This window comes from Acetobacter thailandicus, from assembly GCF_011516655.1.
Taxonomy (GTDB): Bacteria; Pseudomonadota; Alphaproteobacteria; order Acetobacterales; family Acetobacteraceae; genus Acetobacter; species Acetobacter thailandicus.
On record NZ_WOSV01000007.1, the window covers coordinates 1 to 57,671 of the forward strand.

The following is a 57,671-nucleotide window of genomic DNA, read 5'->3' on the forward strand; positions in this document are numbered from 1 at the left end:
ACGGAATAATCAGAGACCATTCTTCGTCACTGACATCAGACGGATACGGTTTGCGTGCAGTATTCATCCATCCGTTCTGAAACACTCACGCACGAAAGTATATAACACACTCTAGCCTGCGAGACGGACCTTCTGGGCCTGAGCGTGCTATCGATAGAAGACATGAAAATTGATGCTGATGCCACCATAGGTCGTCTGGAGGACGGCGTCATCAACACGGTATTCAATATTATGCCTCATCGTAGTGTTAACGGTCGAGACCAATTTCGTGGTGTTGGCAACCATGATGAGGATTTCCAGTTTTTATGCGATGGATGTCAAGGCCGCGAGATGATCGGTTAACTTTATGTTCTCACTGTAATCAACCGGACAAGTGATAACGGTCACACCATCGGAGCTGAGTGCTCTCTCAAGCGCCGGTAGCAGTTCGCCCGAGGTATTGATGTGCACGCCTTTGGCACCGAAGCTGCGCGCATAGGCGGAAAAGTCAGGGTTCATGAAGTCGACCTGCTTGTGCTCCTTGAGTTCCATCTCCATCTTCCACTTGATTAGGCCATAGGCATCGTCGAGCCAAATGAGGACGGTCAGGGGAATATTTTCGCGCAATGCGGTTTCGATCTCTTGACTGTTCATCAGGAATGCAGCATCCCCCATAGAAGCAAGTACGCGTTTGTTCGGGAAGGCCAGCTTGGCAGCCATGGCACCCGGCAGTGCGAATGCCATGGTTGAGAGGCCATTAGAGATGATACAGGTATTGGCTACCTGGGTTGGGTAGAGACGTGCGACCCACATTTTCGCTGCCCCCGTGTCGGCAAAGACGATGTCCTCATCCCCTAATGCTTTACGGATATCGGCGACGATACGAGCGGGTTTGAGCGGAAATGAGTCGTCGTCTGCGCCTGTGTTGAGTTCCTGTTCACGATGACGGCGTGCACCAGCACCAATTCGCGATGTGTGCATGGTGAGATGCGGTGTAAGCGCCGTTAGTGTATCGCTGACAGAGCCGATTAACGACAGTGATGGCTGATAACACTTGTCGGTATCCTGCTCGAAATCGTGCAGATGGATGATGATCTTGTCACCATTGGGATTGATCTTGACCGGATCGAACTCTTGTAACTCGTATCCAACGGCAAGGATGACGTCTGCTTCATCGAAGGGGAAGTTCTCGTAGTCGTGTCGCATGAAGCCGACGGTGCCTATCGCATTTGGGTGCCTGTCGGGAATAGTCCCCTTGCCGTGGAAGGTTACAGCAACCGGCAGATTGGCTCGCTCAGCAAGCGCGACGAGAGCTGTCGACGCATGATCGCGTGCTACGCCGTGTCCAGAGAGCACGATGGGGCGGACGGCGTTATTCAGCAGTTCAGCAGCCTTGAGTAAATCAGAAGTGGCTGCCATGCTTCGCCCTGGACGACTGATCTTCAGGGGAATCGGTAGTTCGGACAAAAGGGTCTTTTCTACATCTTCAGGTACTGCGACGAATGTTGCGCCGGGCCTACCGTCCTGTGCGAGGGCGAAGGCCTTCCGGATGGTTTCGGGTAAGGCTTGAGTGCTAGTAATTGTGTTTGACCACTTCGTCACGGGCCGGAATATGCCTTCCAGATCGACGATCTGATGGCTTTCTTTGAAATTCCGGTTTTTACCCACTTGAGCCGCGAGTGCGACGAGGGGGGCGCTGCATGTTTGGGCGTTCACAGTGCCGAGTAGCAGGTTGATAGCGCCCGGACCAAGTGTCGCCGAGCACACTCCGGCCTTTCCGGTTAGGCGGCCATAGGCGTCCGCCATGAAGGAGGCGGCCTGCTCGTGACGCACGAGGACGTAGCGGATGGTGCTGGAACGTTCGACCGAGCGGATAAGCCAGATATTCTCCTCACCCGGGATACCGAATACGTATTTTACACCTTCATTCTCTAGGCATTTTACAATCAGATCGGATACGGCTGTGTGGTCAGTCTCTGACATCTCTCTCTCTTCTTTATGACCTTGGTTAATCAAAAAACGACAAATTTAGACGAAAAATATACGACTCTCGTGCTACATAATGATAACCTATCGTAACACCTCTCCTGACATTAGCCTATCGAATCCCTCGTTGATATCCTCGAGCGACATGGTTTCGCTCAACAACTTCTCAACAGGCAATCAGCCGTCAAGATACATACTCATGAATCTCAGAATATCTCTCAATGGCGCGCAACTCCCCATGTAGCTGCCTTGTAATATTCTCTCTTGACCAACCAGTGGCGCGACATCGACGGGTAGTGTTTTTCCACGAGGTGGTAAGCCAGCTGTTGTCGTAACGCCTCCCAGCGCGGTCATGTTCACCGCGCCGATAGCTCCTGCCATCTCAAAAGCAAAGTCAACCCCAGTGCCTGAAATGTCTCGGACAACCTGTGGAGCATCTTCCTTTTGTGCGTTGATAGTATGTGTCGCTCCTACACTGCGTGCAAACTCCAGCTTCCTGTCAGATCGATCAACCGCTTTGATGCGCCCCTGCGGAATGCCGGTTATCTCCCCATGTCAGGCCAGATCCTGAACGCTACACTGGTAGCGGCCCCAAAGCAGAGTAATACCAACGCTGAGAAAGCCGATATGCGGGAAGGACGCTGTAATTCACCAAAGCAAAGCGTCAGGATGACGGGACAATCCCGTCTACGGATCTCACCATCCCTTTCTTTGGCTATAAATCGCATATTTCCATCGACCGGAAATTTCGGCTGATCCGCAAATGGAAGGCATAAAAGCAAAAACAGACACGTTACATTCCTCTCATTTCGAATAAAGTTACAGCTCCACTCTCTGTTTTTAAACCTCTCCACTTCCCAGACTGTTTAACCAATGGTAAAAGAGGTTTCATTAACCAGAAGACAGCACGTCGTATTCTTTTTGCTGTTTCAAGGGGTTAGAAAAATGTCACTGCGGGTAAGTTCAGGTTCAAGTCCCGCAGTTCGCACCACAGACACCTGAAACAGCACGTTTTTTCGGCTGAATAAGGGGCAAAAGCTGTCTTTGCTCCATCATCCTTCCCCATCGAGGGAAGTTTCTATGCTCCGTATCCGAGGCACCACCTACCACTTCCGCCGTATCATGCCCCCTGCCCTGCGAACGGCCTTAAACCGGCGCGAAATCTGGGTTTCTCTGAAAACTGGTTATCAAAACGAAGCCCGTAAACGCGCGTCTCTCCTTCATGCCAGAACCACAGAACTGTTCATGCAGGCCCATTCTGTGCTGGCTGAACCAGACGCTTTAAACAGGCTTGAGGGACTGCGGGTTGCACTGCGGGACCTGCAGAGTGTCAGTCAGTCTTTTTCTGTGCCGGAAACAGGGCCTGTGCCAGTGTCAGCACCGATGTCAAAACCTCAGCAACAGAACAAACAAACGCTGGCACAAAAAGCTGCTCCCCTGATGCTCTCGGGTGCCTTAAAACGCTTTGTGCTGGATAGTCCCCACGCCAGTGCCGACACGAAAAAAGCGACCCAGCGGGCAGTAGACCTCTTCCTGCAAGCCTTTGGCGATGCCCCTGTATCCATCATCGGGGGCGAGAAGGCCGGAGCCTTCCGAGACCTCCTGTTTTCACTGCCTGCATCCCTGGGCAAACGCAAAAGCAGTCTTACCCTTGAGGAAGAGGCTCAGAGAGCCAGAGAGGAAGGTTTACAAACCCTGAGTGGCAAGAGTGTTAAAAACCATATGATGCGCCTCTCCGCCCTGTGGAACCAGCTCCTCCAGCGCGAACTGGTCACGCGCAACCCATGGACTGGCTGGAGTTTCGAGAATGGGCAAAAGACCATACGCAGGAGCTGGGCGACAAAAGAACTGGCTTTGCTGGCTTCTGCGTCATGGCACAGCACGTCCGTGCCAGAACAGACCTTCCGGCTGGTTACCCTCATTGCTGCCTATACCGGCATGAGACTGGGTGAAATCTGCACCCTGCGGAAAGAAGACCTGCAAATCATCGATGATATCTCCTGCTTTATGGTCAGACCACACGCCGAAACTGGCTGGGCACCGAAAACAGAAGCAGGCACTCGCGTGGTGCCAGTCCATTCAAAACTCCTTGAAGCCGGTGTGCTGGCGTTTAAAGAGACAACTGACGACCCCCACCTCATTCCCGGCCTGGAAACCTCAAAACAGGGTGTCCGGGGCGCAGCTCTTGGCAGGGCGTTTTCATTGCTTAAAACCCGTATTGGCCTGCCAGCGGAAATCACGTTCCACTCGTTCCGTCACACAGTCTCGACCCAACTCAGGAATGCCAAAGCCGACATTCGGGAAATCTGGATTGACCATCTGCTCGGACATGAAGCAACTCATAAAAGTCAGGGCACCACAACCTATCTGACCAGTATCTCAACAGTCAATCTCAGGCAAACCATAGAGGCCATAAGCTACCCGGAAACAGCATTCAAAAAGATACCGTTTTAAAGGGAGCCAGCAGTGTCGAATGGCTACCCATTCGACAGCAGGCAAGGGGGAGAAACCTCCCCCGTTGACCTCCTCCAATGTACAAAATCAAAATTTATATAAATACCAGAAGCATTGATTTTCCGTTAAATTCACTACCAAATTAAGGTCCACAAGCGATCTATAAATCTTATTAAAATGTTACTAAGATTTCTGGACCTCATTCTTGAGATCAATAAATAACGGCTTTACCAAAACACCCAAGTAACCGAAGTTCCCTCTGGTACTCATTATCATTCCGTGCGTTCTGACACCACGAGCATCTGTTGGTCCAACACCACCATATTCATATTCAATAAATCCTCCGCTTTTTAACGCATCGAAACTCTCGCGCATTTTTTCAAAAATTCTCTCAGGATATTCTCGTGGAAAAAACTGTCCTGCCTCGACCTTTAATTCACATAAAAACTTATAAACCTCTTCGTCTATAGATTTTATTCCTATCAATGCTTCTCTATATTTATATGAAACATCTTCTAATCTCTTAATGTCTGAACAAAATTTTTCATAATCCCGGACAGGTGCTCGCAGATTAGCTAACCCCGCTAGCTTCCCTATTAAACCCTGCATTCCCTGTGTATTGGTTAGCTCAAAACCTTGCTGAAGAGACATGGGAATAGGTAGTTTCCCCAAAGTCATTCCAGAATGAACAATGGGAATGACAGGTATACGCCGGGCCCACGCTGCACCGAACTCAAAATTAATCCAAGGCCTATCCACACTTTCAGGACTAACAAGTAGGATCAATGCATCACAACTATTGAGATTTTGATCGATAACATTTAACCAATTATCCCCCATACTAATAGAGCTAGGATCGCTAGATTGGAAAACTTGCACCCCACCAAGCAATGAATCCTCTATTTCAGTTTTTAAGGAAGATGCAATCTTATTTTCTCTAGTAATATGACTAATAAAAACCTTTGGCATTTTCACTCCACATCGACAATTATCTCAAGTCAAAATGTATACATTTTTTGGTGCGCGTCACGACGAAATTTATATATTCTTTATGTGAGAAAACTTTCCTCCAATAATCTATTTTGTAATTAATTAGATTCTTGACTGCCCCACTTGTTTGCCCGCAGAGTGAACCCGCAGTCACCATGTGAAGGATAATTCCATCTGAAATTATCCTTCTGTTTCAATGGGTTGTCTGATTGGTTGCGACCCAAGCGAGCGGGTTCAAGTCCCGCAGTTCGCACCACTAATCAATTGAAATATAACAGTAAAATGAGGATTTGACGGGTCTGCGGGATTTTCCCGTTTATCTTCCCGGACCGGGAACTCGTCATGCTTCGCCTTATCGGCTCTCACTACCACTTCCGCCGGGCTGTACCCGTTGCCGTTCAGGCCCGACTGGGCCGAACCGAAATTTCTCTCTCGCTGCACACTCAGAGTAAGCTGGTAGCCCGTGAACGGGCAGCAGCCCTTTACACCCGCACCGGCGCACTTTTCTTTTTGAGAAGGCAAAGACATGCTCGACGCGAGATCTGATCACGGGCTTCCCTGCGTTGGATCTCTGGATATGGCGGGACATAGGCTTGAGGTCAGGATTTTTCCTGTGAACCTTTGAGACAAAGCCCCCCCCTTTTTTTTTCCATGAAATCCTCATTGGCTTTTGAGCGATAGGCTGTATTGGTTTTATCCAGCAGGCGCTTTTCCATCCCGGGTGCGCAGCGCTGAACCCAGCGGTCAATCGTGGAGTGATTAACACTTACCCCGCGTTCGCAGAGCATAGTTTCCAGATTCCGGTAACTAATCCCGTAGCTGCAACACCAACGAACCACCCACAGGATTATCTCACCCCGAAAATGCCGCCCCTGAAATCACTCATCTGACATGTCACGTTCCAACACCAGAAACGCTTTCAGTCATGAAAACCAACTTTGCGACAAGGCCAGAAATATTATACCTGATCTCTCACAGTCCATGCGCCGGTTTTATCTGATAACCAGATCGGATTAGTCTGACCATTAATCAGCTGATAACTATGCTCACCACTAACGCTGACAGGGGTTCCCCCAGAAAGGGTGACACGCTGCAGTTCGCGCTCTTCATAGTCGAAATCAGCGATAGCCCGGTGCTCTGTCGCTCTGTTATCCCACATAGCAATATCACCGGCCTGCCAGTGCCAGGTAAGTGTATTCTCAGGGCGTGTAACATGAGACTGTAAAAGTTCAAGAACAGCACGGGAGTCCGGCAGGTTAAAATCAACCAGTCGTTTAACAAACTGCCCTAGTAGCAAACATTTCTCCCCGGTTTCGGGATGAATATGTACAATCGGATGTTTGGCTTCGTATACTTTAGCTGCAAAGATATTAGCCTGCCACTGTATAAACTCCCAGTCTCGTTCAACAATAAGGTCAGTATGATCATATTCATTGTTTGTATGAACAGCCCAAAGCTTCTCAGCAAATTCCTGCAAAGGTAAAGGCAGAGAACTATAAGCCGTCGCTGTATTTGCCCACAAAGTTGAACCACCATAAACCGACGGTTTAATGCAGCGTAGAATAGAAGCTTTTGGAAAACTTTCCATGAAAGTCATATCTGCATGCCAGGTATTGGCAGCACGCCCTTTGCGCGCCTTAAGCTCAAAAATATGTTTTGTACCACTTGCACTCGAAACTGTCGGGTGCGGCACAAGAGAGCCAAATAACGCACCCAGTTCTTCCTGCTGTAAGCTCGTCAGTGACTGGTTACGAAAAAAAATAACCTTATGTTCAAGCATCGCGTCATAGATGAACTTAATGCTCGCAGCATCAAGATCAGGAGAGAGTGTGATGCCACTTATAAGAGCACCAATTCTCCCACCAATTTTCGTGACAAATGGCGCCCCTGCTCCATTCAGACTGCTTACAGACATCTTCATTCCCTTAATTATTAATAACTTTAATTTTTAGTTGAATTAAGAACCTTATGATAAAATTCAATTATTTAAATTTTATCATTATGTTTTTATTGATTATTTTTAGAATTTTCCTCCGGTTATCATGATCAAAAAATATGGAATCTCTTAGCTTCACCCTATATGGAACCGACATATAAAACCATATGTTATCGTTAAATATAAAGATAATTTAAAAATGACTCTGTTGACTAGTTTAATTTTATTAATGATAACGAAAAAGATCGTAATTTGTGTTTTCGATCATTAATATAACATTTTAATTAGTGGAATGTGAGTATGCCCCCCCTGTCATCGAATCTGCGTCGGATTGCCTTAAATATTTCGATGACGTCTCTGGGGTGCGCTATGGCTGCAGCTGCAGCACAGGCGCAGAGTGCAGATAAAAAGCATCCCCCGGCTGAACATAAAATTAGTGAATCTTCTCAGCCCGAAGATATTACCGTGAGCGTACGGCGACGCAGCGAACCTTTGCAAAAAGTACCGGTGGCAACCTCTGTCTACACAGCCAGGCAGGCAACCCGCGATAATGTTCATGATTTGCAGGGGATTTTTGAATTCATCCCTTCAGCAAATTTTCGTACAAACTCATCATCTAAAGACAGAGCAACTTTTGTAAGGGGTATTGGTACAATTGCTACCTCTCCCGGGGTTGAACCCTCTGTATCCACCGTGCTTGACGGTGTTGTACTGGCGCGCCCGGGGCAGGCTACTGCCGACATTCTTGACCTCGACCATGTTGAGGTTTTACGCGGCCCCCAGGGCACCCTTTTTGGTAAAAATGCTTCAGCAGGCGCAATAAATATTGTAACCCGCAAACCCACTTCTGACTTTCACGCATTTGCAGAATCATCTTATTTTTCAGGCAACGAATATCGCCTGACCGGCGGCGTATCCGGCACATTAATACCTTCAAAACTGATTGCAAACGCTTCAGTTCTCGTCGGCGGTTTTGATGGCAATGTTAAAAATATAGCCAATAATACCACCGTTAACGGTTATGAGCACCGTGGTGCCCGCACCAAACTGCTGTGGACACCTGATGACGCCACTCAGGTTTTGTTTAACCTTGACTATATGTACCAAAATGACCTGGTACCAACCGGTGTTTACACCTCAACTAATCAGGTGGCTTATCCAACAAATACAATAACACGCAATCCAGCTCTGGCTGCCGCACTGGCAAGTGAGGGTGTCACACCATCCAAAAATAATACTTCGGTCAGTAATAATACACAAAGCCGTTCGGTTGATCATACCGGCGGTTTTTCAACAACCATCGACCGTGATCTGGGGCGGGGATATAAGCTGACATCGATCTCAGCTTATCGTCGCTGGCAGAACATTCAGGACCAGGATTATGATGGCCTGGCGGGAGTACATGCCACTTTGCCTGAGGTGCGTGACAACGGAAAACTCAACTTCTGGCAGGCATCAGAAGAACTGCGCATTGCATCACCGCGTGGTCACTTTTTTGATTATGTTGCCGGTTTTTATTATCTGCACGGCGTTGACCGCGAAGTTTATAGCCGTGATTTGTCTGAAAACGGACACCACACAGCTTACGGTCAGTCACATTATGGCATTACCAATAACAACTACGCATTGTTTGCAGAAGGTAATCTGAATTTTACAAAAAAATTCCGCGCTATTCTTGGCCTGCGATTGCTGCGCGATGATTTGTCTTACTATATGCGGCGCGTTTCCAGCTCTCCCGTAGCAGTTACAGGTATTCGCCCATCCTATGCGTCATCCGGCGGATCTTCTCATAACGGCTATGGTGACCGTATCGGCCTGCAATATGATATCCAGTCTAATATCCACGCTTATTTTACCTACTCACATGGGTATAAGGGGCCAGCTTATAATGCATTTTTCAATATGCAGGCAACAGATGCAAAGGTCCTGAAACCTGAGCAGAATGACAGCTTTGAACTGGGTCTGAAATCACAGTTTCTCCACCGGCGCATTACAGCTAACTTTGCAGCTTTTATTGAAAATTTCTCCAATTATCAGGCTAATTTTCTTGATAATGTTGCTGGTGGCACTGTGTACCGCATGATTAATGCCGGTTCGGTTTCATCAAAAGGGGTTGAAGGCGATATTACAGTACGGGCAACACAAAAACTGACACTGGGCGGCAATTTTGCTTATACCTACGCTGTGGTTGATAAATTTAACTGCCCGGCGGGTTCGCCGGCATCGTGCAACGTAAATGGTCAGCCCTTACCCTTCGCTCCTCGCTGGAAATTTGTTCTTAACGCTAATTATACACAACCACTGACTGAGCGATTTAACCTCTCGTTTAACAGCGATTACACATGGCAAAGCCGCACTCAGTATGCTCTGACCGAAACACCAGACACTGTGCAAAAAGCATATGGGATCTGGAATATGAGCACCACGATTGAGGATAAAAAGCTCAGACTTCAACTCTCACTTATCATGCGTAATGCCCTGAACACGCACTACAATTCTTACATGGCGTATGGCGCTCTTGGTGGTGTGGTCAGCTCTATTCCACGTGATTACGGTCGTTATGGTGGCTTTGTACTGCATAAGGACTTTTAGACAATGTCAGCAGCTCCTTCACAGCGCCCTTTTTCCGGTTTGTTCATAACAACGCTGCTGTGCCTGATTATCGGCGTGGCTGCTGCCGACCGGCAGATTATTGCCCTTATCAAACCGGTTCTTGATCAGACATTTGGCTGGTCAGCACGTGATTACGCTGCCATTTCAACATGGACACAGGTTGCAGCCGCTTTCAGTCTGCTGGCCGCAGGGTGGCTGGTTGACTGGTTTGGTCCCAGGCGTACACTTGGTGCGGCATTAACCGGGTGGAGCCTGCTGACAGCCCTGCATGCCGTAGCGTTTTCGGTGCTGGATTTTATTTTAATACGTGCAGGTCTCGGTGCATTTGAAGGAGCCGGCACCCCAAGCATGATGAAATTTATAGCCTCTGCGTTTCCCCGCTCTGAACGCGGCAGAGTAATCGGCACCTTAAACGCTGCGCCTAATTTTGCAGCTGTTTTAACACCGGTTCTTGTTGCTTTCTTACTGCCATGGGCTGGCTGGCGCGCACTCGTGGTCGGGCTTGGTATCATTGGGCTTGGGCTTGCCGTATGCTGGTTGCTACGCGGGCCATCTGTGATGCTTCAGTCTCACACCGAAAGCCACCCTTTAAAAAAAGAGCATTTATCAGCTCCGCCGGTGCGTCGGGTTATTATCGCCTTTTCAGTATGCAAAGTTTTATCTGATGCAACCTGGTGGCTGCTCCTCTTCTGGCTACCTGATATTTTTCACACTCATTTTGGCCTGAGCCTGCGCGCTATGGGCAGCGCATCAGGAACGGTATATGTCGGAGCCGGAACCGGAGCATTTATAGGTGGCGTTCTGCCAGGAATATTAAGACCTTATACCGGCTCAGCAGAAAAAGCCCGACGTATCGTAATGGGCACTGCAGCACTATGTGTTATACCAATGATGTTTGTATTTTTCACAAGCTCTCTGCCTCTCGGACTGATTTTGCTGACAACGGCGCTCATGGCACATCAGGTATTTTCGAGCAATTTGTTCGGTCTTGTGACTGACTGGCTACCAGCTGGCCTGGTAGGTCGTGTCATTGGCATTGGTGCTTTTTGTGGCAACCTTGGAGGCGCCACTATTTTGTGGCTTAGTGGATTTGTGCCCATGCCTTATCTGCTGGGCAGTTGCAGCCTGGCTTACGTGGCCGCCTGGTGTGTACTGCTGGTCAGAGTAGGGCCAGGCTGGCTTGAACGTACATTCACCTCCTCTCAGAGAACCCACTACGCTGTTGCGTAAATTTTTTACTATTCACCGGAATAAGGACTGAAAGAAATTATGAACTGGCTTGCTTCGCCTGCGCGTTATGACAATGCAACATTTCAGCGATGTGGTCGCTCAGGGCTTGATCTGCCACGTATTTCTCTGGGGTTATGGCATAATTTTGGTGATACAGATGCATTCGCCACAGGCCGGGCTACTGTCAGACGTGCCTTTGACAGAGGGATCACTCATTTTGATCTCGCCAATAACTACGGCACACCATATGGTTCGGCTGAAGAAAATTTCGGGCGGATTCTGCATAAAGATCTGTCCCCCCACAGAGATGAGCTGATCATCACCACAAAAGCCGGATGGGATATGTGGTCAGGCCCGTATGGCAATGGCGGCTCACGCAAGTATCTTTTATCATCACTTGATCAGAGCCTGAAGCGGATGGGCCTTGATTATGTTGATATTTTTTACTCACACCGTCCTACACCCGATGTACCACTTGCAGAAACCATGGGTGCACTCATTCATGCTTACAAACAGGGGAAAGCCTTATATGTCGGCATTTCATCTTATGATGCCCCTTCAACCCGCGAAGCAGAGACTATTCTGCGTGAAGCCGGCGTTCCTCTCCTGGTGCATCAGCCGGCTTACTCCCTCCTTAATCGTACAATTGAAACCGACCTGCTCCCCACCCTTGATGAGCTGGGTACAGGATGCGTTATTTTCTCACCGCTTGCTCAGGGGTTACTAACCCGTAAATATCTTGAAGGTATCCCGACTGATTCACGTGCAGCGCGCAGCCGCTTTCTCGATCAGGCGGCGATTACCCCCCGGCTCATTGAGACCGTACGAGGGCTGGATGCCATTGCACAAAACCGTGGGCAAAGTCTGGCACAAATGGCTGTCGCCTGGACGCTGCGTGATGCACGTGTGACATCAGCTATTGTCGGAGCACGCAATACACAGCAGCTGGATGAGACACTTGAAGCTTTAAATAACCTGACATTTGAAACAAATGAGCTTGCCAGAATAGATGAACTGACTGCACATGCAGAGATCTGAAAACTTCCTGATTTTAAAAGATTTCTGCAATAGCCCTGTTGCAAGGTTGGCTTTCATGATTGAAAACGTTTCTGGTTTTGGAACGGGACATGTCAAATGAGTGATTTCAGAGGACGGTTCATTGGTATTGCCGCTACGGAATCTGGAAACTATGCTCTGCAAACGCGGGGTAAGTGTTGATCACTCCACGATTTACCGCTGGGTTCAGTGCTACGCACCCGCGATGGAAAAGCGCCTGCACTGGTAATGGAAACGCCCGGGCCTTTCGCGCAGCTGGCAAGGGGGAAATCCTTCCCCCGTTGACCCTCTAAGGAGCAGCAATATAAGGTTTCATTTAATAACCGTTTCCGCCCTCATTTAAGTCACTCAAGGGCTCATCCAGCTACCCTGAAACCGGACATCCCGTCTGGAATTTCAAACAGACCGCAACGCATCAGTCAGTATTCCGGCCACATCACAGCTCGCGAGCTCTCACAAACAACGTATCAAGTTGCGAGAGGAAGCGAGATCGATCCGCTTTCCCGAACGCAGCTCCGGTCGAGGTTATAACGCCCATCGGGCGCCGGGATTGCTGGTAAATCGGAGTCCACGGCGGAAGATCGCTCGGCATCACCCGCCATGCAATACCGTAACGGATCACATACTTAGCAGGTTTTTTCACCCTTTATTTTTTACATATTATGTAAAATTATTCGTTAGATTCCAGAAAAATGGCCTTTATTCGCGTGTGTAACTATCAGGAATATCAGGATGTTGCCCTGCTTTTCCCCAGAGGATAATTTCATTACCCCATGGATCCATAAAAGCATGGTTGTATCCATTAAACGTTGACCAATAGTGATCGCGCCATAATTCTTTAGCTCCACGAGCACAGGCTGCCGTAAGAATGCGTTCAGCTGTATCATCATCTCCTATCAGCAGCCATATACGAGGCTTACGCCCACTCTGAGCTATAATCTTTGGCTCTGTTCCGCCTGCATCGGGGTGTGGCCTGGCATTATCAGCTTTAAAAATACCAATGTGTAAATTACCAATCAGACTTTCTGTGCCATCTGGGTTCATAAATTGTCCACCCGGTACCATACGATGGTAAAGCCCTTCGGGCTTCGGGTCATTACGCCACCCAAAAACTTCAGCATAAAAAGCTGCCGCAGCTGATGGGTCATCAGCAGGAATATCAACAAAAATAAGAGTATCAGTCATGCAGTATATCCATAGGTCAATTCATCAGGCGTAACGAAACGAGTATTAAAATTACTGTTTCAGTAAGGACGATCACCCTGCACCCAGAGACGGTGCATCGTGCGAATATATTTCGTATCGTCAAACAAAGTTCCGGTGTGCAATGTGCACCGGTTATCCCACATTAAAAGGTCACCCACCTGCCATTTATGACGGTAAACAAACTTTTCAGCCGTCATAAACTCAATCAGTTCATCAAGCAGAGAAAGGTCAGCTGGATCATCATGCCCTATAATTTCTGTTACAGTTCCTGTAGATGGCCAGAGTGCATATCGTCCGTCTGTTGGGTGTTTTCGAATCAGGGGATGAACTACATCGGGATTATCGCGAATTTGCTGAGCTGTAAGCTTACGTCTCTGATGTTCACGTGTTTCCATAAAATGACGATAAGAGTGATGCAGTCTGAGTTTTTTAAGTGCATTACGCTTCTCTTCCGGCAGAGCGTTATATGCAGCAACACCATCTGCAATAAGCGTGTCACTGCCTTCCTCAGGCACTTCAACTGCATACAGCATTGTACTCATGACAGGCTCTTCTTTATAAGAATAATCCGTGTGCCAGCCTACACCATCATTATGAGCCCCGATTGGTCGTCCATCAGTTATTCGGTTTGAAAGGACATAAATTTCGGGAAAATCTGGTAGGGTAAAGTCTTTAATAGTGTGCCCTTCAGGTGTGCCAACACGACGAATAAAACGCATAAGACCATCGGGGTCGAGGCTCTGGCCTCTCAATAACAATGCTCCATGCCGGTTGAAAGCATCTGTTACAGTATCAAGAGTAGCGTTATCAGCCTTCGATATATCGAGATTTTTTACTTCAGCACCAAAACCTGAGACCGGTTTAAGTGGAACGATGTGAAGGGACGCCTGAAGCGCCGCTGTATCCGTCATCCTCTGTTTCTCCTCTGAGTCTAACAGTGACATCGTTTCACTGCATTCATTTCGATCTAGACATTGTTTCGATATCGACTCTTGTCTGAATGCGCCATAGATTAGCATGCACAGGCAACTTACTCATAAGACAGAAAAAACCCTCTTGGTTGGCTTTGCACGTTACCTCCATTGTGAGCAGGCATCGTTTCTGATGTTGTAAAAGAAGAAAAGGAAACAGACATGCGTATGCCAGTTTTGTTTTTTGGGCATGGAAGCCCTGTTATCGCGTTGCAAAATAACGTAACAACACAGCATTGGCGCCACATGGCTCTGCGCGTGGAACAGGATTATGGTCGCCCAAAAGCTATTCTGTCTGTTTCAGCACACTGGCTTACACGAGGGGTAGCTGTTACAGCCATGCCTGTGCCCCCAACCATACATGATTTTGGCCCTTCTTTGCCAAAAGCATTATTTGACGTGCGGTACCCAGCCCCAGGCAGCCCTGACCTGGCCCGTAAAATCGCTTCACTTTTTGCTCCGGTATCTGTTACGCTCGACACTTGGGAGTGGGGACTTGATCACGGGACATGGTCAGTGTTGTGCAAAGCCTGGCCAGATGCAGATATTCCAATTGTACAGCTCAGTCTTGATATAACGCGCAGCCCACAGAAACATTATGCGCTGGCACAAAAACTTAAGCCTCTGCGCGATGAAGGTATTTTAATTATTGGTACCGGCAATATTGTTCATAATCTTCCACGTATGGACTGGGGAAATCAGAATTGTCAGCCTTATCCCTGGGCGCAGTCATTTGATGATTACATCGTCCAGGCGATTGCCAAAGGAAATATACAGGACATTATTGATTACGAAACACAGGGAGAATCAGCATCACTTTCTGTTCCTTCTCCTGATCATTTCTGGCCATTATTTTATACACTGGGCGCTGCACAGCCTGAAGACCGTATTGTTTTCGAGCCGCGGCATATTGAACATAGTTCACTCAGTATGACCAGCGTTGCCTGGTGGCCTTGATCTTCAGCATACCAGTGACAGATTTTTGGTCGGACTGACATTTTTATGATCTCATCTACCTGCAATAAAGGAGTAATCTTTCTATGACTACAGCCCCTTCACGTAAAATTTTATCTGATGCAGCTTCGTTCATTCTTGATCGCTGGTCGCCACGCGCATTTGAAGCAGCACCAATTACTCAAAGTGAACTTCTGGCACTTCTTGAAGCTGGTCGCTGGGCTCCTTCCGCCTACAATAATCAGCCCTGGCGTTTTATCTATGCACGCCGCGACACACCGGAGTGGGAACGTTTTGTGTCATGGCTGATTCCCTTTAACCAATCATGGGCATCAAACGCATCAGCTCTGGTTTATATTGCCTCTCATACAGTAACAGTTTCTTCTTCAAGCCCTGAACCCCGGCCAGCACCGACTCATGCGTTTGATACTGGTGCAGCAAGCATGCTCATTCAGCTGCAGGCGTTACAAGCAGGCTGGGCAACCCACCCGGTAAGTGGCTTTGACGCAGAGCTGGCACGTGCAGGGCTAGAGCTACCAGAGGAATATGCACTTCATGCGGCTCTGGTTATTGGTAAACAAGGTGATGCCAACATTTTACCGGAAGGTATTCGCGAGCGCGAAGTTCCTTCTGAACGGACAGAACTTGTAAAGCTATCGTTTGAAGGTCGCTTTATATCTCAATAAAAAGCAACCTGTCTTTTTTAAAAAATAATTTTCAAAATCTGGTAGTTTTAAACTTTATAAAAAACTACCAGATTTATGTAGTCCACGCAGTTATCAAATCCTGGACGGATACAGATGTTGCACAGTGAGTAGAAAGAATAGCCAGGGCATTTCTATGTGTTTTAACATCAAAAGCTGCACAGGCATCCTGAGCAATAAAAACATCAAAATTACGATGAAATGCATCACGCGCTGTGGCATCTACACAGCAATCAGTTGTGAAACCGCACAAAATGAGAGTTTCTATCTTTTTGCTCTTAAGATGGGTCTCAAGATCTGTTCCTGAAAAAGCACTATAAAGTAGTTTTTCAACTTCGGGATCTCCCGGCTGTGGTGTCACTCTGTAATACTCAGAACCTGTTGTGTCAGCACGACAAATTGAAATTTCATCAGCCATACCCGAGCGTATCATAAACCGCCTGAGTGCGCGTGAATCTGTTTCAGATCGCGTTACAACGCGTATAAACCATGGCGTGATACCCGCTTTGCGGGCAGCGGCAATCAGATGCTCTGAGTGTGATATTGCCTGTTCCGCTGCCTGTATATCCATACCGCTCTGAGCCATCACAAAGCCGGGTGCAGCAAAATCTTTTTGTATGTCTATAACAAGTAATGCTGTGCGTGAGGGTACAACATGCTGAGCTAAAGATCTCATGCCTCATCCTGTAAACTTGGTCGACGTAAGAAGGCGAGAGCCAGAGTAAGAAGCAGACCAATCGCTGCAAACGCCATAAAAATCATACGAAAACTACCAGTACTGTCATGAATAAGTCCTCCCAGCCAGGGACCAAACGCCGCAGCCGTCGAAATGAGACACATGGTTGCATAAAGTTCAAGATTATGACGCGTACCAAAATACTCAAGCAGTAGCATTGCACTGGCAACGTAAGATAAACCTACCCCCAAGCCCATGGTAACAATAAAAACTCCAAGTGTAAGACTGCTCTGGGGCATAAGAAGAGTAGCCGAAGCCAGCATCAGCGCTGCTGTGGCTGCACCAGTCAGTATACGCCCGCCAGCAACACGACCAGCCTCACCAGCTATAAAAGCACCGGCAGCGGCAAGCAAAGCAACCATAGACATAATTTCAGCAGCATGTGTGGCTGATAAACCATGTTCGGTAAAATGCTTTACAGAAAAACTATGAAGTGTCGTGCTAATAGCAAGGCAGCCTGTATAAGCCGTAACAATAACCCAGAAAGCCGGTGAACGCAGGGCAGTTCTGGCAGGCCATCCGCGCTTGCGTATGGTATTATCATGCGCGATGTCAAAGGGAATGCCATGAACAATCAGTGCTGCAATAATACTGCATAAACTCGTTGCAAGAGCACAAAACCACCAGAATGGTCGCCATCCATGCAACGTGCTGTTTATACCAATATATAAAAGTGGCCCTGCAATTGACCCTAGTCCACCAATCCCAAAATATAACCCCATGGGGCGGCTTGATTGCTCAAACAGGTTCGCAACAACATATGTGCCCGGAACTGTACCTCCAAGTGTAAAGGCACAGCCTATAAGCAATGTGCCCAGATCATATTCAAACTTACTTACAGCCATTGCCAAAAAAGCAAAACCGGAAGCGAGAAGACACCCTGCACTGATAAGCGTAGCTACAATGCCAAAATGTCTTATAGTAATTGCTGGCAAAGGGCTGATCAGCCCACAGGCAAGCCCCAGAAGAGTAAAGCCAAAACCTGCTTCGCTCCAGTTCAGGTGCAGGTCACTCACCATAGCAGGCAAAACAACGCCCAAAGCATTAAATGAGCCTGCCATGAGAAAAAAATATAATGCTGTAACAGCAGCAAGAGCAAAATAACGTCGGGGTGCTGAAAGCGCTGCACGCTTTACAAGCGGTATCACAGTAAGATCTTCGCTGGAGACGGCAAGAGGCATGGGACAAAGCTCCGCATCAGAAACCCCTCCTGACATAAAAGGAAGGGTGGGTTGTCCAAAATTCTGGCCATGAATATCGCAAAGACACGGCCAGCATCAGAAGATGCTATGCCGTATCGGCAGAGATATTCTTGTATGAGAAGACCATATTATGTTCCGATTGTGCAATAAATAAATATCATTTATATCGACCATCTCCCCTGCTATTCCTCCGTAGCTTTATCAAGAGAATACCGACGCCATTCACGGGGGGTCATTTCATAGGTGTAGCGAAAACTGCGACTAAAATGTGCGGCATCATTAAATCCCCATCGAAAACAAATTTCTGAGATGGAAAGATGAGCTGAATGAGGACTGGCGAGGTCATCATGGCATCGTGCCAGGCGTCGTTGCCGCAGGTACTGGCTAAAATTTTGCCCTGTGCTGGCAAAAAGCTTTTGCAAACTTCGTGGGGAAATACCGTGCTTACGTGCAACAGCAGTCATGGTCAGGTCAGGATCTGTAAGCTCTGATTCAATCAGCTGGCATAGGCTGTGCATAGCGGCAATACGTCTGTTAAATGGCCTGTCCCCCCCACCATAAGCAGGGTCACTGAGTACACAGCCTATCAAAAGCTCTGATAAGGAAAGCTCTATGGCTCGCAGCTGTCGGACATCCATAGCTTCAAGAGAGCCCCCCAGAGACTGTAGAAAGCCGGCAAGAACCTGCCTTATTCCCGGTGACGGATCAAGCACACCAACGCGCAGAGGTGTAGGTGCGAGAAGACGAAAATGCAGAGCTAACCTGGGTAGCCTGACATACAGCATTGAAAAAAATCGGGGGAGTGTCAGCACAGCATCAGTGGCCAGAGAGCCACAGGCAATCGATCCGGCACTGAAAGGCCAGCTTTTACCACCTGATTCCAACATGGCAGCGGGAGCGCCTGCAGGGCCTTCTTCTGATAGCAGCAGGGCGAGCCATACACCATCTGTCTGGGCAGAGTAACGTCCGGCAATCCGCTGCGGCGATCCTGTCAGGCGAGTAATTTCGATACCCAGTGGTGTAACAACCTGAATAACGCGACCCACTGTGTTCTGACGCAGATCAAAACGGTGTTCAGTATTCATCGTCGGAAGAAGAGTCGCTTCTGGTAACGACAGGCGTGCAAGCGTTTGACGCCATACATACGCAGCTGGCTGGTCTGTGTGATTTATAAGGTCAAAAGTCCATGGTTGCACGGTGATATCCTCTCAATCAGCCGGGAGCATACAAATAAGCATCACATTCAGACAAGAAACAGATTGGAACGAATGTGTAATATTTTCGTGGACTTTACAATCGGTTTGCGAAACGATTAGCCAGCTAAAAGGAGAAGGGCCCATGCCCAGAATTTCATCGCCGGTATTTGATCTGCCCTCAGAAAACGGAGGAAAGGATTTTGGTATTTTTATGCCGATTGCGAATGGTGGCTGGATACTCTCAACGACTGCACCAAAAATTGACGGATCGTATGAGTATAATCGTCGAGCCGCAGTGCTGGCTGAAGAAATTGGTCTTGATTTTATCATGTCGATGGCAAAATTTCGTGGGTATGGTGGCCTTAATCAGCAATGGGATATCTCGCTTGATTCTACTGTCCTGATGAGCGCGCTGGCCGCTCAGACAAAGCGTGTTAAGATATGGACGACTTTTCAGACACTGCTGCATAACCCTGCAGTTGTCGCGAAAATGATAACAACGCTTGACCAGGTAAGTAACGGACGAGCAGGCCTTAATGTTGTGCCTGGTGCTTTTAAAGATGAGTTTGCACAAATGGGTGCCTGGCCCGAAACACTTGGTCATGATGCTCGTTATGATTACGCCTCTGAATGGATGTCAGCCGTACGTCGCCTGTGGGAAGAAAAAGGCGAGATTTCTGCCAACGGTCAGTATATAAAACTCAATCATTGTATTTCTGAACCCAAACCCATTCAGAAACCCAGGCCTTTTGTAGTTGCTGCAGGGCAGTCTGAAAAAGGTATGGATTTTGCTATTCATAATACAGATGCATTATTTATCGGCGGCCGAGATGATGCCGAAATGCGTGACATTAGTCAGAAGGCAAAAGAAAAAGCTAAGGCTGCCGGGCGCAGGTTACGCACTTACGCTATGGCTATTATCGTGCAGGAAGAGACTGACGCTAAAGCAGAAAATACAATGAATGTATTTCGTGAAGGCTTTGATGAGGAGGGTTTTCGTAACATGCTCCGCTCGTACGGAATGATAGATGCCGAAATTGGCAAAGAAAATGCAATGACCGCCAGAGCCAGAACAGGGTTTATGGCACCTCATATTGCCGGCTCATCAGCCACCATCATTAAGCGGATCGAACAGGTTATTGATGAGACAGGTCTGGATGGTCTTATGCTGATTTTCCCTGATTATGAAAAAGGATTAAAAAATCTGGCAAAAGAGGTGTTACCAGCTCTGAGGGCACGGTACAGTGCATGACAGACGCCCTGACACACCAGCTGGAGGCGCTCCTTAACCGTGATACGCTGCGTCAGCGTATTCTTGAGTTATGTCGTATTCCCTCTCCGCAGGGGTACGAACGCAAAGCCGGAGAATATATTGAACACTGGATGGCTGAAGAAGGCTTTCATCCCCGCCGTGTTTCAGCTGTGCCGGAACGTTTCCATGTTATAGGAAGTATTGGCGGATATGCACCGGCTGAGAAAAAAGCGCATGACCTCCTGATTGCATCACATCTCGATACAGAGGGTGGACTTGACCCGAAGGAGGCACGCTGGTGTGTGTCTCCACATGCTACACCGGAAGAGCCTGTTGCGGAGCATGATGGTATTTTTACCGGTGCTGCGATTTCTAATGACCGTGGCCCCATGGCCTGTTTTTTAATGGCCGGCAGCCTGATTCAACAAGCAGGCATAAAGCTGGCCGGACGGCTGCATATGGCGGCTTGTCCCGGTGAGATAGGCCCTGATCCGATTGATGAACGTGAAGGAGTAGCACAGTCGGGAAAAGATGTGGGAGCAGCTTATCTGCTGGCAAACGGCGGTATAGCTCCTGATTATATGATTGCTGCTGAAGGTACCGATTTTGCTGTAACGGCTCAGGGCGCGGGTTATGCAATTTTTCGACTCAGCCTTTATGGCGAGCAAATTTTCACTCCTCTATTCAACTCAGATGCTCCTGTCAAAAACCACCCTAACCCAATTTACCGACTGGGTGAGGTAATTGAACGCCTTCATAACTGGGCACCAGAGTTTGAACGTGCTCACCGGTTCGAAACACCTTGGGGAACCACCATTCCTAAAGTGCAGATCGGCGCTATCAAAGGCGGTTTACCTTATAGCCTGGGGGGCGGCACAGGGGTATGCGCTCTGTATATCGAAGTCGGGCTTTCCGCCATTGATCGTGTGCAGGATGTAAGGCGTGCTTTAGAAACTGTCATTAAGGATTCTGGCTCTTATGCACTTGAATGTGTTGCCTATCGTCAGGGAGCTGTTGCCAGCGAGCAGGAAGTCGCACCCTTACTGGAGGCTATTTCTGAAGCAACACAGGCTGTACGTCACACAAACCTGGAAGTAGCTGATCCTGTTTATGCCTCTATGTGGCGCGATCATAATGTTTTTAATCGGGCGGGAATTCCTGCCGTAACTTTTGGACCGCGCCGCTGGCGACCAACACTTAATGATTTTGTGACGACAACGCTGCTTTACGCACAGACAGCCATTAAAATTTGTGGTGTTGCTGCTTAGGGAGACTTCATAAATGAAAACAGCTTGCATTGAAGGTAATGTTATCGTCCGCCCCATGACGGCCAGAATAGGAGCCGAAATTGAAGGTGTCGATCTGACATGCAGTTTGGAACTAAAGACGGTAAAAGAAATACGTGACGCACTTTTGCGCTACCAGGTCATTTTTTTTCGTGATCAGCCACTGTCACATGAGGATCATTTGCGCTTTGGGCGTTCCTTTGGCTCTCTGGCTATTCACTCAGGCGTATCAGGCCTGCCTGACTATCCTGAGGTTGTGGCTATTCACGCAGATGCGGATTCAAAATTTGTTGCCGGTGAAAACTGGCATTCAGACTTATCCTGCAATAATGAACCACCTCTTGGTAGTATTCTAATGATGAACACTGTGCCTGATTATGGCGGTGACACATGTTTTTCATCAATGTATGCCGCTTATGAAGCTCTGTCTGAACCGATGCGTCACTTTCTGGATGGTCTGACAGCCATTCATGATGGAGAACATGTCTACCGCCCTATTGTCGGCAATAATGGAAAGACCTTTCCATGTAGTGAACACCCTATAGTGCGTACACACCCTGAAACCGGACGGAAATGCCTGTTTGTTAATCAGTCTTATACAACGCGCATTCCTCAGCTTTCAAAGCACGAAAGTGATGCTGTGCTGAGTATGCTCTACCGCCACTGTATGGCGGCAGATTTTCAGGTACGTTTTCGCTGGCGACCTAATTCTGTGGCCTTTTGGGATAATCGGTGCACGCAGCATCAGGCGATATGGGACTATTACCCTGCGGTACGTTCTGGTTTTCGTGTGACCATCTCAGGCGATAAGCCTTTCTGATACCTTTTTGCGATCTGGACTGACCATGACACATCCTATTCTGAATGATGCGTTATTTGACGCAATGAAAACCTCTGTTCTGCCGACAGAAGAGGCTGAAAGCCTGCCACCTTTGTGCTATACAGATGCTGAGTTTTATCAGTTTGAAAAAGAAGCTATTTTTTCAAAAGAATGGCTTTGTGTCGGACGTGAAACATGGGCAGCTCACCCTGGCGATTATTTCACCTCATTTATAGCTGATGAACCATTGATTGTTGCCCGTGGACGAGATGGCGTCCTGAGGGCAATGTCGAGTGTATGCCAGCACCGTGCTATGCTGGTTGCTGAAGGGAGTGGTAAAGCCCGGGCATTTGTTTGTCCTTACCACCACTGGACCTACGCACTTGATGGCTCTCTGGCTTCTGCTCCGGCTATGGAAAAATCATGTAAATTCCACAAAGAAAATTTTAATCTTCCAGTTTTTGCTCTCGAAATCTGGGAGGGCTTTGTTTTTATTAATTTTGATCAAAATGCAGCACCACTTGCACCACGTCTTACAAAAGTCTCTGAAGTGCTGAAAGGATATAATCTTTCTCAAGCTGAAGGCGAAAAACCAACTGAGGAATTAAGTTACCCCTGGAACTGGAAAGTCATGTTTGAAAACAACAATGACGGTTACCATGCCAGTAAATTACATCAGGGGCCACTGCATGATTTCATTCCCAGTGAGCTGGCAGAATTTCCTGATGACCTGCCTGATAATACGGCAGGATACTACCGCACAAACCGTACGCTACATCCTGATGCGGCTTTTAATGCTACACAACGAGCTGTTTTTCCGATTTTCCCTGACCTGACCGCTGATGAACGTCATCGTATGGTTTTTGCTAATGTTCCACCTACATTATCGCTGGTGATGACGACAGATTCTATCATTTATCTTATTCTTCGGGCTGATGGTCCTGAAAGTCATCGAGTAGATCAGGGGGTTCTGACTACAAAACAGGCAAAATCTGATCCGGCATATCAGCAAAAAATGGCAATGAGTTTTCTGGCGGCCAGCGAAATCATCGATCAGGATCTTCATGTTGATGAAATGGTCCAAATTGGTTTGCGCTCACGTTTCGCGCCGCGTGGACGATATTCATGGCAGGAAGGTGCACAACGTTTGTTTAATACCTGGCTGGTTCCTCGGTATTGTGACACATGGAACAAATTGAAACGTAAAGATTTTACAGAATTTTAATCAGAAAGGTGTAATCAGCAAAAGGCAGGCAAGATATTGAACTGCCTTTTGACTATTTGTATTTATCTCATCAGATACACATCATTTCGAAGTCCCTGACCGTAGGTTAGGCTATATGAACGTCAGATGGAGTGGATTAAGCCGTTTTTTCCTCTGACGCACAGCATACCACGCGTGGATGACCTGCTGTTCTGAGAGGGATCGTTTATGTGCTCTGTAACGGACTTCAGTAGAAAAATGCTCCGAAAGCGTATGGTCCGCAATTCATATCGCCGCACGTTTCATCTTCTATCTTAAAAAATGAGTCCTGTGCCTAAATAGCAGAGCAGAAAACTCGCTTTTATTCTGATAAAATCATATCCATGCTCTTCAGACCGGAACATTGCGATCACCGCTCCAGTCTGAAAATTATTCTTCTGGCAACTTTCTCAACTCATCAGACTTAAAGTAATATTACCTTTAAGGCAGTCGTGTAAACTATACTACAGAGTCTCATGATTTACGATTTTCAGGCAGGCTATCACGTCTTATTTTCATGTGCGCACCGACCACTCCATCAACAACCTGGGTTACACCCAAATCTCCTGAAACGGAAAGAAGAGAATAGGCTTCATCAGAGGATAAACCTGTTTCTTTAAGCAATGATAACATATCGAGCGAAGCTTCTTTTGCCGCACGGTCAAGTGTGTCTCCAAAACCATGAACAATGAAATATTCAGGAGTTTCCAGCAGAGGAGAACGAAAAGTGAAGTCCTTTCGTAATATGACCTGAAAAAGAACGTCCAAAGATGCTTCAATAGCTGTACCACTAATTTCACCGTCGCCCTGGCTAATATGCGGGTCACCGATAGAAAACAGGCCACCATCAACCTGTACCTTATAATACATTGTCGCACCAGAACCTATACGCCAGTTATCAATATTGCCACCATGCAGACCAGGCGGAACAGTACTCACTCTGCCAGCGACGTCAGGAGCAACTCCAGCAGTACCCAGATGAGGCCTTACTGGAACACGAACCCCCTTTAAGGCCGGCTGACGATCACACTCAGGGCAGCTATTGATACGCCCCGGCGTCAAATATTTTTCTTTTATATCATATGCATAAACAGCATGAGCCATATTTGTTGCAGTATCAAGGTTATAAATAGTTACCCGTTCACGCTCCCCAAGTTCGCTATAAAGCTGCCCCCAATGTGCTGCGAGATTTGAACCGTAATGAAAGCGTGGCGTCATAGAGAGATAGCGTACTTCGATCATGTCACCAGGTTTGGCATCACGAATATAAATAGGCCCGGTCATCAGATGTACACCCGGAGTGCGATCAGCTTCAGGAATGGTTTTCCATATATGATGCATGGCGTCATCCATTAATAAATTGGGGTCATCACCAGCATGATGTGTCAGGGCTTCAGCCTGAATTAAATCTCCCGAGTTAATAATAACAGCCGGAGCAAGTGACGCATCAAAATAGCCCCAGTGAACATTATGTGGCGTCGCTTTAAGATGATGTAGGGCCTTTGGCTGACCAGATAAGCGGGTTATCCCTGAATCACACATAAAAACCATTAATATTACCTCTACACAGAAGTGGTTTTGATACCGGAACAATATCTGAGCTCATCATTATAGAAAGAAGATAATAAGCTGGAATTGTATCAGAGCGCCCATATCCTTAACACGCGCGCACAAGCCCTATTATGATCTTGTTTTTGTAAGGAGGGATATGATTGTCAAAAGAACATTTTTTTTTCTCATACTGGTGAACTGCCAATGACGAATTCAGTTTTACCAATGCGTGTCACACGCATAACACCTCTTACTACACGGATTATAAGTCTGACGTTTGAGCCTGTATCAAAGCTTTCTTTGCCTCCTGTAGTAGCTGGTTCACATATTGATGTTCATATGCCAATACAGGGGGGGATTATTCGTCAGTATTCACTCACAAACACTCCTGGTTGCCAGACACATTATCAAATAGCAGTTCAGCGTGAAAATCACGGCCGTGGCGGCTCATTATGGCTACATAATCAGGTTTCAGTGGGTGATATTCTCAATATTGGAATACCAAGAAACCTTTTTACTTTTTCTGAAATGGCACCACATCATGTTCTGATAGCAGGTGGTATTGGTATAGTACCCATCTGGTCACTGGCTCGTGCGCTAATGCAACGTAGTTCAACATGGGAGTTACATTATGCCGCCCCCTCCCAAGCAGAAGCTGTGTTCTTCGATGATATCCTGATGCAATCAGGAAAACGTCTGACATCTTATTTTCCCAGCAATGGCCAACCTCGTTTATCACTATCATCTCTGGCCAAAAATTGCCGGACAGATGCACATATTTATTGCTGTGGACCTAATCGTATGATGACAGACTTTGATATAAATTTTTCTTTTTTCCCTGAAATACAAAGACACAAAGAGCATTTCAGTGCTGTAGCAAATCCTGAAAAACATGATGGTTTTGAAGTAGTTTTGGCAAAAAGTGGCCGTAATATTCATGTTAAATCTGATCAAACTATACTTGAAGCTTTACGTGAAGCTGGTATAAGCGCTGCTTTTTCGTGTTCAGAGGGAGTATGTGGTATGTGCGAAACACGCATACTTGAAGGTGTTGCAGACCATCGTGATAGTGTTTTAACGGCTGATGAACAACGACGTGGTGAAACAATGATGATATGCTGTTCAGGCGTAAAAACACCCCGTATTGTTCTGGATATATAATACGATAACGTAACGTTATGATGATTTTATTTCGTTTCCAGAACATAATGCAGGAGCTGGAAGCAAGAAAAAGCAACTCTGCAATCTCTAAACTGGTCAGCATAATGCAGCTGCTTTAGCCGCACGCAACGCAAGGAGAAACTCATGCGCACAGGTTCGTGGCTTCGTCATATTGCGTTGAACAGCACTATCCTGACCCTTTTTGTCTCATTTAATTGTACAACTGAAATCAGGGCTGCAACAACTGGAAGTAAAAAAATCACAGTTAAGACTACTGATAACCGGCATACATCAGCAGTCAGAAACAGGAAACTCCCAAAACCAGCTATAGCAAGTCCTGAAGTTATTCAGGTTCATGGGGCGTCTAATACACCAAACGTTCAAAACATACCTACATCTGTTACGGCCATTAGTGCCGCAACCCTCGAGCATCAGAATGTAACCAGCCTTTCCGGAATGAATGGTCTTGCTCCTGGTCTGAATATCGCAAAAACGGCAGGCTATCAGACCAATATCCAGATACGTGGTGTGGGCATGCAAACTGCCCAGAACACATTGACAACATCAACAGGAGTACCGGTTTTTATTGATGGTGTTTACATCGCTAACTCTGTTTCCCTTGATCAGACATTTTTCGATCTTTCTTCTATAGATGTTTATCGCGGACCTCAGGCCACCCGATATGGGCAGAGTGCGCCAGGTGGTGCCATCGTTATTAAAACAGCTGATCCGACTTTTGATAAATTTTCTGGCAAGCTTGAGGCCTCTGGAGGAAATTATAACCTTGCCCGCGGACGAGCTGAGCTGAATATTCCGATTACCAGTAATCTGGCTATTCGCGGCTCATTTCAGTCTTATACACATACAGGATTTGCTCACACGACTTCTCCCTATCTGGGACGCTATGGCCTGGATGACGCACAGGATAATGCCGGTAAAATTGCAATTAAGTGGCAACCGTTCAGAAATTTTACAGCTACCCTGACAGGACAATGGTATAATTCTACCCCGCATGGTGCAGAGCAAAAAAACATCCTTGATCCCTCAACTAACCCGCGTGTTGTTAACCAGGATTACCCAGCCAGAACCTTACTCACAACAGCACTTTACCACCTGAACCTCGACTGGAAACTATCAGACATTGAGCTGAGTTCAGTCACTGCTGCGCAGCATGTTCGCGATCATGAGCAGTATGACAATGCACATCTAAGTGACAAAATTTTAGGTTTGTATGACATACTGCCTAATAATAACAATACAATGAATAACTACTCCGAAAATTTTTCGATCAAATCTCGCAGACCAATGCCTATTGATTGGGAGGTTGGTCTTTTCGTGATGGGACAAAGAGGTCATGCTTATATGACTGAGTTTAGTGGCACAGATTATTCCGGCTGGCCTAATTTTTCTGTCCCCGGGAATCTGACAACCAGCCCTCCAGGAAACCTGAAATATGGTAACCAGCAAACAGCCACTCGATTTGCTGTGCAACCTTACGTCGAGCTGGGTTATCATATTACTGAACGATTGCATTTATGGGGTGGCGCGCGCTTTAACTATGATCGCTATAGTTCAAACAGCAATACGTTCTCAGCTTACGGTAACGCTTCAAGTCAGCATAGCTTTTCAACAAAAGTACCGACCTGGAAAGTTGAGTTAGATTATAATCTCACGAATCCATCAGCAAATATAAAAAGTATGCTCTATGCTTCTGTTGGGACAGGATACAAGCCTGGTGGAGTGAATGTTGCGACAACAGCTAAATTTATAAGTGCAGATTTTAAACCTGAGCGTATTCTTAACTATGAAATTGGCACTAAAAACTGGTTCTTTAATCATCATCTAATGTTTAATCTCTCAGCTTTCTACGCCAATTATAAAAATATGCAGTATATTGCTGATGATCCCTACCCTTATGCTTATGGAATAGCTAACGTACCCAAAATCAATCTGTATGGGATTGAGATGGAAAGTGCTTATGTAACAATGGAAGGCAGACTGCGCGTCGATGGCTCTTTAACACTGGAAAAAAGTCGCATCACATCAAATTACCGATCTCTTGATGCGTCAACGGTTAATGCAGCATATGGTGCCTCCTCTGCATGTGCAAATGGTGGTCAGTACTACAGCACAGCCTGCTGGGCAGCTGTTGAAGCATCCGCACCTAATGTGAAAGGCAATCAGGCCCCAGGCATGCCTAATGTTCAGGCTTCTCTGTCAGCGTCATATTTATGGGATGTACCCGGCGGCTCACTGCTAACTCGCCTGCAATATATTTATCGGGGTAATTATGCGGCACGTATTATCGACAATCCCAGGCTTGACCATGTGCCAGCATATTTCCTGTTTAATGCTTTTCTTGAATACAAACCCAAAAACAGTCAGTGGCGTTTTTCATTTGCCGCTACAAACCTGACAAATGTTGCTGGTGTAAATTCGCGCTTTACTGATCCTTATGGCACAAATCAGACAAGTGAACAGTATATTGCACCACGTCAGTTTGTTGGGACGGTTGGATATAGTTTTTAAAATCACCATTGTTATCAGGGTACATCTGTGATTCCACTCTTTAGGTGATGACTGTAAACGATGAGATAAAACCGTCCGGTTTCTTTGATGTTGAAGAATGGCTTGCTCAACTGAGCGTGCCGGGTGATCAACCCGAAGTATTTTCCCGGACTGTGGATGTTAAGGTGCTTCATCTTGATCCGGAGAGGATCTTGCTTAAGGCCGGTATCGCAAAGGCACTGGTCCTCTCTATGATACGGTTCTGGTCTTTAAACTTTCAAAAGGTATTATGTACTTTTTGACGTGATTATTGCACGCAAATGGAGGGTGTCCCCCTTAGTGAAATTTAAATAATTTTCAGCAAAATTCTTTAAATTTAAAGTAATGTCATTTTTATATAATCTGGAAAACAAAAACTACACGGGTCGACTTGAATTTATCATTTCAACCACGAAAGTAGCCCCGACAGAGAGTGAAAATCTTCCATGGCACGTACATTTGTACCTGCAAGAATACTATTATGCGCCATACGTGCCAGAGCTGTCCCAGGTCCGAGTTCAAGCACATGTTGACTTCCGGTTTCAACGCAAGCCTGCATACACGCATCCCAGCGCACCATAGAGCCGACCTGTTTTGCAAGTCGTTCTGCTCCTTCTTGTATACAAAAGACCGGCTCGCCATCCAGGCCACTAATGAGCCTTACTCCTGCCCCAGGAGATGCAGGGTGCATGGCAAGCAGAGTTTGCTGTAAAGGAGCAACAGCGGCCTCCAGCAAAGGTGTGTGTGAAGGCACTGCTACTTTCAGGCAGCGCGCTGTTGCTGCCCCGGCTTTAAGTGCGAGATCCACGGCCAGATCCAGATTCTCCCTCATTCCACCAACGACAACTGCCTCTTCTGTATTTGATATGGCAATCCATACATTTGTTTTGTTAGCAATATCTTCAATGAGATATCGTGGCAAACCAGCTATACCGGCAAGACCCGCTCCGGCCGGGCTTACGGCATTCATCAGTTCTGCCCGATGGGCTGCCAGTTCTAAAACCTGGTGAGGTGTCAGGCATCCGGCGAGCCCCCACGCAGATAATTCACCAACACTATACCCCGCAAAGAGAACTCTATATTTGGATAAATATTTTTGAAGAACCGCATATAAGGCGAGAGAAAGCGCGCAGCATAAAATCTGCCCGCTTCGATTTGTAAACAGATTTTCTGTATTCTCTTGTTTTACAAAAACTCTGGGGTCTTCTCCTAAAATCTCTTTTGTATCATTAAAGATAGCCTCAGCCTCCGGGCAATGGGCAATCATATCAAACATACCAGGGTGTTGTCCTCCCTGCCCTGAGCACAGAATAGCCAGTTTATTACTCATCAGATTTCACCTTTATATAAGTATTAAGGCAAGACAGAAACTGATAACCCGAAAACCAGCGTCAGAGTAACAGTCAGTGTTACAAGGCTCATCACAGTGCTGATAACCATAATAGAGCCTGCATCCTGGCTATCTGCCTGATAACGTAAAGCAAAAAGTAGCCCGAAGAAACCTGCAGGCAAAGCTGTTAATAAAATGACAGCATGCGCCATTTCTGCAGGCATCGGAATAATCAATGTCAGAAGCCATGCCAGCAAGGGCTGTATAACATTACACAACAGGCTGAGAAACAAAATACGAGGCGAAAACGAGACTTTTTGTGCGCTTAAAATTAATCCCGTAACAAACAGTGCAGCCCCTGCTGTTGCCTGCCCCATAAGGTCAAAAGAACGTAAAATATAATCAGGCAGTGTAAAACCCAGCAATGCAATTGCGACACCAAGAAACGGTGCCACAACCAGAGGCTTGAGCAAAGAGCGACCGATAGACACAAAGAAAAGAGAAAGCCCTTTCTGATGCACACCTGATTTTTGTGCTTCAAGAAAAGCAAGTGTAAGAGGTGACATGACAATGGCACCAGAGACAATTGCTGTTGTGATATATAATTTACCAGTAACACCAAACACCGCAGAAGCAAGCGGAATACCTGCAGCAGCATAGTTAGGCAACGAAACACTCAAAGCTATTACAGCAGCAATCGCTGCGGAAAATTTTGAGATGTATCGTGACAAAACCCAGACAAGAGCAAAGACAATCAGCATGCTTAGTAAAAGTGTGAAAAGAAGCGGCCATTGCTGAGCCAGAACTGTGCGAGACGCCCTTGCTGTTGTACCAAAAAGTGCCGCAGGCAGGGCAAATTCCATTGTCAGCACATTCAGGCTGGCAACATTTTTATTGTCAATTTTTCCATATTTTCCAGCAAGATAGCCAGTTACCATAACTGCAAAAATAGGTATGAGCGAAATGAGAAGAATATGTAGCATCATTACGTCCTGTTTTTATTGTTGTTAAAGGACATGCCAGTAGGGTCAGATTGTCTCCATTCGATTCAAAAAAAGAGAAATAGCAAGACCGCCAGCTGCACCGCGAGATGTAAGCTCGAGAGTAATAAAAATCTGGTAGAGTGCCTTCTTCATGTCATATTCTCTCTTACGTCCGTCAGACTTCTGAGAGGCATTAACGCGACAGAAAAAAGTGTTTTGACCAGAACTTCATCATCAGGGTCTGCGGTAATCAACTCCTGCCATTGCACAGCACGATAATCAGGAAAAATAATCTCTCCATCCAGACGCACTGACAATTTGCAGGCTGTTTTACTCAGGTCATGCAAAAATGCCCTGAGCGCATCGGGGTTCTCTGCTTCTAAATGTGAAAGACGCCATACCACATCAAAGTCTGATGTTTCCGACAGATAAGCCAGTCCTGTCAGCGTTTCCCATAACAAACTCCCTGTGGCTTCCGGTTGAATGTTATGTCGTGCTCCCAGGGCGAAAAGCGCACTGATGTCCTCCTGCCGGGCAGAGGTTATGCCTGGCGCAGAGGTGGTTTGATCAGGCCACAGTTTACCTGAAAATGCTGACAGGGCGGAACAAGGTACAATAAACGACAAACGCTGCTTACCCATTGCAGGTGGCAAAGGCAGGCCAACAGCTACTCCTCCTGCAGCCAGCTCTTTCAGTTCACTCTGAAAAGGGCGCCTGCATATGAGAGGCCAGCCACGTTCTCCCCAGCCGGAGACAACTGGCCTGATTGCTTCATTCCCAGGCGCTTTGAGTGTGTCAGCACATATTCCGGGCCAGACGTCAGGTCTGACAACAAGAAGCCTGTGCCGCCAGAGCGGCAACATCAGCCTGCCTTCTTTAAGTCAGAGGCTTGTACAAAAGCTTTCTCGACACGCTGTGCGACATCAGCCGCCATGGTGCGACCGCCACGACCTGCACCAAGCACATCACGGTTATCATTATTCATGCTCTGATTGTCTGCCAGAAGTCTGCTCAGACGCTCAGCACACAGCCCGTCAGAAAGTTTCCAGATCTCAGACACAGCACCCGTTGCCGCCAGAGGTTCGACGCCAGGAGCAAAAACAGGTGTTTTTTTTGCTTTTTCGGTCAGAACGTCGAGCGGTAATTTAGTAACCCGTGCAATAGAAGCCAAATCCATCACGCTGGGATGTGCTCCGTCCACTGCTATCATTGTCTGCGTTGAAAGGGCTGTCGCAATAAACGCACCAGCCGCTGCCGTGCCATAAAGCACGCTGATGGTTCTGTGCCCTGCCATTCCCGCAAGTATGATGCTTTTAGCCAGGTGTGCGAGATATTCATTCAGACCGAGCATCTCATCTCGCCGGGTCATGCGCTGACTAGCTGTGTCTATCAAAAAAATAATCGGTGTTTTATTGTCTGATTTTACGATCTTTAGCACATGTCCGGCAAGAATGATCGCCGTTTCAGGGCCAAGGGGTGTACTATTTGTAATGCCCAGGACTTCGACGTCTCTTCCTCCCGATCTTGCCTGACCAGACAGTGTATTTTCTGCTCCTGCGGAAAGAGTATGTCCATGAGGGAATAAGGCGGAAATCAGATTATCGGGCATCATGACGTACACCCTCCTTTACTAAGAGGTCTATGAAATCATCCTCAGTCAGATCTGCAATGCCTGCTGGCGTAGATAAACCGGCAATTACCCATATTTCAGGTGTGTCATGGCAGTTACCATAGGCTTTCAGCCTGTGTTCAAGTCGCCCCTGCTCACGCTCCAGCGTTTCAAGCGACAGAGGCGGGGCATTATTGTTAATTACCTCTGCTGCTTTACGAAAACTACCAATATCACCTTTGACGTAACTGTCTGCACCACCAAGAAGCACGCGACTACGCCCACCTGTAACTCGCCAGACCAGAGCACGGTCGCGGGAATCAAATTCTTCTACCCCTTTATTGGTCTCAATTACTTCAGGACCACTGACAGAAATCCGTCCTTGTTCAGAGATAATAATATGAGAGCAACAGGCTGTTACCAGTCCTCCACCGCCAAATGCTCCCGCCCGGCCACCTATAAGAGCAACAACCGGCACCCCGGCATGCCGAACATCAAGAATAGCATGAATAGTCTCTGAAACAGCCATTTCTCCGGCATTTGCTTCCTGCAAACGCACACCACCTGTGTCGAGCAAAAGAAAAACAGTGCTGACCTCCTGCGGTGTGCCTGCATTGCGGGCTACGGCTCTGAGCAGACCAACCAGTTTTGCACCACTGACCTCAGCAAAAGTGCCCCCCATAAACTGCCCTTCCTGAGCAGCTATGGCGACAGGGCGGCCATCAATAAGCCCGCGTCCGATAATCATTCCATCATCGAAAGCCGGAGGCAGATCAAAAAGTGCCAGATGAGGGCTCATGACATGGTCTTGCGGGCCAAGAATTTCTTTAAAACTACCCGCGTCAAGCAGGCCTTCAATACGAGCACGCGCTGATGATTCATACCAGCTTGGTTGATTCATAACATTTTCAGGAATCATGACCGTGCCTCCATAAGACGAGCACCCTGCATCAGCCGTAATAGAACAGTATCTGGCCGGGCACCGTTATCGTGAATGGAAATATACATTCCTCCTGGAGAAACCCGTGCAACAAAATCTTTGATCACCGCTTCCCACACGTGCTGATACCCATGTGACGCCGTCATAACCTCAACAATAACGGCCAGTGGCTCTCCTTTCCTTTCAAATAAAATTTCCAGGTTTCCAGAGGCCACGACACCCGTCAGTGTATCAGAACGCTTGCCACCCAGGCTCGATTTTGCCTGAGTATATATGGTAAATTTTTCCATATCAGACCTCACCAGTTCCGGAATTTTGAAGGCGGTGCATAAAGACCATCAGACCATGTAACGAGGTCACGAACAGAGCGTGCGGCCAGAAGGTTACGGTTTGCCTGCAATATATCGATACCGAGATCTTCAGGGCGACGTATCACACCACGCTGACGCAGCGCCTCAACCTTTACACGGTCACGAGCCAGGCCAACTGGTGTATAACCAGCCACACCACGAATAGCCTGTTCAATTTCATCAGCATTGCGGCACAGCAGCAGGTTCGCAACACCTTCTTCAGTAACAATATGCGTCACATCGTCACCAAAAATCATGACTGGAGCCAAAGGCATACCTAACTTGCGCGCCAGGACAATACTGTCGAGTTCTTCAACAAAGGCTGGTTTCATACCCTCTCCGAAGGTTTCAGCCATTTGCACAACAAGCTTACGACCTCGCACAAGAGGGCCATTATTACCCGCGGCTTCACGTCCTGCTTTTAGCCACGCATCAGAGATATGCCTGCGCCCATGCGCATCAGCTCCCATGTTAGGCGCACCACCGAAACCGGCTATACGGTCAGGTGTAACAGTGGAGGAATTACCAGCAAGGTCAATTTGCAGGGTTGAGCCAATAAACATATCACAGGCGTAAAGGCCCGCATTCTGACATAATAGACGGTTTGAACGTAATGTGCCGTCATGGCCGATAAAATAGACATCTGACCGAGCTGACATATAATGGTCCATGCCAACCTCACTGCCGAAGCAATGTATTTGCTGCACCCATCCGCTTTCTATCGCGGGGATCAGTGTAGGATGGGGGTTAAGTGCCCAGTGTGTAGCAACCTCTCCCTGCAGACCAAGCTGCTTACCATACGTTGGAAGAAGCAATTCGATCGCTGCCGTAGCAAAGCCAATACCATGATTAAGTCTTCGTGGCCGATATTCAGCGTAGATCCCTTTCAGGGCAATCATTGCCATCAGGATCTGTGTCTCAGTTACTGCTGCCGGGTCTCTCGTAAACAGAGGCTCAACATAAAAAGGCCTGGGTGCCTCAACAATGAAATCAACCTGGTCGCCAGGAATGTCAGTGCGTGGAACTTCATCAACAATTTTATTAACCTGAGCAATGACAATGCCATTTTTATAGGCTGTGGCTTCGACAATAGTTGGTGTATCTTCCGTATTCGGCCCCGTATACAAATTACCATTGCGGTCTGCACTGACGGCTGCAATCAGAGAGACATGCGGCGTCAGGTCAACAAAATAACGTGCAAAAAGTTCAATATAGGTGTGAATCGCGCCAAGCTCGATCTTTCCCTGATCGAGAGCTCTTGCTATCGCTCCTGACTGCGGGCCGGAATAAGAAAAATCCAGTTTGCGGGCGATGCCTAAACGAAACAGATCAATATGCTCTGACAGTACCAGCCCAGACTGTACGATATGCAGGTCATGTACCTGAGCAGGGTCAACCCGGGTCAGACTTTCAGCAAGAAAATCAGCCTGTTTCTGGTTATCGCCCTCAAGGCATACACGATCACCGCTGCAGATAATCCGCTCAAGTAAAGATGTAACATTTTCAGGTTCGACCACTTTACCTGATACCAGCGAAGTGACTGCAGCAACACGCCGTGCCCGTTCAGCTTTTTGTTTTGTCCAGTCCGTCATTCATCCTGCCCTGTTCGACGTTGCATCCGGCTGCACAAACACTACGCTTACAAAAGCATTTAGTGGAATAATAAATTATTGACAGATTGGTGAGTGGATATTGTAATAAATATATCATGATTGATACTAATCTACTCGAAAGCTTTCTTGCCGTTGCTGAAGAAAAAAGCTTCACATTTGCCGCAGAGCGGATGGGGCTTACGCAGTCTACCGTTAGTCAGCATATTCGCAGGCTTGAAGGACAGCTGGAACAGCGTCTGTTTCATCGCTCCACACACAACGTTACTCTGCTGCCAGAAGGTGAACGCCTGCTGCCGCATGCCAGGCGCATACTTAGTGCTATCGGAGATGCAGAGCGAGATTTCGCGACACCTGGTGTTACCGGTCATGTGAGCATGGGGGTTGCTGAGGATTTTGCCACATCAAGGCTGCCCGATATTCTGAGGCGTTTTCGTCGATTTTACCCTGGTATTACGCTGCAGATTGAGGTGGGACTAAGCGGCAATCTTCTTGATAAATTTCACTCAGGTTTTTTTGATATTGTTCTTGTTAAGACAAGAACATCAACACATCAGACAATGCCTTTGATGGCTGATCCGCTTGTCTGGGTTGCCTCTCCTGATGAACCTGATCTTTGCAGGCAGCGCCCCCTTCCTCTCGCGCTGCACCCTGATCCGAGTGTTAGTCGTAATATGGCTATTGAAGCACTCAATGCTGCGCATATTCCCTTTATCATTACCCATACCAGCTTAAGTATTACGGGGTTACGGGCCGGAGTTATTGCAGGACTTGGAGTGTCAGCCTTTGGGCGTCATTTTATTCCCGATGGTGTACATATTATCGATGCTGTTAGTGTAGGGCTCCCTGTCTTGCCAGATCTACCTTTTGTGATTGAACAACAAAAAGGAATGGCTGATAATCAGGCTGTTTCGGCCTTAATCAGAGCCATTCATGAAAATGTTTCCATGCTTGATCAGCATACACTCCCAATGTTACACCCCAGTGGGTTGAAAGTGCGTTAAGTAGCTACGCGCAAACTGAAGAGCATCTCATCTGTTTTTAACCGGCATAGTCATGTGCTGATCTGTTATTGGCGGGTTCTAAACTCTCTGGCTTTAACGCGAGCACACCGCTTTAGCGGTGAAAGTTGACAGGTTTCTGAACCGTAGTCTGATGAAGCAATATACCTGGTTTTTATATCAGCGATATTTCCTGTAAGCATCATAGCTCTGCAGAGTGGGGCAGATACGTCATGGGAGCGCCACGACCGCGCACGCCGTGCGAGCAGCAATACAGCAATCGCAGGCTTCGCTCTCGGTGCTGAGCAGGGAGTTCGGGCTCAACCCGAAAACCGTTGCAAAATGGCACAGGCGTCAAACGATTGAGGATAAGAAGACAGGCCCTGAAGAGCCGCGCTCAACAGTCCTTTCCGAGACGGACGAAGCGATGATCGTAACATTTCTCCGGCATACATTGCTGACACTGAATGACTGCCTTTACGCCCCGCAAGGCAGCATTCCCCATCTGACACGCTCAACTCTGCATCGCTGCTTTCAGCACTATGTTGTCTGCCATGTCAGGCAGTAAGAGAGCCTTTTGTTACATCTCCTTCAAGAAGATATGGCCCCGCACTTATAACCTCAACAGAGAGCAGCCCTACTCTATCAGGATTACTTCTGCACAATGACAGATGAGCACGGCCTGTCGTCCACCGGCATGCAGGGTGCTCCAGTCCTGACCATCCCCCGGCAGAATCTTCACGCAGATGCATATCAATAGCACTGGTTCCTGAGGCCTCCATCAGGGTAATCTGACCAACCAGAACACCCAGATTACGCCTGTCATCAATATAAGGACCAACAGCATCAGCGGGGCGACCGGAGCGTGAGGCAATGATAACCTCCCCGACACATGCCGGCAGCATAAAAATAACCTTATTCCCTACCTGACGCGCAGGGCGGATAAGCATGTTATTACCAGCAATAAGATGCAGGTCGGCATCAGTCGTTAAAGCGGGCATATGGCTGTTAAAATCAAGTCCCATTTCACCTGCCCGTTCATTCAGACGATGAAACAAAGGCTCAGCAAATTCACGGCTCACATCCAGTACGGCAGCAGCGTCCTCTTCCCACAGCTTCGCCTTCGGGCTCAGAGTGATAACATTGGTATCCTGACGGAAAACATGACGGTTACCCGTATCGAGGTAGCTTTCTGTCAGCATACCGTTTGCCATGATGACAGAGTGGTCTTCTGTTTCAATATGGAAATACTCGTAAGAAGCAAACGATGTATCATAGAAGATCGACCGGCCATTAACGAGCATACGAGCCGGGATAAATCTGTTTTCAAAAAACAGACAATGTTCAGAAGTCACCAGCAGGTCTTCAAAAGGAACACCAGGGGCAACAGCATCTTTGACTATACGCACCGGATACCCGGCCTCGTCATGCGATTTACCACGACTGATAAAACGATGTGCCCTGCCCGCCCACGAAATTTTACTACTGCTGGCCACACCATTCTGCCAGGTGAGAATATCATCACCTTCTCTCAGGTTTTGCACAGCAACAGTGCCATCAGGCGTTTCTATTAATGCGCCTGCCAGAAAGCATATTTCATAAATAAGGTCATCATCTGTCGTTGAAGCCAGTTTATACCCGACACTCTTCACACCCACGATATTAACCGTGACTGTTGAACCATCCTTCAGTGTGAACATCACATGATCTTCATCAGGATATTGAACGGTTACAACATCATCAGTTTTCACACTCTCAAAAGTAACACCATCCGTGATCCCGGTACCCGACTTTTCTGAGAAGCCCTTGATCACTGTATTCGGGTTACCCTGACCCGTAATAATCAGACTATTGTTATCATCACCGTTAAGCGTAACTGTTCCGCCCGCTGTGGAAGGAATGGTAACAGTGGCACCGCTGGTTGTTATGATATTGCCGGAAATAACACTGCCTGCATCAGCTGTGAGTATGGCGCCACTGCTGATCGTTGTATCACCTACCGTACCACCTGAGGCAACATACACAGACCCGCCACCGCTGACCGCAGTTGTCATTGCAATACCACCGGACGTAATATCCAGTACACCGCCACTTGAAATAAACGTACTGACAGCTGAACCATTACCACTGACTGTAATCGTCCCCGCATTACCTGCGTCCCCCCCGGACAGAACACCACCTGAAAGAACGTTGATAGCACCACCAGACACAGCAAGTTTGGAAGCTGAATGATTCGCAGCAAAATTATTACCAACGTTAAGCGTGCCACCGGCAAGCAATGTCGTATTAACTGTTACTGCACCGGCTGAAACAGTCAGCTCACCACCGCTGCTAATATTGGATGATGAGACTGTCCCTCCCGAAAGGGCTGTAACAGCTCCGCCACTAAGGATAGATGTAATAGACGTTACCCCAAGAACGGCCAGCGTGCCGCCACCTGAGACAATCATGCCGGAAGCAGCCCCACCACCACTGACGTTAACGCTACCACCAGAAACCGCATCCCCTCCTGACAGAACTCCTCCGGAAAGAACATTAATAACTGCGCCAGATGAAGCGGTTAAATAACGAACATGGTTAGCGTCAAATTGTGTGGCTAAATTAAGAGTGCCGCCGGCAAGAAGATCATTTGAATTCCCCCTGGCACCAGAAAGATAATTTAACGTACCACCACTACCAATAAATCCTGAAATAACAGAACCGCCGGAAGAAACTGTAATAACGCCGCCACTACTAATAGTTCCGCTAGAAATTGTTCCACCACTTGTTACTGTAGCTGTCGCACCACTAAGAATAGTTATCGTAGAAGCTGTCCCCCCCTGCACCGCCATTGCAGCACCACTGGCCAGTGACCCGCTTAATTCTGCACCACCAGCGCTAACCGTAATCTGGCCAGAGAGCAATGCACCATTTGCCGCACTCAGGGTTCCACCACTTATCATTCTAGCTGAATTAACAGCTCCACCATCAGAAACATTAAGTGTACCACCACCTGAGACGACCGTATCAGCGACTGAACCGCCGCTACTGACATTGATCCGGCCGTTAGAAGCAACATCACCCGCAGAAAGCACACCACCTGAAAGCACATTAATGGCCCCCAGATGCACCTGCATAGCGTAAACATGCCCTGCATTATAATAAGTGCCGAGATTAACTGTTCCTCCGGCATAAATATTCATTCCAGAAGCAACAGAGCCTGAAAGAAGAGTAACAACACCAGTACTTAGAACAGTCGCAGTGGTCAGATACCCACCAGACGAAACCGTAACAGCACCACCACTGCTAATTGTCGTAGCAGAGGCAGTGCCGGATACAGCCATAGTACCACCGCCAGAGACGATCGTGCCCGAAGCTACACTGCCACTGGTAACGTTAATTGTACCGCCTGAAGCCACATCACCAGATAAAAAAGCACCGCCGGACATCACATTAATAACGGCACCTGAACTGGCCGTATGATAGTCATGATGTGCGGCAGCAAAACTATTCCATATATTAAGAGTGCCGCCAGCAGAAAGGATTGTATTAGTCGTAGTAGCACCTGATAAAATATTAAATATACCACCACTACTTATATTAACTATATTTGTATTTCCACCAGAAGACAAAACGATCTCACCGCCACTCAGAGCAGTTGATCCGGAAGCTACACCACTGATATTAAAAAGCCCGCCACCGGAAACAATCGTACCAGAGGCCACTGCTCCACTGCTAACATTAATCGTACCGCCAGAGGCCACGTGGCCTGAAACAATAGTACCACCTGACGATACATTAATTTCTGCACCGGAAGAGACTGTTAATGATGTCTGATATTGAAAATCATAAGTTGTTTGATTGCCAATATTAATAGTACCACCAGCGAGTAAGCTGGTATATGTCCCGGTTCCACCTTCAGTAAATTCGAGCAACCCGCCACCTGACACAATTGTCCCAATGGCCTTTGCTCCTTTGCTAACATTAATCGTACCGCCAGAGGTTACATCACCCGCTGAAAGAGTGCCTCCGGACATGACATTGATTAACGCACCTGAACTCGCAAGCTTAGTAAGCTGATGATTTGCATTAAATGTATCGCCAATATTCAGTGTGCCACCAGCGGCCAATACTGTACCAGTTGTCGTAGCCCCGGAAAAAACAGTCAGAGCCCCCGATCTGCTTATCGTCGTACCTGATATATATCCACCAGAAGAAACAGTAACCGCTCCGTCAGAAACGATTGTCACTCCATTATAAGAACCACCGGAAAAAACAACTGCTGACGAATAAGTTCCATCACCAAAGTTGCCTGGAGCCGTGGTGCCGCTAACAGTATCAATAACATACAAAGTACCACCTGAAACGACACTCATTATACTTCTCCAGCAATTAAAAAATAATTTAGAAAAACACTACACAACAATAAATAAAATGTGTCATTATTTTTTTAACAAAACGATAAATTAAATAAAAATCTTCGTGATCTTCAATGTAAATTAATTTTTATTCATAATTTGAGAGTATAAATTTTTAATCATGACATTCTCTTTTTTACATACCGTAAAAAGGTGAGCTTCCATTTTTCATGACTGGAAATTAATGAAATGACGAGCATCTCAGAGTCATACCACAGAGACTTCTCCACTCACAGGAAGCTTTCTGAATTCCCGGACTGTTTAACCGGTGACAGAAGATATTTAATTAACCAGAAGACAGCATCTGCACCAGCAGTGTGCAGAACACACAGAACGATGAGTATGGACGAGATCAGGTCACGTGCTTTTGTCGTGGAGATCATCAGAAAGAAGGAGGCCATTTTCACCCGTCAGGCGCCAGAACGAAGCCTGCCTCCTTTAGCCGCACGCACAGCCTGACGTAATGGACAATTGAACTGACAGAATACAGAAACAGCTCAGGCGGTGCAGGAAGCGTTACTAAAAACCAGACCAGCAACGCCTGAGCACAGAGAGCTGGTTCAGAAACTCGCACATCTGCTTCCCGTCAGGATATTCCTGCCCCCGGCAGCTGAAGCCTGAACCAAAACAAGAAGTGACGTGCAAAAACGCACCAGAAACGTGGAAACCACCCTCAATATAAAAGAAGAAAGGCAGCTTTGAGGAAGGGATCATAATGTCCGATGTCCAGTTATGGGATCAGAAATTTGGCATTGAAATCGACTAAAAATATTTCTTCCAATTGTTGTTATTTTAGGCTCAATAATCATTCCTTGAGATAGAAGAAGAAGTCTGCTGCGATATGAATTGCAGAAATGATAGACTGTGAGTTTGATGTGCTCTCTGAGTATATAATATTCCGGCATATAAATATCGTCATTGAACTTTCATTCGTTGAAGCTGTAAGTTTATCGTAACTCCTGTGGCTACAAGTTAACCAGACCAATAAGGACACAACTATGCACAGTAGCGACAAAACCTTCCTGAATGACAATATGAGAGAACAAATTCGCCGGGAGATCATTGATGACCTCGATGAAGAATTTGAATTATCACTGGAAGAAGACATAGCTGGTGGCCAGCTGGATGAAGCTTCACGTGCCTTCAGACGTACCTACTTTCACGAACTGGTACGCCTGCAGGGGGAGCTGGTTAAACTACAGGACTGGGTCAAGAACACAGGACACAAGGTCGTTGTCATTTTTGAAGGACGGGATGCGGCCGGCAAAGGAGGGGTAATAAAACGTATAACACAACGTTTAAATCCCCGTGTTTGTCGTGTTGCAGCCTTACCTGCCCCTAATGATCGTGAGCGAACACAATGGTATTTTCAGCGTTATGTGTCACATCTTCCCGCAGCAGGAGAAATCGTATTATTTGACAGGAGCTGGTACAATCGCGCTGGTGTTGAGCGTGTTATGAATTTTTGTAGCGATGATGAATACGAAGAATTTTTTCGTGCCGTACCTGAATTTGAACGAATGCTGGTGCGCAGCGGCATACAAATTATAAAATACTGGTTTTCTATCACTGATTATGAGCAGGAAAGCCGTTTCCGCGCCCGCATTGAAGACCCCCTTAAACAGTGGAAACTTTCTCCCATGGATCTTGAAAGCCGCCGCCGCTGGGAGGACTATACCCTTGCTAAAGAGATTATGCTGAAACGATCGAACATACCAGAAGCACCATGGTGGGTTGTACAGGCTGTTGACAAAAAACGGGCACGCCTGAACTGCATCTCTCACTTACTGGCACAGGTACCGTATGAGGCAGCGCAACACCCTGATATTGTATTACCAGAACGCATTTTTCATCCTGATTATGAACGCAAACCTGTTCCCGAAGCTATGCTTGTACCGGAGCTGTATTAAAATATTTATATCAAAAAGAAAAATAGTTTAGCCAGGCGAGCCATATGATATGGCTCGCTTTTTTACGTTTCAGGCCATGATATAAAACAAACAGGCAGACACAACTATCGTAACAGGTAACGTCGTAAGCCAGGCGAGTGCAATTTTACTCAGGGTTCGCGCATTAATACCACTTCCTGCTGCAACCATTGTTCCCGCAACGCCAGAAGTAATGATATGTGTAGTGGAAACGGGAAGTCCTGTATAACCAGCTGTGGCAATTAACCCTGCGCCAACCAGCTCAGAAGCCGCTCCCTGTGCGGGTGTCAGATGTTGCTTTCCAATCCCCTCCCCCAGGGTTTTAACAATACGACGATAGCCCACCATTGTACCTATGCCCAGGCACAGTGCGCTAAGAATACGTACCCACATCGGTGCATACTCTACACTGGGGCGTAAACGACTGGCTAATTTTTTAGCCTGTATCCGTTCAGCACCTGACGCCGCGGAGTTTGCGCTGACATCCTGAACGCCTGAAAGGATCTGATACACATCCCCCCTCACTACTGACGCTGTAACAGGAACGGATGGATTACTCAGACGTTCAACTGATTCAAGCGCATCCTGACGAAAATTAAAGCGATCATACTGAGCAATAAGCGGGCGAGCCTCAATAGCAATGCCAGCCAGCTCAGAACGATTGATAGGATGGCCAGGATTCATAGCAAATGATGCCGGCAACAAACCTATAATTGTCAGCATAATTAAACCGATACTTTTCTGACCATCATTGCTGCCATGTGAAAAACTAACTGAAGTACAAGTTAAAATTAAAAGACAACGCACAACTGGATGCGGTTTATCATCCTGATCAGGCGGAGTGAATAATGCTGGAAGTTTTACAGAGGCACGGATGAGGAGATACAGAATTCCTGCGAGAATAAACCCTAAAACAGGCGAAACAGCCAGGGCACGCAGTACTTTCCAGATCTGGCTCCAGTCAACCGAATGTCCCAGATCACGGGCATGCAAAAACGAATCACCAATAGCTACACCGATCAAAGCACCGATTGTGCAATGAGATGAAGAATTGGGAATACCCAGCCACCAGGTCAGCAGGTTCCATGCCAGCGCAGTACCAAACAATGCTGCAAGCATTGGTACTGCCGGATTACCATTAGGCGGGGTCAGCACATCGGGCGGGAGCAGCTCTACAAGGGCGTAAGCAACAGAAATGCCACCCAGCAGCACACCGACCAGATTCATTAACCCAGACCAAATAACAGCAGTACGCGGTTTTAGAGATCGTGTGTAAATAACAGTCGCAACTGCGTTAGCTGTATCATGAAATCCATTAGCAAATTCAAAGACACAAACAAGGACAAAACAAATTATCAGGGCAACAACAGATGCCGTTGATGATGGAGCTAATTGCAACATGAGCACTCCGGATTCAGAAAAATGATTTCCTGTCTATATCCGTCATTAATCATATTATTAACAGATCATTATTTATAATTTCTTAATATATTCATAAAATTCTTATGAAAAATTTTTACATGATAATTATACAATGCGGGCAGATTAAAATTTTAATCTGCCCGTTAAATTTATTAAAAATTTATATCGTTTTTAATCAGTTATATTCTACACCTGGTTCAGGTCCGGAGCTTTACTGATATACGGAAGTGTATCAGAATCTGAATTTTCTGAAGAAGAAGATGTATCATCTTTCTTTTCTGATTCTTCATGATTTTCAACGCTCATAACCATACTTGTTAAACCTACACCCGAACTCAAAACCCCCAGCGCAAGTGTCAGCGGCTTAAGAGATTTGTCAAGGCGGTCACCATAGTCTTTAATGCTTTCTCCTGGCTGTTTTTTTAAAATATTCATTATTTTATCTTCATTTTTTGTTTTAAACCCTTTAAAATCACCAGGTTTTACAGCAGAAGATTCGGTTGTAGCATCCGATACCAGACCTTCATCACGCCCTGCAAGCTCTTGCTGATTTTTCACTGAACCAGAAGCAGATTGTTCCGTATTTTCATTCGACGCTAAATTTTCTTCCTGAGACGGCTCCTCCACCACACCAGATTGTTCCGCATTTTCATTCGACGCTGAATTTCCGTTAGATGGTGTCAAATGATCAGAAAATTCTTCACTATTTTTGTTATTTACAGAAGCATCCGTAATTTCATTATCAGCATCTCTATTTTCGCTGGCTATCTCGGAAGCACCTGTTTCCCTAGAAGAAATACGTACCATTTATTTATACCCCTCTACTGCCATTACCGTGCGCATCAATACTTCAGAACCATAAGGCATCCAGAATAATCCCTGGCTTTGCTCATCTTTTTTAAAAGGCAAAGCTGTCCTTATCCTGATTTCAAAATGTCGAATTTTCTAAAACTATGAACATATCAGAAATAAAAACCCGATATATACCTTTGTTAAAAACCTAACCTAAAATACAACACGCCGGTAAATAACATGATGTTTTTAAAATTATAAATGATTAACAACAGTAATTAATCTGGTTTCTGGCAAAGTATCAGATGTAGAAACAGTACTCTCTGGCCGGTGATTCACGACTGTAATAACTCTTATATCTGACGTGGTATGTAATGCAGATGTTTCAGAATTTTCTGATGGTTTAGAATTCTGCATCACAGTAATCGTTTTTATATGTGGATTATTTTTAGCGCCGTCAGAACCAGTCAGCTCATTTAAAAGCTCTGTAAACACAGCTTCCAGTTTAGAATCTGAGAGATTTTCAGTGTTACCTGAAGAAGGCTGTGATAACGCACTGCCCTGCGCTGAAGATGTATAAAGAGCTACCATTTTTCATCACCTTTATTTAAAAACCACTGAATTTATTATTAAATTCAGATGATACTGGAGTAGTCAGGTGGATAATCAATAAAATGATTAGGCATCCCGCGTAAATTTGTAAGACTTATGCTGATACTTGCTGTCTCACCTGTTACGTGATGCCACCAGCCTGCCGGAATATAAAGCATGTCGCCCGGCTCAACAGTAATATCGATTGCCGCAGCATTTCTGAACTCTGCATGTTGCTCAGGGATGTTCTGCGTCGGGTCTACCGGGCTGAAAATCCACCTGTCATTACACATATAAGGGACCTGAGTTGCCGGGTAGAGGCGAAATCTTTTACGACCGTAAATCTGACAAAACAGAATATGATTCAGGTCCTGATGCATCCCCGTTACGATGCCTTCAGGCCCCATCCATAAAAACACAGATTTCGCTAAATATTCACTATTAAGGTATGAATCCCCTATATTACCAATCTGCTCTCGCAATGCTGCGAATGGCGACTGATCGAGAAAAAAGTTATTAGCCGTCAGATAAAGGTCATTCCCCCTGCCATGAAGCATAGCAGAAATGAGCTCTTCAAAAGGAATGAAACGCTTAAGCTTCTCACCTTTCTCTTCATATGCACTTTCACCTGTTCGGCCTGCCTGCACCTGTATTTTTGTGCCAGCCCCGACAAGCTCAAGTAACGACTGAGGTGTCCAGTGGCGGGCTGCCCAGTGGTCAAAGCTTCCGCTAAACAAACCGGCACGATTTATCGACAAAAAATTCTGAATAAATGTTTTATAGGCAGGCAGAGTTTCTTTTTTAAGGCGAAAATAATCGCTGTTCATACGATGATAAAAGTCAAGCGTTTTCAGCAATGATTCACGCTTTCTGGCCACTACCATACAACGCCGCGCTGCATATGTGTACGGACTGTTTTCTGCCTGTGCTATCTCACGATCAGCAAGCTCACCAGGTGTATTACCATTGATAAGAATTGTTCTTATCTGCCCGGCCGTATAGCCCTTTGCCAGGCTTTCGGCGATCCAGACCTGAACAGAGCGGGAAAGAACCTGTGTTTGTACTCTCTGCTCTGGTCGCGATGAATGTTTTTCGGCAGACGTCAGATTCATTCCACTCACCTGTTAACACACCATAAATCGCTGTCACGGTTTCACCGCAACGGCTTGGCTATGTCACAGAAAGCTGACCCGGACCTGACGTGTAACATAATCTTAAAAAATCTATATTAAGAAAATACTTTTAATATTGGTATTATAAAATCCGCCTGATTTTCTCAGCGCTCTGTTATGTGTCATAATAAAGGTTTCTACATGCCGCTGTCCTCTTTGCCACTCACAGCTTTATCCAGAGTGGTCATTGCAATTTTTGCGGCAACGCTCCTTGCCGGGTGCGTCACAAATAATTCACACAACCTTTCAGATGCAGCCCGACAACAAAAGACTGCTCATAACCCAGACGCTATGATGAGAATAGGCACCAGTGCTGAAACCCGTGGTGACTGGGCTGCGGCTGCCGTATTTTACGGCCACGCGATGCAACTACGCCCTGATAATGCTGACTATGTCATAGCTTATGCCAATGCTCTTATGCATAATGGTCATGCAGAAGAAGCAATCAATGCTATTCATAAAGCTGAAAACTATTCATCTGATCATAACAAAATACAGCTTACACTTTTCCTTGCCCGCCTGCTCAATACAGCGCACCGCTCTCAGGAAGCCATTGCAGCTCTACACCCTCTGATAGAACAACACCCTGACTCAGCACCTCTTCGTGTTGCACTCGGCGTCGCCTATGAACTGTCAGGAGATTCACCAGGAGCACAGCAGGCCTACCTTACGGCTTTAAAAATTGACCCGCATAATATTGCAGCACGTAATAACCTCGCTCTCTCTGAAGCGCTGGACGGACAGAACGAAACAGCCCGTAAAGCACTTCTGGCCTTGCGCACGGAAGCTGTAGAAACAGGAGCCCCCGCCAGCTCACTCGCCACCATTGATGGAAACCTCGCTATTGTTTATGCGCTTGAAGGTAACCTCACTGATGCGCGCCAGGCCGCACAGGGTGCTGCCCTTAACAGCGAAGAGACGCGACAAAATATGCGTTTTTATTCGTTTCTCCACGCATCTCAGGGAACAGAGTCTGCATCATCATCTGTGTTATCAGACTGACCTGCTGTTCTGGCCGCAAGCGGTGTTGTTGTCGTGGTCTCAGCCGGCGTCGTCTGGCTTGCAGGTGTCAGACTGCTATCACTCCCGCCGGCTGAACCAGAAGCACCAGAAACTGAACCTGAACCTGTCTGCGATACAGGCTGCTGCTGGTTATTTTTATCTGCCCCCTGCTCCCACAATTCAACAACCCGGCCAAATCTTGCCCCGTTAGCAGGTTGTAGATGCGCCGGCTGAACCAGATCTCCCGGATTATCAATTTCTTCAGCCAGTGCACTGGCCTGCACACATGATCCGGTAGCAGACAAGCTGTTCGAGACATCTCCTGTCCAGCTTTTATGAACTGCCAGGCGGCAGTCAGGCCGCGCGACGAGGTAACGTCTCATCACCAGCATATCTGCCGGTGAATCCACATAATAAATCCGGGCAGCATTAACACCTGCATGGGTTAACATATGCCTTATTGTTTCAGCCTGCTGTTTATTCACGCTGCTAAGTGTCACATGCAGTTTTTGCGGGTCATTTATTTTTGCCAGTGCCTGCGCCACTGCCTGATAAGCCCCCTCCTCTGACAGCGATATGCTGATGTCATTCTCTCCCACGAGTAATGGCGGCGGTTTATTACCCTGACGTGCCCAGTGCATATCACAACCAGCGACAAAAAACGGAAGCAGAGTCAGTAAGATGTATTTTTTCATTGATACAGAAACCCTCCTGCACCCTGCAGATGCGGTGCGCGCAGGGCATCAATATCACCATGCGTGGCACTGGCAGTACGATGTAGCAAAAGCGCCTCAAAAGCTGATGCTGGCCTGATATAATCAGTCGGCAACACAGGTACATGATCAGATGGATGCACAATATAAGCTGTTACAACAATCAGCAGCTCACTTTCATTGCGTTGAAAAGACGTAGAACGGAACAACGCTCCCAACACAGGAATATCACCCAGCCCGGGCACTTTCGAAATTGTATTACTCGCATCATTAGAAATCAGGCCACCAATGGCAAAACTCTGACCGGAGGCAAGCTGTATAGTGGTATCGGCCCTGTTTGTACGAATTGCCGGCACGATATTCCCGCTCCCGCCGGAGAGGGAATACGCCCCATCAACAGCTTCCATCGACACCGTGCTGACTTCAGGTGCTACGTGCATGCTTATAGTACCGTCAGACAGAACCGTCGGTGTAAAGTTTACACTTACTCCATAATTTTTATATGTAATGCCAACCGAACCAAGGCCCTGAGGCACCGGAACAGGGAACTGCCCGCCGGACAAAAATTTTGCGGTTTCGCCCGACATTGTTGTCAGATTAGGCTCCGCCAGCATTGTTGCCAGACCTTCCGTCGCCATAGCGTCGAGGGTACCAGTTACTGATGAGCTCCCGTTAGTATAACTGCCTGATAGTGTATTTGTTGCACTTGATACAGTTTTAATGGCACTGGGCAATTCGCTCAGACCACCGGTAGCCGCTCCGATAGCAAAAGACCCCACACCGTTAAAAACGGTTGTCCAGTTAAACCCAAGGTCCTGCGATACCTTACGCTGTACTTCGGCTACTCTGACCTGCAGGTTAACCTGCACAGCCTGGCTTATGGTCAGCCGGTTTATAATCTGCTCTCCCGGGCCCGCATACTGACGCGCAAGTGCGGTCAGATGCGCTGCTGCCCGTGCATCTGGCACCCGACCGGACAGAACAACACCCTGAGGTGAATTTTCTACCTGGATATTCTGCCCGCCTTCAGCCTGAATAGCCTGATGCATAGCATCCATATTAAAAGTGACTGTTACGTCACCCGAAATCATTTTCCGGCCACTCTGATCAAGCACAATAAAGGTGGTATGACCGGGCTTTTTACCAAAAATAAAGAGGTTGTTATTATCGGTATACTGTACGTCCATAATTGCCGGATCAGCAATCATAACATTTGCCACCTGTCCGGGCAGAGAGATGAGCTGCCCGCCGCCGACTGTCAGCGTCATATTATGAATGCCCTGAACCTGCCGGGCACTGAGAGAAGAACTAAGTGCCAGCATAGTCGCTGAAGCAGTGCATAAAAGCCTGACAGGCCTGATTGCCATGCGAATATGCCAGATTTTTTTTAAAAACATTTTATTGCTAACCACACTCTGCAGCCAGCCGGTAACCAACGCCCCGCACGACTTCAATTTTCACATGCGAGCCAGCTTTAGCCAGCTGCCTGCGGATACGGCTGACACGTACTTCTAAAGAATTGGGGCAATATTCTGCCAGTGCACCATATACATCGTGTTCAAGCCCGGCACGTGGCACCACACGCCCCCGACGACGCATAAGAGCTTCAAGAATAAACGTTTCGCGTTTCTGAAGCTGCAAAGCCAGGCCACCCACTGACACTTCACGCGTGAACGGACAAAGCGTGACATCACTAAATTTATGATAATCATTGGTCTGCACACGAGAGCGACGTAAAACGGCACGAATACGGGCAATAACCTCACGTGGTGTAACTTCGCGCGTTACGCTGTCATCCGCTCCTGACTCAAGGGCAATAATTCGCTCTTCAGGTGTGTCTGTAATCAGCAGAAGAAAAGTGTCCTCAGCAGCACCCCTGATAGTTTTCCTGTCTCGCCACCACGTTTTATAATCACCATCATACACGCGGGGGTCAAAAATAACGGCATCATAATGCCCCTGTGTCAGAGCATAGCTGGCATCTTCAAACATAATAAAAATATCTGTACCAAAACCAGCATGATGTAAGTGCTTTGCCAGACTGTTTGCAAAGCTCTGATCGGGTGACATGATCATCAGTCTCATGATCTTCTCCTGCCTCGTCCTTTTACCCGGGCTATTTTCCTGCAATAGCCTTGTCATTTCCAAAAAAGCCCATCCCGACAGAACCAACAGGATGAACCGGAAATTCTTCAGCCAGATCCTGATAAGAAAGTACGGCGTTATCGAAGCCGTTACGCATCAGAAACCCTCTGACAAACCGACGTGTATCCACTGAACACACCACAACTGGTTTTGTAATTTCAGTGTCTCCACCCATGTTACCCTGGGCTGCATTAAGGCAGTCACGCACTGCATCAAGCAGGTTTTGTGAGGCATCTGCCTCCAGCGCAAGAAATGCTCCTGAAGGTGCCTCACGAACAGATTTACGAATGATTTCATCTGCTTCATGCGTCATAACAACAGCAGCAATAGCCTTTTGTGCAGAGGCATAACGATGACATATCTGACGCGATAAAGCCTGGCGTACATGCTCTGTCAGTAACGGCGCTTTGCTCTCTTTCTCGCCCCACATCACAAGTGTTTCAAGTATCAGGCGCATATTGCGTAATGAAACATCTTCTTCCACAAGGCGGCGCAATATTTCTGCAAGACGCTGCACCGGCACAATTTTCAGAACCTCACGCGTCAGGTCTCCATACTCTTTTTCCACGCGCTGGATAATATGTCTGGTTTCCTGTAAGCCGACGAAACGGCCAGCATGCCGGCGCATGGCCGCACGGAAGCGAAAAACTATAACCCCGACATAATCATAAAACCCGATACCTGCTGCTCTGAGACGTCCTTCTTCCGCCATAGCAACCCATACTGAAGGCCCGGACGTTAAAAGAGGCTTTCCCTCCACCCCTTCAATTCCGGCGAGATCAAGATGCACAGGATCATCATACAGCACAAATGCATTGCGATACATTTCATGCTCTTCAATCGGGACATCTTCGAGATCAATTGAAAACCGTAAATCATCCGTATGACCAGCAGTGCGCACGCATGGAGCAGGACAACTGAAACCAAACTCTTTTTCAATGTCAGAACCAGCTCGGGCCAGAAAGCGCTCAAGACGAGAGCGATCACACACAGCGGCCATCCCCGGAGTCAGGGTAATAGCCAGCAATGACGTAAACTGCTCACCGGGCTTTAATTGCCCATCAGGAACGGATATTTCAGGAAAAATTCCATCAGCAAGCTCAGCTTCATCTACAGATTTTCGTCGTGTCAGCTTATCAAAAATAGCTTTCCAGTCAGGACGACTGCCGCAAAAAAAGAGTAATGCCAGAACAAAAAATACAGATTTAGGAAAACCAGGGATGAGCCCCATTGCCAGCAATATACATGATGCCACGCGCAGCGCGCCTTTATGCGATGTCAGCTGGCCTGCCATATCACGCCCGAGGTCAAGACCATGCCCCCCGACACGGGTAACAACAATTGCCGCAGTAATTGACAACAGCAAGGCCGGAATCTGAGAAATAAGCGCGTCACCAACAGTCAGCAGCGTATATGTGTGCATGGCTTCACTGGCAGACAGGCCACGCTGTGCAATACCAATGCTAATACCCCCCACAAGGTTCACAATAATAATAATTAACCCTGCAATAGCATCGCCTTTTACAAATTTTAGCGCACCATCCATTGCGCCATGTAACGCGCTTTCACTCGATAATTCGGCTCGCCTTCGCCTTGCCTCAATAGCATCGATGTCACCAGAGCGCAGATCGCTGTCAATGCTCATCTGTTTACCTGGCATGGCATCAAGCGTAAAACGTGCACCAACCTCGGCTACACGTTCAGTACCTTTTGTAACAACGATAAACTGAACAGTCGTTACAATTGCAAAAATGACCAGACCAACAACAATATTCCCCCCGATAACAAACTCGCCAAAAGTTTCGACAATCGTACCGGCATCAGCAGTCGTGAGAATAAGGCGGGTCACCGTGACCTCAAGAGCCAGGCGAAAAACTGTAGAGATCAGAATAATACCAGGCAAGGCCGTCAGATCGAGGGGGGAGCGCAGATATACTGCAACCATCAGCAGCAGAACAGATAAGCTCAAATTGCAGCCAATAAGTATATCGGCCAGAGCCGCTGGCAATGGCATGATCAGCATGCCGATAGTCAGCATAAGAACCAGAACAAGAGCCAGATCCTGACGCTGGCTCATAACACGGAAAAAAGGTGTCAGCGCCTTCATCAGCGCAGAGCCTGCGTATAACAGGCAAAAGCCGCACGGGCCTCCTCCAGGCGCCCAAGCTGATGCAACGCACGTGCCCGCAACAGAGTATGAGCATTATCAGAAACGGGCCTGATCTCTTCAAGACGGTCAAGAACGGCGAGAGCCAGCTCGCCCCGTCTGATCATTGTATAAACATGCGCCAGCATACGCAGGCTTTCGCAATCATCAGGCTGCTGAGAAATTACCAGCAGCAGCATTGGCAAAGCCCGCCAGTTACGACCACAGCAAATATACAGATAAGCCAGAGAGACCAGAAGATCGCGCTGATCGCGCTCCATCACATTATCCGCCAATTATATTGCTGGAAGCATGAAGTAACCTGTCGAGACTGGCGATTTCATGGCGTAATGTATCAAGACCGCCAGGCACAACCGGTGCCGTATTAGCATGCGAAGATATCCGTGCTTCCAGACGCCGCAAAAGAAGCTGCCTCTGCGCAGGCATCAGCACAGCGGGGTTACAAATATGCGGCATAATATGCGTAAAAACAGCGTTAATAACACTCGGCGGGTCTATGCTGTCGGTTATTTCATCCTCAGCAAAAAGCGCTTCCTGAACTGACGCAACCTCTGTTTTCAGTAAAGGATCATCACTTTGCACAGATACATCCTGCAAAGCACGATCGAGCCTGACAGAGCCTCCGCCATCAATCCTTTGAAACACATAGACCTCATATCGCTATCGCACCTCAGACTCGCAGATCAGTAACGAACGTTAATGATTTGCGAACCTTTACTCATAACTATGCGATGAGATCTGATTTCTAAAAGAGACAATCCTGTTACAATTTCTGATCCGGCTTTATAACGCTGGGCATGCACAACGATATTGGGGTTCTTCCCGGTCCATACCGCCTGCACAGGCAGGTCGGGTGGCGGACTGCCTGACCCGACAGTAACCTTAGAAATCCAGACATACTGCGTGCCAAAAGCAGAATCGAACCATTTTTCTATTGTATGAAATTTTGCCATATCCTGCGCCGGCAGAGTGCCCTCAACAGTCACAACACCTGACTCAGCACTGACTTTAAGAGCTGACAGGCGCTCGCGGGCAATGGCACTTACAATCTTTTGTCCCAGGGCCGCATCGCTTAACGTGGCCTCTTTGACCAAAGATCCGGTCCCGACATTATCAGCGCTCTGGCTGGCTGGTGGCACAAACGGCTTCTCTTTACCCATCGCGTCAGGGTGTAATGCTGCCTGACACAAAAAAATTCCCAGAACCACGGCACCCCCACCGGCAATTAACACAACCGGATTGAGCTTTTTTGTCGATCTGTTTTTTTCTGAAACCTCAGAAAACTGCGCAGACAGAGTAGAAACATCACCAACATTCTGCCTGGAGCACAGTGCAATTGTTACACCTGCAACCCTCAGCCCCGCAGGTGCTCTGACCTCTCTTTTTTCATGCACCGCCAGCGGTGCATCATCAACAAAGACATCTGAACTGAGAGCTGTGACTGAAAAAATATCAGGCCCGATACGCTCTACAGACACATGCCGGGCAACAATGCCCTCATCAAGCAAGGCCATACCGGCTTCAGGGCCGGAGCCAATCACCACCGGAGCACCACTGGCAGAAATCATTTTTGCTTCAGCATGCAAGCCATTATGCACCTGTAACATAAAAGAATTTTCTGCATTCATAACTTTACGGCAACCCCTCGTCAGATGCAAAAATGGTCTGCCAGGCAGAAATATTCCCCCTTGCAGACCATTTTCTGCTTAGTGCAGATCAGTCTTTCGTGAAGGAAGACTTGGCATTGCTTTCCATTGTCTGAGCAAAGTCGTTAGCAAACGTCTGAGCGTTAGAAATTTCAGACATTTTTTCCTGCTCCTGCAGGTTTTGATCTTCCATAGCTTCAGATTCCTGCATAACCTGGCTCATTGTAGAATCTGTATTAGAAGAAATTGAACCGCTCATTCTAAACTCCATTGGACAATAAAAAAAACTAAGTGAAAAATATCAGTGTGTTACTGATACCTCTTTGAACATCAGAGATTTTCTTACGAAGAAGATGAACCACCTGATTTCATTTCTGACATAAGCTGGGAAATCATAGCCGCCATTTCCTCTGCGACCCCTTCCATTTCCTGCGTGCTGCTATCGGAAGATGCTGAAGAGGCAGCTGAAGTGCTGGTGTCTGAACTTTCACCTATTGCGGCTTCAAGGTCTTTGACAGCGGAAGAGCTGTTAAACGAACCTGATTCAGCTTCACTCGCAAGGTTTTTAGCCGTTTGTGCGAGCTGTGTATTGCCTGCGTTTGAGGCTTCGGTTGCCAGTGCATTAAAGTTATTGACTTCATCCGCCCCTGACTGACCGGACTCAAGACCACTCGCAATAGAATTTACGTTGTTTGTTATTGCATCAACGCTTTTTCCCTGAATGGCCGCAGCGATGGCATTGCTGCTGCCGCCCTGCTCGTAAGTACCATCAGAGAGGCTGTTAGCAATATTTGTCGCAACGGAAGAATCAATACCGTCGCTCTGATTGCTGGCTTCAGACGCAACAGCCCGTGCATATTCCTGCAGCGTGTTGCCGTTTGTGCCTGTTCCATCGACCAGCTTTTTAAGCGTGGTCATATCCTGATCAAGATTACCTGTAACAGAAAGCCCGGTATCACCCACAGCTGTTGAATTAGCAGAATCCTGAGTTTCGGCCTGCTTTTCCATTAATTCAAGTAACTGAGAAAGAGCCTGCGCCATTTGCTGAGCAGTATCAGCGCTCAGGTCCTGGTCAGACGTCGTACTCCCGTCTGAATAACTACTTACGCCACTTGTCGCATCCATCGTCGTCACCATACTTTCCGACCCAGAGACTGAAACACCAGAGAACAGGGCTAACCTGCTCTCAGGTCCGATCTTTACCCGGCAACGTTTTTAAAAAACGCTACGTGGATCGGCCATAAGCTGGAAGTAATTGACTATTCTGACCAGAACCTGACGCAGTTTTGAGATGAGTTGATTTTTGACAAAAACGGTGCGGTTTCATCAAACTGTCATTTATTACTGAGGCACCTGCTGCACTGCTCCACCACGAAAAATAGTCACTGTCTGATGAGCCGCCCTGGTTTTTAATAACTGAATGGTCTGATCAATACGCTCAAGCATACGCGGTGGCCCGAAGGCCGTAACAGCATCACCATTACTATCTTCATGAACAGAATAATGTGGTTCTAACATTTTTTTGGCATCAATAGCCCGTCTCAGCCGTGCATAGGGCACACCATCCAGTGAAAATATATGACTGGACGCTTCTGAAGCAGGCGTGATGTATAATGTATTACCATCGTAATACCAGTCCAGGTGGTATTCGGCAGTCAGGGCATCAAGAAATGCCATCGGCGTTGCCGCTGTAAACCCTGAACGGACATTCCCTTCAACTGAGGGGTCGATAATAACCCTTAAGTCCACATCTCCGCAAAACTGAGTAATCGCCTCAGATAATGTCTGATGAAGCACAGTATACCGCCCCTGATCTGGTAACGGCATCACCTCTGCCCGGGCTGTTGTCTCAACAGTTATGACTGCTATCAGAGCCAAAAAACCAGAAAGAAACGATGGATTTTTCCACCCTTTACGCAGTGTCATCAGCCTCATCATACGCGACTTAAATTTCTGCTTCATCGCTGCACTATATACCTCAAAAAAAGTACACGACAATCATTAAGCCCTCTTTCAAGCACTATAATATCAGGTCAGGTTCAGGTCAGGTTTAGTTGTTAAAAAATTATTGTGTGCAGAAGAGAAATGCTGTCTCCGGAGCAATACGTATGACAGGACTTGCAGGATTAGATGCAACATCTCTTGCGTCACCAGCACTGAATCAGGTTTCAGATGATATATCTCAGGGAGGGGGCGCACATGGCGTCCAGCAGCTTGCTTTTACTGAAATAACACCTGAGCAGACATCATTCTTTACCGGTTCTGTTACTCCGGCAGATACACTCCGCGAGCATTTTCTGAGCGGGCTGGGGAAAATAAACAGCTCTTTTACCCATCTTGATTCTCTGGCTCCTGAAATGTTGCCTGATGGTAAACAGCTTAGCCTTTCTTCATCGTCAAAATCCTCACCTTACGCTTCGGAAACACCTCTCTCATCTCTCACCTCTGCCACCGAAAAAGCACCGGGCGGAGATCATTCAAAGATCTTCGAAAAGGTCGAGCAGGAGGGAATTGCGATGTATAATGAGGCACTGAGCAGGCAGATGGCGTTTTCAAACGCTGAGTTTGAAACACATATTATTACTGTCTCTTCACAAAATATGACCTCTACCCTGAAGAGCCTGCTCACGCAGGGGGGCTGACATTATGCGCCGCTTTCAGGTCAGACTACCGGCCCTGCTTATTTTACTTTCACTCACAGGCTGTCAGACACAGCTGTACACCCATCTCTCAGAACGTGATGCCATGGAGATGACTGCCATCCTGCTCCATAACGGCATCTCTGCTGACCGGGTCATTG

General features: G+C 47.2%; 52 protein-coding genes and 5 pseudogenes (1 of these 57 running past the window's edge). 21 read left to right on the plus strand and 36 right to left on the minus strand.

Translation table 11 applies throughout. The annotated features are described in order from the left end of the window. Positions 1 to 303: 303 nt before the first annotated feature. On the minus strand, positions 304 to 1,962 hold the full coding sequence (locus tag GOB58_RS09550; RefSeq protein ID WP_173560041.1) for an acetolactate synthase large subunit: 1,659 nt from the start codon (positions 1,960 to 1,962) through the stop codon (positions 304 to 306). Between the two features lie 180 nt (positions 1,963 to 2,142). After that, positions 2,143 to 2,511: a zinc-binding dehydrogenase gene (locus GOB58_RS13360; protein WP_173560123.1), complete on the minus strand. Its 369-nt coding sequence runs from the start codon at positions 2,509 to 2,511 to the stop codon at positions 2,143 to 2,145. On the opposite strand from GOB58_RS13360, the pseudogene GOB58_RS09560 reads away from it, so the two are divergent. Then, a pseudogene (locus GOB58_RS09560) lies at positions 2,476 to 2,735 on the plus strand (IS5/IS1182 family transposase); the annotation flags it as partial. The gene GOB58_RS13360 and the pseudogene GOB58_RS09560 sit on opposite strands and share 36 nt — an antisense overlap. Positions 2,736 to 3,045: 310 nt before the next feature. After that, on the plus strand, positions 3,046 to 4,419 hold the full coding sequence (locus GOB58_RS09565; protein WP_173560042.1) for a tyrosine-type recombinase/integrase: 1,374 nt from the start codon (positions 3,046 to 3,048) through the stop codon (positions 4,417 to 4,419). A 183-nt stretch (positions 4,420 to 4,602) separates the two neighbouring features. On the opposite strand, the gene GOB58_RS09570 is transcribed toward GOB58_RS09565, so the two are convergent. Continuing rightward, positions 4,603 to 5,388: a toll/interleukin-1 receptor domain-containing protein gene (locus tag GOB58_RS09570; protein WP_173560043.1), complete on the minus strand. Its 786-nt coding sequence runs from the start codon at positions 5,386 to 5,388 to the stop codon at positions 4,603 to 4,605. 363 nt (positions 5,389 to 5,751) lie between these two features. On the opposite strand from GOB58_RS09570, the gene GOB58_RS09575 reads away from it, so the two are divergent. Further along, entirely contained in the window at positions 5,752 to 5,955 is a 204-nt protein-coding gene (locus tag GOB58_RS09575) for a DUF6538 domain-containing protein (protein ID WP_242005311.1), read from the plus strand. Here GOB58_RS09575 and GOB58_RS09580 read toward each other — a convergent pair. From GOB58_RS09580 to GOB58_RS09590, 3 genes and pseudogenes are all read right to left on the minus strand, one after another. After that, positions 5,918 to 6,125 (minus strand): annotated as a pseudogene (locus GOB58_RS09580) (IS5/IS1182 family transposase); the annotation flags it as partial. The gene GOB58_RS09575 and the pseudogene GOB58_RS09580 overlap by 38 nt on opposite strands. After that, a pseudogene (locus tag GOB58_RS09585) lies at positions 6,114 to 6,260 on the minus strand (IS6 family transposase); the annotation flags it as partial. The pseudogenes GOB58_RS09580 and GOB58_RS09585, both read right to left, overlap by 12 nt. Positions 6,261 to 6,367: 107 nt before the next feature. After that, positions 6,368 to 7,324, minus strand: a complete 957-nt coding sequence (locus GOB58_RS09590) for a TauD/TfdA dioxygenase family protein (protein ID WP_173560044.1) — start codon at positions 7,322 to 7,324, stop codon at positions 6,368 to 6,370. Between the two features lie 321 nt (positions 7,325 to 7,645). Here GOB58_RS09590 and GOB58_RS09595 point away from each other — a divergent pair, with 321 nt between their 5' ends. The 4 genes and pseudogenes from GOB58_RS09595 to GOB58_RS09610 all read left to right on the plus strand — a co-directional run. Then, positions 7,646 to 9,937 (plus strand): TonB-dependent receptor, encoded by a 2,292-nt coding sequence (locus GOB58_RS09595; protein ID WP_233127554.1) that lies wholly within the window; start codon positions 7,646 to 7,648, stop codon positions 9,935 to 9,937. 3 nt (positions 9,938 to 9,940) lie between these two features. Continuing rightward, positions 9,941 to 11,188 (plus strand): MFS transporter, encoded by a 1,248-nt coding sequence (locus tag GOB58_RS09600; RefSeq protein WP_173560045.1) that lies wholly within the window; start codon positions 9,941 to 9,943, stop codon positions 11,186 to 11,188. A gap of 39 nt (positions 11,189 to 11,227) precedes the next feature. Continuing rightward, entirely contained in the window at positions 11,228 to 12,226 is a 999-nt protein-coding gene (gene mgrA / locus GOB58_RS09605) for an L-glyceraldehyde 3-phosphate reductase (protein ID WP_173560046.1), read from the plus strand. Between the two features lie 116 nt (positions 12,227 to 12,342). Then, positions 12,343 to 12,470, plus strand: a pseudogene (locus tag GOB58_RS09610) (IS6 family transposase); the annotation flags it as partial. A gap of 473 nt (positions 12,471 to 12,943) precedes the next feature. On the opposite strand, the gene GOB58_RS09615 reads toward GOB58_RS09610, so the two are convergent. Further along, positions 12,944 to 13,429, minus strand: coding sequence for a VOC family protein (locus GOB58_RS09615; protein ID WP_173560047.1), 486 nt, complete (start codon positions 13,427 to 13,429; stop codon positions 12,944 to 12,946). 59 nt (positions 13,430 to 13,488) lie between these two features. Next, positions 13,489 to 14,361 (minus strand): TauD/TfdA dioxygenase family protein, encoded by an 873-nt coding sequence (locus GOB58_RS09620; protein ID WP_173560048.1) that lies wholly within the window; start codon positions 14,359 to 14,361, stop codon positions 13,489 to 13,491. A gap of 222 nt (positions 14,362 to 14,583) precedes the next feature. Here GOB58_RS09620 and ygiD point away from each other — a divergent pair, with 222 nt between their 5' ends. Then, positions 14,584 to 15,378 carry a 4,5-DOPA-extradiol-dioxygenase gene (gene ygiD, locus GOB58_RS09625; protein ID WP_173560049.1) on the plus strand — a complete coding sequence of 265 codons (795 nt, stop codon included), beginning with the start codon at positions 14,584 to 14,586 and terminating at the stop codon, positions 15,376 to 15,378. 83 nt (positions 15,379 to 15,461) lie between these two features. Then, positions 15,462 to 16,061, plus strand: a complete 600-nt coding sequence (locus GOB58_RS09630; RefSeq protein ID WP_086635294.1) for a nitroreductase family protein — start codon at positions 15,462 to 15,464, stop codon at positions 16,059 to 16,061. Between the two features lie 73 nt (positions 16,062 to 16,134). Here GOB58_RS09630 and GOB58_RS09635 read toward each other — a convergent pair whose 3' ends face one another. From GOB58_RS09635 to GOB58_RS09645, 3 genes are all read right to left on the minus strand, one after another. Next, a complete protein-coding gene (locus GOB58_RS09635; RefSeq protein WP_173560050.1) occupies positions 16,135 to 16,755 on the minus strand; it encodes a cysteine hydrolase family protein in 621 nt (206 codons plus the stop codon). After that, positions 16,752 to 17,996, minus strand: a complete 1,245-nt coding sequence (locus GOB58_RS09640) for an MFS transporter (RefSeq protein ID WP_158092914.1) — start codon at positions 17,994 to 17,996, stop codon at positions 16,752 to 16,754. Before GOB58_RS09640 ends, GOB58_RS09635 begins: the two co-directional genes overlap by 4 nt. Positions 17,997 to 18,199: 203 nt before the next feature. Then, positions 18,200 to 19,213 carry a helix-turn-helix domain-containing protein gene (locus tag GOB58_RS09645; RefSeq protein ID WP_233127639.1) on the minus strand — a complete coding sequence of 338 codons (1,014 nt, stop codon included), beginning with the start codon at positions 19,211 to 19,213 and terminating at the stop codon, positions 18,200 to 18,202. Between the two features lie 142 nt (positions 19,214 to 19,355). Here GOB58_RS09645 and GOB58_RS09650 point away from each other — a divergent pair, with 142 nt between their 5' ends. The 4 genes from GOB58_RS09650 to GOB58_RS09665 are packed head-to-tail and all read left to right on the plus strand — an operon-like array spanning position 19,356 to position 23,796. Then, on the plus strand, positions 19,356 to 20,465 hold the full coding sequence (locus tag GOB58_RS09650) for an LLM class flavin-dependent oxidoreductase (protein ID WP_173560051.1): 1,110 nt from the start codon (positions 19,356 to 19,358) through the stop codon (positions 20,463 to 20,465). Then, on the plus strand, positions 20,462 to 21,733 hold the full coding sequence (locus GOB58_RS09655; RefSeq protein ID WP_173560052.1) for a zinc-binding metallopeptidase family protein: 1,272 nt from the start codon (positions 20,462 to 20,464) through the stop codon (positions 21,731 to 21,733). The genes GOB58_RS09650 and GOB58_RS09655 overlap by 4 nt, the downstream gene beginning before the upstream one ends. Positions 21,734 to 21,746: 13 nt before the next feature. Beyond that, a complete protein-coding gene (locus GOB58_RS09660; RefSeq protein ID WP_173560053.1) occupies positions 21,747 to 22,571 on the plus strand; it encodes a TauD/TfdA dioxygenase family protein in 825 nt (274 codons plus the stop codon). A 25-nt stretch (positions 22,572 to 22,596) separates the two neighbouring features. Continuing rightward, complete coding sequence (locus tag GOB58_RS09665; protein WP_086635288.1) at positions 22,597 to 23,796, plus strand: aromatic ring-hydroxylating oxygenase subunit alpha; 1,200 nt, start codon at positions 22,597 to 22,599, stop codon at positions 23,794 to 23,796. Positions 23,797 to 24,288: 492 nt separating this feature from the next. Here GOB58_RS09665 and GOB58_RS09670 read toward each other — a convergent pair whose 3' ends face one another. Further along, positions 24,289 to 25,356 carry an acetamidase/formamidase family protein gene (locus tag GOB58_RS09670; protein WP_242005299.1) on the minus strand — a complete coding sequence of 356 codons (1,068 nt, stop codon included), beginning with the start codon at positions 25,354 to 25,356 and terminating at the stop codon, positions 24,289 to 24,291. Positions 25,357 to 25,569: 213 nt separating this feature from the next. Here GOB58_RS09670 and GOB58_RS09675 point away from each other — a divergent pair, with 213 nt between their 5' ends. Together GOB58_RS09675 and GOB58_RS09680 are read left to right on the plus strand one after the other, a co-directional pair. Beyond that, positions 25,570 to 26,526, plus strand: a complete 957-nt coding sequence (locus GOB58_RS09675) for a PDR/VanB family oxidoreductase (RefSeq protein ID WP_173560055.1) — start codon at positions 25,570 to 25,572, stop codon at positions 26,524 to 26,526. A gap of 144 nt (positions 26,527 to 26,670) precedes the next feature. Next, the gene (locus GOB58_RS09680; RefSeq protein ID WP_173560056.1) at positions 26,671 to 29,055 is read left to right on the plus strand and encodes a TonB-dependent receptor; all 2,385 of its coding nucleotides are present in this window, start codon (positions 26,671 to 26,673) and stop codon (positions 29,053 to 29,055) included. A 418-nt stretch (positions 29,056 to 29,473) separates the two neighbouring features. Here GOB58_RS09680 and GOB58_RS09685 read toward each other — a convergent pair whose 3' ends face one another. From GOB58_RS09685 to mdcA, 7 genes are all read right to left on the minus strand, one after another. Further along, positions 29,474 to 30,403: an acyltransferase domain-containing protein gene (locus GOB58_RS09685; RefSeq protein WP_173560057.1), complete on the minus strand. Its 930-nt coding sequence runs from the start codon at positions 30,401 to 30,403 to the stop codon at positions 29,474 to 29,476. 23 nt (positions 30,404 to 30,426) lie between these two features. Further along, on the minus strand, positions 30,427 to 31,389 hold the full coding sequence (locus GOB58_RS09690; protein WP_173560058.1) for an AEC family transporter: 963 nt from the start codon (positions 31,387 to 31,389) through the stop codon (positions 30,427 to 30,429). A 146-nt stretch (positions 31,390 to 31,535) separates the two neighbouring features. Then, positions 31,536 to 32,249, minus strand: coding sequence for a malonate decarboxylase holo-[acyl-carrier-protein] synthase (gene mdcG / locus GOB58_RS09695; RefSeq protein WP_173560059.1), 714 nt, complete (start codon positions 32,247 to 32,249; stop codon positions 31,536 to 31,538). Next, positions 32,249 to 32,998 carry a biotin-independent malonate decarboxylase subunit gamma gene (locus GOB58_RS09700; protein ID WP_173560060.1) on the minus strand — a complete coding sequence of 250 codons (750 nt, stop codon included), beginning with the start codon at positions 32,996 to 32,998 and terminating at the stop codon, positions 32,249 to 32,251. Before GOB58_RS09700 ends, mdcG begins: the two co-directional genes overlap by 1 nt. Continuing rightward, positions 32,985 to 33,914 (minus strand): biotin-independent malonate decarboxylase subunit beta, encoded by a 930-nt coding sequence (locus GOB58_RS09705; protein WP_242005300.1) that lies wholly within the window; start codon positions 33,912 to 33,914, stop codon positions 32,985 to 32,987. The genes GOB58_RS09700 and GOB58_RS09705 overlap by 14 nt, the downstream gene beginning before the upstream one ends. Then, complete coding sequence (mdcC, locus tag GOB58_RS09710; RefSeq protein WP_173560061.1) at positions 33,911 to 34,225, minus strand: malonate decarboxylase acyl carrier protein; 315 nt, start codon at positions 34,223 to 34,225, stop codon at positions 33,911 to 33,913. The genes GOB58_RS09705 and mdcC overlap by 4 nt, the downstream gene beginning before the upstream one ends. Before the next feature lie 8 nt (positions 34,226 to 34,233). Further along, the gene (gene mdcA, locus GOB58_RS09715; RefSeq protein ID WP_173560062.1) at positions 34,234 to 35,877 is read right to left on the minus strand and encodes a malonate decarboxylase subunit alpha; all 1,644 of its coding nucleotides are present in this window, start codon (positions 35,875 to 35,877) and stop codon (positions 34,234 to 34,236) included. Between the two features lie 116 nt (positions 35,878 to 35,993). Here mdcA and GOB58_RS09720 point away from each other — a divergent pair, with 116 nt between their 5' ends. Beyond that, positions 35,994 to 36,899, plus strand: coding sequence for a LysR family transcriptional regulator (locus GOB58_RS09720; RefSeq protein ID WP_173560063.1), 906 nt, complete (start codon positions 35,994 to 35,996; stop codon positions 36,897 to 36,899). Positions 36,900 to 37,113: 214 nt separating this feature from the next. Further along, positions 37,114 to 37,440, plus strand: a pseudogene (locus GOB58_RS09725) (IS481 family transposase); the annotation flags it as partial. A gap of 13 nt (positions 37,441 to 37,453) precedes the next feature. Here GOB58_RS09725 and GOB58_RS09730 read toward each other — a convergent pair. The 3 genes from GOB58_RS09730 to GOB58_RS09740 all read right to left on the minus strand — a co-directional run bounded on the left by GOB58_RS09730 (position 37,454) and on the right by GOB58_RS09740 (position 41,867). Continuing rightward, positions 37,454 to 41,251 carry a Hint domain-containing protein gene (locus GOB58_RS09730; protein WP_173560064.1) on the minus strand — a complete coding sequence of 1,266 codons (3,798 nt, stop codon included), beginning with the start codon at positions 41,249 to 41,251 and terminating at the stop codon, positions 37,454 to 37,456. Between the two features lie 272 nt (positions 41,252 to 41,523). Then, positions 41,524 to 41,700, minus strand: coding sequence for a hypothetical protein (locus GOB58_RS09735; protein WP_173560065.1), 177 nt, complete (start codon positions 41,698 to 41,700; stop codon positions 41,524 to 41,526). Further along, positions 41,697 to 41,867 carry a hypothetical protein gene (locus tag GOB58_RS09740; protein ID WP_173560066.1) on the minus strand — a complete coding sequence of 57 codons (171 nt, stop codon included), beginning with the start codon at positions 41,865 to 41,867 and terminating at the stop codon, positions 41,697 to 41,699. Before GOB58_RS09740 ends, GOB58_RS09735 begins: the two co-directional genes overlap by 4 nt. 424 nt (positions 41,868 to 42,291) lie before the next feature. Between GOB58_RS09740 and ppk2 the strand changes: the two genes are divergently transcribed. Continuing rightward, a complete protein-coding gene (ppk2, locus tag GOB58_RS09745; protein ID WP_242005301.1) occupies positions 42,292 to 43,203 on the plus strand; it encodes a polyphosphate kinase 2 in 912 nt (303 codons plus the stop codon). Between the two features lie 69 nt (positions 43,204 to 43,272). On the opposite strand, the gene GOB58_RS09750 is transcribed toward ppk2, so the two are convergent. The 4 genes from GOB58_RS09750 to GOB58_RS09765 form a co-directional block, all read right to left on the minus strand. Next, a complete protein-coding gene (locus GOB58_RS09750; RefSeq protein ID WP_173560067.1) occupies positions 43,273 to 44,622 on the minus strand; it encodes an inorganic phosphate transporter in 1,350 nt (449 codons plus the stop codon). 207 nt (positions 44,623 to 44,829) lie between these two features. Beyond that, positions 44,830 to 45,450, minus strand: coding sequence for a hypothetical protein (locus GOB58_RS09755; RefSeq protein WP_173560068.1), 621 nt, complete (start codon positions 45,448 to 45,450; stop codon positions 44,830 to 44,832). Positions 45,451 to 45,690: 240 nt separating this feature from the next. Beyond that, positions 45,691 to 46,026, minus strand: a complete 336-nt coding sequence (locus tag GOB58_RS09760; protein ID WP_173560069.1) for a hypothetical protein — start codon at positions 46,024 to 46,026, stop codon at positions 45,691 to 45,693. A gap of 44 nt (positions 46,027 to 46,070) precedes the next feature. Further along, positions 46,071 to 47,138: a cupin-like domain-containing protein gene (locus GOB58_RS09765; RefSeq protein ID WP_086635020.1), complete on the minus strand. Its 1,068-nt coding sequence runs from the start codon at positions 47,136 to 47,138 to the stop codon at positions 46,071 to 46,073. A 201-nt stretch (positions 47,139 to 47,339) separates the two neighbouring features. Here GOB58_RS09765 and GOB58_RS09770 point away from each other — a divergent pair, with 201 nt between their 5' ends. Beyond that, positions 47,340 to 48,200 (plus strand): tetratricopeptide repeat protein, encoded by an 861-nt coding sequence (locus tag GOB58_RS09770; RefSeq protein WP_173560070.1) that lies wholly within the window; start codon positions 47,340 to 47,342, stop codon positions 48,198 to 48,200. Here GOB58_RS09770 and GOB58_RS09775 read toward each other — a convergent pair. The 10 genes from GOB58_RS09775 to GOB58_RS09820 all read right to left on the minus strand — a co-directional run bounded on the left by GOB58_RS09775 (position 48,158) and on the right by GOB58_RS09820 (position 56,833). Further along, a complete protein-coding gene (locus tag GOB58_RS09775; protein ID WP_173560071.1) occupies positions 48,158 to 48,895 on the minus strand; it encodes a CpaD family pilus assembly lipoprotein in 738 nt (245 codons plus the stop codon). The genes GOB58_RS09770 and GOB58_RS09775 overlap by 43 nt on opposite strands. After that, entirely contained in the window at positions 48,892 to 50,280 is a 1,389-nt protein-coding gene (locus GOB58_RS09780; protein WP_158092802.1) for a type II and III secretion system protein family protein, read from the minus strand. The genes GOB58_RS09775 and GOB58_RS09780 overlap by 4 nt, the downstream gene beginning before the upstream one ends. A 37-nt stretch (positions 50,281 to 50,317) precedes the next feature. Next, positions 50,318 to 50,998 (minus strand): response regulator transcription factor, encoded by a 681-nt coding sequence (locus GOB58_RS09785; RefSeq protein WP_158092803.1) that lies wholly within the window; start codon positions 50,996 to 50,998, stop codon positions 50,318 to 50,320. 31 nt (positions 50,999 to 51,029) lie between these two features. Next, positions 51,030 to 53,165: a type III secretion system export apparatus subunit SctV gene (gene sctV, locus GOB58_RS09790; protein ID WP_173560072.1), complete on the minus strand. Its 2,136-nt coding sequence runs from the start codon at positions 53,163 to 53,165 to the stop codon at positions 51,030 to 51,032. After that, the gene (locus GOB58_RS09795; RefSeq protein ID WP_173560073.1) at positions 53,165 to 53,485 is read right to left on the minus strand and encodes a tetratricopeptide repeat protein; all 321 of its coding nucleotides are present in this window, start codon (positions 53,483 to 53,485) and stop codon (positions 53,165 to 53,167) included. The genes sctV and GOB58_RS09795 overlap by 1 nt, the downstream gene beginning before the upstream one ends. A gap of 4 nt (positions 53,486 to 53,489) precedes the next feature. Next, entirely contained in the window at positions 53,490 to 53,870 is a 381-nt protein-coding gene (locus GOB58_RS09800; RefSeq protein WP_173560074.1) for a hypothetical protein, read from the minus strand. Between the two features lie 38 nt (positions 53,871 to 53,908). Continuing rightward, on the minus strand, positions 53,909 to 54,832 hold the full coding sequence (locus GOB58_RS09805; RefSeq protein WP_173560075.1) for a SctD/MshK family protein: 924 nt from the start codon (positions 54,830 to 54,832) through the stop codon (positions 53,909 to 53,911). A 109-nt stretch (positions 54,833 to 54,941) separates the two neighbouring features. After that, positions 54,942 to 55,130, minus strand: a complete 189-nt coding sequence (locus GOB58_RS09810; protein ID WP_086554824.1) for a hypothetical protein — start codon at positions 55,128 to 55,130, stop codon at positions 54,942 to 54,944. Positions 55,131 to 55,213: 83 nt separating this feature from the next. Next, positions 55,214 to 56,008, minus strand: coding sequence for a hypothetical protein (locus GOB58_RS09815; RefSeq protein WP_086635015.1), 795 nt, complete (start codon positions 56,006 to 56,008; stop codon positions 55,214 to 55,216). Positions 56,009 to 56,212: 204 nt separating this feature from the next. Further along, the gene (locus GOB58_RS09820; protein WP_173560076.1) at positions 56,213 to 56,833 is read right to left on the minus strand and encodes a hypothetical protein; all 621 of its coding nucleotides are present in this window, start codon (positions 56,831 to 56,833) and stop codon (positions 56,213 to 56,215) included. Between the two features lie 146 nt (positions 56,834 to 56,979). Between GOB58_RS09820 and GOB58_RS09825 the strand changes: the two genes are divergently transcribed. After that, positions 56,980 to 57,513, plus strand: a complete 534-nt coding sequence (locus GOB58_RS09825; protein WP_173560077.1) for a hypothetical protein — start codon at positions 56,980 to 56,982, stop codon at positions 57,511 to 57,513. A 4-nt stretch (positions 57,514 to 57,517) separates the two neighbouring features. Further along, positions 57,518 to 57,671, plus strand: partial view of a type III secretion system inner membrane ring lipoprotein SctJ gene (gene sctJ / locus GOB58_RS09830; RefSeq protein WP_086635012.1) — the 5' end (the start) only. It continues 599 nt past the right edge of the window; only the first 154 of its 753 coding nucleotides appear in the window; its start codon is at positions 57,518 to 57,520; its stop codon lies off the right edge, out of view.

What these genes read in the sequence shown, in the direction of transcription:
- GOB58_RS09550 (WP_173560041.1), bottom strand. Translation starts at nt 1,962, where the DNA reads ATGTCAGAGACTGACCACACAGCCGTATCCGATCTGATTGTAAAATGC.
- GOB58_RS09565 (WP_173560042.1), top strand. Translation starts at nt 3,046, where the DNA reads ATGCTCCGTATCCGAGGCACCACCTACCACTTCCGCCGTATCATGCCC.
- GOB58_RS09570 (WP_173560043.1), bottom strand. Translation starts at nt 5,388, where the DNA reads ATGCCAAAGGTTTTTATTAGTCATATTACTAGAGAAAATAAGATTGCA.
- GOB58_RS09575 (WP_242005311.1), top strand. Translation starts at nt 5,752, where the DNA reads ATGCTTCGCCTTATCGGCTCTCACTACCACTTCCGCCGGGCTGTACCC.
- GOB58_RS09590 (WP_173560044.1), bottom strand. Translation starts at nt 7,324, where the DNA reads ATGTCTGTAAGCAGTCTGAATGGAGCAGGGGCGCCATTTGTCACGAAA.
- GOB58_RS09595 (WP_233127554.1), top strand. Translation starts at nt 7,646, where the DNA reads ATGCCCCCCCTGTCATCGAATCTGCGTCGGATTGCCTTAAATATTTCG.
- GOB58_RS09600 (WP_173560045.1), top strand. Translation starts at nt 9,941, where the DNA reads ATGTCAGCAGCTCCTTCACAGCGCCCTTTTTCCGGTTTGTTCATAACA.
- mgrA (WP_173560046.1), top strand. Translation starts at nt 11,228, where the DNA reads ATGAACTGGCTTGCTTCGCCTGCGCGTTATGACAATGCAACATTTCAG.
- GOB58_RS09615 (WP_173560047.1), bottom strand. Translation starts at nt 13,429, where the DNA reads ATGACTGATACTCTTATTTTTGTTGATATTCCTGCTGATGACCCATCA.
- GOB58_RS09620 (WP_173560048.1), bottom strand. Translation starts at nt 14,361, where the DNA reads ATGACGGATACAGCGGCGCTTCAGGCGTCCCTTCACATCGTTCCACTT.
- ygiD (WP_173560049.1), top strand. Translation starts at nt 14,584, where the DNA reads ATGCGTATGCCAGTTTTGTTTTTTGGGCATGGAAGCCCTGTTATCGCG.
- GOB58_RS09630 (WP_086635294.1), top strand. Translation starts at nt 15,462, where the DNA reads ATGACTACAGCCCCTTCACGTAAAATTTTATCTGATGCAGCTTCGTTC.
- GOB58_RS09635 (WP_173560050.1), bottom strand. Translation starts at nt 16,755, where the DNA reads ATGAGATCTTTAGCTCAGCATGTTGTACCCTCACGCACAGCATTACTT.
- GOB58_RS09640 (WP_158092914.1), bottom strand. Translation starts at nt 17,996, where the DNA reads ATGCCTCTTGCCGTCTCCAGCGAAGATCTTACTGTGATACCGCTTGTA.
- GOB58_RS09650 (WP_173560051.1), top strand. Translation starts at nt 19,356, where the DNA reads ATGCCCAGAATTTCATCGCCGGTATTTGATCTGCCCTCAGAAAACGGA.
- GOB58_RS09655 (WP_173560052.1), top strand. Translation starts at nt 20,462, where the DNA reads ATGACAGACGCCCTGACACACCAGCTGGAGGCGCTCCTTAACCGTGAT.
- GOB58_RS09660 (WP_173560053.1), top strand. Translation starts at nt 21,747, where the DNA reads ATGAAAACAGCTTGCATTGAAGGTAATGTTATCGTCCGCCCCATGACG.
- GOB58_RS09665 (WP_086635288.1), top strand. Translation starts at nt 22,597, where the DNA reads ATGACACATCCTATTCTGAATGATGCGTTATTTGACGCAATGAAAACC.
- GOB58_RS09670 (WP_242005299.1), bottom strand. Translation starts at nt 25,356, where the DNA reads ATGTGTGATTCAGGGATAACCCGCTTATCTGGTCAGCCAAAGGCCCTA.
- GOB58_RS09675 (WP_173560055.1), top strand. Translation starts at nt 25,570, where the DNA reads ATGACGAATTCAGTTTTACCAATGCGTGTCACACGCATAACACCTCTT.
- GOB58_RS09680 (WP_173560056.1), top strand. Translation starts at nt 26,671, where the DNA reads ATGCGCACAGGTTCGTGGCTTCGTCATATTGCGTTGAACAGCACTATC.
- GOB58_RS09685 (WP_173560057.1), bottom strand. Translation starts at nt 30,403, where the DNA reads ATGAGTAATAAACTGGCTATTCTGTGCTCAGGGCAGGGAGGACAACAC.
- GOB58_RS09690 (WP_173560058.1), bottom strand. Translation starts at nt 31,389, where the DNA reads ATGATGCTACATATTCTTCTCATTTCGCTCATACCTATTTTTGCAGTT.
- mdcG (WP_173560059.1), bottom strand. Translation starts at nt 32,249, where the DNA reads ATGTTGCCGCTCTGGCGGCACAGGCTTCTTGTTGTCAGACCTGACGTC.
- GOB58_RS09700 (WP_173560060.1), bottom strand. Translation starts at nt 32,998, where the DNA reads ATGATGCCCGATAATCTGATTTCCGCCTTATTCCCTCATGGACATACT.
- GOB58_RS09705 (WP_242005300.1), bottom strand. Translation starts at nt 33,914, where the DNA reads ATGATTCCTGAAAATGTTATGAATCAACCAAGCTGGTATGAATCATCA.
- mdcC (WP_173560061.1), bottom strand. Translation starts at nt 34,225, where the DNA reads ATGGAAAAATTTACCATATATACTCAGGCAAAATCGAGCCTGGGTGGC.
- mdcA (WP_173560062.1), bottom strand. Translation starts at nt 35,877, where the DNA reads ATGACGGACTGGACAAAACAAAAAGCTGAACGGGCACGGCGTGTTGCT.
- GOB58_RS09720 (WP_173560063.1), top strand. Translation starts at nt 35,994, where the DNA reads ATGATTGATACTAATCTACTCGAAAGCTTTCTTGCCGTTGCTGAAGAA.
- GOB58_RS09730 (WP_173560064.1), bottom strand. Translation starts at nt 41,251, where the DNA reads ATGAGTGTCGTTTCAGGTGGTACTTTGTATGTTATTGATACTGTTAGC.
- ppk2 (WP_242005301.1), top strand. Translation starts at nt 42,292, where the DNA reads ATGCACAGTAGCGACAAAACCTTCCTGAATGACAATATGAGAGAACAA.
- GOB58_RS09750 (WP_173560067.1), bottom strand. Translation starts at nt 44,622, where the DNA reads ATGTTGCAATTAGCTCCATCATCAACGGCATCTGTTGTTGCCCTGATA.
- GOB58_RS09755 (WP_173560068.1), bottom strand. Translation starts at nt 45,450, where the DNA reads ATGGTACGTATTTCTTCTAGGGAAACAGGTGCTTCCGAGATAGCCAGC.
- GOB58_RS09760 (WP_173560069.1), bottom strand. Translation starts at nt 46,026, where the DNA reads ATGGTAGCTCTTTATACATCTTCAGCGCAGGGCAGTGCGTTATCACAG.
- GOB58_RS09765 (WP_086635020.1), bottom strand. Translation starts at nt 47,138, where the DNA reads ATGAATCTGACGTCTGCCGAAAAACATTCATCGCGACCAGAGCAGAGA.
- GOB58_RS09770 (WP_173560070.1), top strand. Translation starts at nt 47,340, where the DNA reads ATGCCGCTGTCCTCTTTGCCACTCACAGCTTTATCCAGAGTGGTCATT.
- GOB58_RS09775 (WP_173560071.1), bottom strand. Translation starts at nt 48,895, where the DNA reads ATGAAAAAATACATCTTACTGACTCTGCTTCCGTTTTTTGTCGCTGGT.
- GOB58_RS09780 (WP_158092802.1), bottom strand. Translation starts at nt 50,280, where the DNA reads ATGGCAATCAGGCCTGTCAGGCTTTTATGCACTGCTTCAGCGACTATG.
- GOB58_RS09785 (WP_158092803.1), bottom strand. Translation starts at nt 50,998, where the DNA reads ATGAGACTGATGATCATGTCACCCGATCAGAGCTTTGCAAACAGTCTG.
- sctV (WP_173560072.1), bottom strand. Translation starts at nt 53,165, where the DNA reads ATGAAGGCGCTGACACCTTTTTTCCGTGTTATGAGCCAGCGTCAGGAT.
- GOB58_RS09795 (WP_173560073.1), bottom strand. Translation starts at nt 53,485, where the DNA reads ATGGAGCGCGATCAGCGCGATCTTCTGGTCTCTCTGGCTTATCTGTAT.
- GOB58_RS09805 (WP_173560075.1), bottom strand. Translation starts at nt 54,832, where the DNA reads ATGTTACAGGTGCATAATGGCTTGCATGCTGAAGCAAAAATGATTTCT.
- GOB58_RS09810 (WP_086554824.1), bottom strand. Translation starts at nt 55,130, where the DNA reads ATGAGCGGTTCAATTTCTTCTAATACAGATTCTACAATGAGCCAGGTT.
- GOB58_RS09815 (WP_086635015.1), bottom strand. Translation starts at nt 56,008, where the DNA reads ATGGTGACGACGATGGATGCGACAAGTGGCGTAAGTAGTTATTCAGAC.
- GOB58_RS09820 (WP_173560076.1), bottom strand. Translation starts at nt 56,833, where the DNA reads ATGAAGCAGAAATTTAAGTCGCGTATGATGAGGCTGATGACACTGCGT.
- GOB58_RS09825 (WP_173560077.1), top strand. Translation starts at nt 56,980, where the DNA reads ATGACAGGACTTGCAGGATTAGATGCAACATCTCTTGCGTCACCAGCA.